49 protein-coding genes, 2 tRNA genes and 1 pseudogene (2 of these 52 only partly in view) are annotated in these 57671 nt (G+C 69.6%); 23 read left to right on the top strand and 29 right to left on the bottom strand.

The window, feature by feature from the left end; all coding sequences use genetic code 11:
- A protein-coding gene (locus AB0K67_RS25205; RefSeq protein WP_364064682.1) for a tyrosine-type recombinase/integrase crosses the window boundary here: on the top strand, window positions 1–388 show its 3' portion. The gene continues 707 nt to the left of window position 1, outside the view; the window shows 388 of its 1095 coding nt (coding positions 708–1095); the start codon falls outside the window, past its left edge; the stop codon is at window positions 386–388.
- Between the two features lie 56 nt (window positions 389–444).
- Here AB0K67_RS25205 and AB0K67_RS25200 read toward each other — a convergent pair.
- From AB0K67_RS25200 to AB0K67_RS25190, 3 genes are all read right to left on the bottom strand, one after another.
- Window positions 445–520 (bottom strand) — tRNA-Ala (locus tag AB0K67_RS25200).
- 15 nt (window positions 521–535) lie between these two features.
- Window positions 536–1264 (bottom strand): HAD-IA family hydrolase, encoded by a 729-nt coding sequence (locus AB0K67_RS25195; RefSeq protein ID WP_364064679.1) that lies wholly within the window; start codon window positions 1262–1264, stop codon window positions 536–538.
- 15 nt (window positions 1265–1279) lie between these two features.
- Complete coding sequence (locus tag AB0K67_RS25190; protein ID WP_020542320.1) at window positions 1280–1399, bottom strand: DLW-39 family protein; 120 nt, start codon at window positions 1397–1399, stop codon at window positions 1280–1282.
- Window positions 1400–1994: 595 nt separating this feature from the next.
- Here AB0K67_RS25190 and AB0K67_RS25185 point away from each other — a divergent pair.
- Genes AB0K67_RS25185 through AB0K67_RS25175 form a run of 3 tightly spaced genes read left to right on the top strand, consistent with a single transcriptional unit; the run spans window position 1995 to window position 5447 of the window.
- Complete coding sequence (locus AB0K67_RS25185; RefSeq protein ID WP_364064676.1) at window positions 1995–2207, top strand: cation transporter; 213 nt, start codon at window positions 1995–1997, stop codon at window positions 2205–2207.
- Window positions 2204–3208 (top strand): hypothetical protein, encoded by a 1005-nt coding sequence (locus tag AB0K67_RS25180; protein WP_364064673.1) that lies wholly within the window; start codon window positions 2204–2206, stop codon window positions 3206–3208. Before AB0K67_RS25185 ends, AB0K67_RS25180 begins: the two co-directional genes overlap by 4 nt.
- Window positions 3209–3233: 25 nt before the next feature.
- The gene (locus AB0K67_RS25175) at window positions 3234–5447 is read left to right on the top strand and encodes a heavy metal translocating P-type ATPase (RefSeq protein WP_364064670.1); all 2214 of its coding nucleotides are present in this window, start codon (window positions 3234–3236) and stop codon (window positions 5445–5447) included.
- A gap of 411 nt (window positions 5448–5858) precedes the next feature.
- Here the strand turns inward: AB0K67_RS25175 and AB0K67_RS25170 are convergent.
- Window positions 5859–6590: pseudogene (locus AB0K67_RS25170) on the bottom strand (MFS transporter); the annotation flags it as partial.
- A gap of 99 nt (window positions 6591–6689) precedes the next feature.
- On the opposite strand from AB0K67_RS25170, the gene AB0K67_RS25165 reads away from it, so the two are divergent.
- Window positions 6690–8090, top strand: a complete 1401-nt coding sequence (locus AB0K67_RS25165) for a PLP-dependent aminotransferase family protein (protein ID WP_364064667.1) — start codon at window positions 6690–6692, stop codon at window positions 8088–8090.
- On the opposite strand, the gene AB0K67_RS25160 is transcribed toward AB0K67_RS25165, so the two are convergent.
- Together AB0K67_RS25160 and AB0K67_RS25155 are read right to left on the bottom strand one after the other, a co-directional pair.
- The gene (locus AB0K67_RS25160; RefSeq protein ID WP_364064664.1) at window positions 8046–8564 is read right to left on the bottom strand and encodes a universal stress protein; all 519 of its coding nucleotides are present in this window, start codon (window positions 8562–8564) and stop codon (window positions 8046–8048) included. The two genes, AB0K67_RS25165 and AB0K67_RS25160, sit on opposite strands and share 45 nt — an antisense overlap.
- Before the next feature lie 235 nt (window positions 8565–8799).
- Window positions 8800–9510, bottom strand: coding sequence for a hypothetical protein (locus tag AB0K67_RS25155; RefSeq protein ID WP_364064661.1), 711 nt, complete (start codon window positions 9508–9510; stop codon window positions 8800–8802).
- Between the two features lie 300 nt (window positions 9511–9810).
- Here AB0K67_RS25155 and AB0K67_RS25150 point away from each other — a divergent pair, with 300 nt between their 5' ends.
- The 6 genes from AB0K67_RS25150 to AB0K67_RS25125 all read left to right on the top strand — a co-directional run bounded on the left by AB0K67_RS25150 (window position 9811) and on the right by AB0K67_RS25125 (window position 14499).
- The gene (locus tag AB0K67_RS25150) at window positions 9811–10368 is read left to right on the top strand and encodes an MFS transporter (protein WP_364064658.1); all 558 of its coding nucleotides are present in this window, start codon (window positions 9811–9813) and stop codon (window positions 10366–10368) included.
- 95 nt (window positions 10369–10463) lie between these two features.
- The gene (locus tag AB0K67_RS25145) at window positions 10464–10982 is read left to right on the top strand and encodes a copper chaperone PCu(A)C (RefSeq protein WP_364064655.1); all 519 of its coding nucleotides are present in this window, start codon (window positions 10464–10466) and stop codon (window positions 10980–10982) included.
- Window positions 10979–12124 (top strand): Dyp-type peroxidase, encoded by a 1146-nt coding sequence (locus tag AB0K67_RS25140; RefSeq protein ID WP_364064653.1) that lies wholly within the window; start codon window positions 10979–10981, stop codon window positions 12122–12124. The genes AB0K67_RS25145 and AB0K67_RS25140 overlap by 4 nt, the downstream gene beginning before the upstream one ends.
- Window positions 12125–12383: 259 nt before the next feature.
- Window positions 12384–12665, top strand: a complete 282-nt coding sequence (locus tag AB0K67_RS25135; protein WP_364064651.1) for a GNAT family N-acetyltransferase — start codon at window positions 12384–12386, stop codon at window positions 12663–12665.
- Window positions 12666–12703: 38 nt separating this feature from the next.
- Window positions 12704–13561, top strand: a complete 858-nt coding sequence (locus tag AB0K67_RS25130) for a hypothetical protein (RefSeq protein ID WP_364064649.1) — start codon at window positions 12704–12706, stop codon at window positions 13559–13561.
- Between the two features lie 221 nt (window positions 13562–13782).
- On the top strand, window positions 13783–14499 hold the full coding sequence (locus tag AB0K67_RS25125; protein ID WP_364064646.1) for a hypothetical protein: 717 nt from the start codon (window positions 13783–13785) through the stop codon (window positions 14497–14499).
- Between the two features lie 1166 nt (window positions 14500–15665).
- On the opposite strand, the gene AB0K67_RS25120 is transcribed toward AB0K67_RS25125, so the two are convergent.
- A complete protein-coding gene (locus tag AB0K67_RS25120) occupies window positions 15666–16286 on the bottom strand; it encodes an FMN-binding negative transcriptional regulator (protein ID WP_364064643.1) in 621 nt (206 codons plus the stop codon).
- A gap of 34 nt (window positions 16287–16320) precedes the next feature.
- On the opposite strand from AB0K67_RS25120, the gene AB0K67_RS25115 reads away from it, so the two are divergent.
- Entirely contained in the window at window positions 16321–17649 is a 1329-nt protein-coding gene (locus AB0K67_RS25115; protein WP_364064641.1) for an aminotransferase class I/II-fold pyridoxal phosphate-dependent enzyme, read from the top strand.
- A 177-nt stretch (window positions 17650–17826) separates the two neighbouring features.
- On the opposite strand, the gene AB0K67_RS25110 is transcribed toward AB0K67_RS25115, so the two are convergent.
- The 10 genes from AB0K67_RS25110 to dnaA all read right to left on the bottom strand — a co-directional run bounded on the left by AB0K67_RS25110 (window position 17827) and on the right by dnaA (window position 30300).
- The gene (locus tag AB0K67_RS25110) at window positions 17827–18426 is read right to left on the bottom strand and encodes a class I SAM-dependent methyltransferase (protein WP_364064638.1); all 600 of its coding nucleotides are present in this window, start codon (window positions 18424–18426) and stop codon (window positions 17827–17829) included.
- Between the two features lie 65 nt (window positions 18427–18491).
- Window positions 18492–18565, bottom strand: a tRNA-Ile gene (locus AB0K67_RS25105).
- A gap of 130 nt (window positions 18566–18695) precedes the next feature.
- Window positions 18696–19391: a DUF3566 domain-containing protein gene (locus tag AB0K67_RS25100; protein WP_364064635.1), complete on the bottom strand. Its 696-nt coding sequence runs from the start codon at window positions 19389–19391 to the stop codon at window positions 18696–18698.
- Window positions 19392–19394: 3 nt separating this feature from the next.
- Window positions 19395–21893, bottom strand: coding sequence for a DNA gyrase subunit A (gyrA, locus tag AB0K67_RS25095; RefSeq protein ID WP_364064633.1), 2499 nt, complete (start codon window positions 21891–21893; stop codon window positions 19395–19397).
- An 18-nt stretch (window positions 21894–21911) separates the two neighbouring features.
- Window positions 21912–23855 (bottom strand): DNA topoisomerase (ATP-hydrolyzing) subunit B, encoded by a 1944-nt coding sequence (gene gyrB / locus AB0K67_RS25090; protein ID WP_364064631.1) that lies wholly within the window; start codon window positions 23853–23855, stop codon window positions 21912–21914.
- 338 nt (window positions 23856–24193) lie between these two features.
- Complete coding sequence (locus tag AB0K67_RS25085; RefSeq protein ID WP_364064628.1) at window positions 24194–24733, bottom strand: DciA family protein; 540 nt, start codon at window positions 24731–24733, stop codon at window positions 24194–24196.
- Window positions 24723–25967 (bottom strand): DNA replication/repair protein RecF, encoded by a 1245-nt coding sequence (recF, locus tag AB0K67_RS25080; RefSeq protein WP_364064626.1) that lies wholly within the window; start codon window positions 25965–25967, stop codon window positions 24723–24725. The genes AB0K67_RS25085 and recF overlap by 11 nt, the downstream gene beginning before the upstream one ends.
- A gap of 64 nt (window positions 25968–26031) precedes the next feature.
- Window positions 26032–26976, bottom strand: a complete 945-nt coding sequence (gene gnd / locus AB0K67_RS25075; RefSeq protein ID WP_364064624.1) for a phosphogluconate dehydrogenase (NAD(+)-dependent, decarboxylating) — start codon at window positions 26974–26976, stop codon at window positions 26032–26034.
- Between the two features lie 45 nt (window positions 26977–27021).
- Window positions 27022–28161 (bottom strand): DNA polymerase III subunit beta, encoded by a 1140-nt coding sequence (gene dnaN / locus AB0K67_RS25070; RefSeq protein WP_364064621.1) that lies wholly within the window; start codon window positions 28159–28161, stop codon window positions 27022–27024.
- A gap of 543 nt (window positions 28162–28704) precedes the next feature.
- On the bottom strand, window positions 28705–30300 hold the full coding sequence (gene dnaA / locus AB0K67_RS25065) for a chromosomal replication initiator protein DnaA (RefSeq protein WP_364064767.1): 1596 nt from the start codon (window positions 30298–30300) through the stop codon (window positions 28705–28707).
- Window positions 30301–30744: 444 nt separating this feature from the next.
- Here dnaA and rpmH point away from each other — a divergent pair, with 444 nt between their 5' ends.
- The 8 genes from rpmH (at window position 30745) to AB0K67_RS25025 (ending at window position 37308) form a co-directional block, all read left to right on the top strand.
- Entirely contained in the window at window positions 30745–30882 is a 138-nt protein-coding gene (gene rpmH, locus AB0K67_RS25060) for a 50S ribosomal protein L34 (RefSeq protein ID WP_364064619.1), read from the top strand.
- 59 nt (window positions 30883–30941) lie between these two features.
- The gene (gene rnpA / locus AB0K67_RS25055; protein ID WP_364064616.1) at window positions 30942–31304 is read left to right on the top strand and encodes a ribonuclease P protein component; all 363 of its coding nucleotides are present in this window, start codon (window positions 30942–30944) and stop codon (window positions 31302–31304) included.
- Window positions 31301–31585, top strand: coding sequence for a membrane protein insertion efficiency factor YidD (yidD, locus tag AB0K67_RS25050; protein ID WP_364064614.1), 285 nt, complete (start codon window positions 31301–31303; stop codon window positions 31583–31585). Before rnpA ends, yidD begins: the two co-directional genes overlap by 4 nt.
- Window positions 31586–31589: 4 nt before the next feature.
- Window positions 31590–32513, top strand: a complete 924-nt coding sequence (yidC, locus tag AB0K67_RS25045) for a membrane protein insertase YidC (RefSeq protein WP_364064612.1) — start codon at window positions 31590–31592, stop codon at window positions 32511–32513.
- A gap of 20 nt (window positions 32514–32533) precedes the next feature.
- The gene (locus tag AB0K67_RS25040) at window positions 32534–33022 is read left to right on the top strand and encodes a R3H domain-containing nucleic acid-binding protein (protein WP_364064764.1); all 489 of its coding nucleotides are present in this window, start codon (window positions 32534–32536) and stop codon (window positions 33020–33022) included.
- Between the two features lie 684 nt (window positions 33023–33706).
- Window positions 33707–34378, top strand: a complete 672-nt coding sequence (gene rsmG / locus AB0K67_RS25035) for a 16S rRNA (guanine(527)-N(7))-methyltransferase RsmG (RefSeq protein WP_364064609.1) — start codon at window positions 33707–33709, stop codon at window positions 34376–34378.
- Window positions 34379–34515: 137 nt separating this feature from the next.
- Complete coding sequence (locus AB0K67_RS25030; RefSeq protein ID WP_364064607.1) at window positions 34516–35451, top strand: ParA family protein; 936 nt, start codon at window positions 34516–34518, stop codon at window positions 35449–35451.
- A gap of 894 nt (window positions 35452–36345) precedes the next feature.
- Window positions 36346–37308: a ParB/RepB/Spo0J family partition protein gene (locus AB0K67_RS25025; protein WP_364064605.1), complete on the top strand. Its 963-nt coding sequence runs from the start codon at window positions 36346–36348 to the stop codon at window positions 37306–37308.
- Between the two features lie 2964 nt (window positions 37309–40272).
- Here the strand turns inward: AB0K67_RS25025 and AB0K67_RS25020 are convergent.
- The 3 genes from AB0K67_RS25020 to AB0K67_RS25010 all read right to left on the bottom strand — a co-directional run bounded on the left by AB0K67_RS25020 (window position 40273) and on the right by AB0K67_RS25010 (window position 44525).
- Window positions 40273–41319 (bottom strand): low specificity L-threonine aldolase, encoded by a 1047-nt coding sequence (locus AB0K67_RS25020; protein ID WP_364064602.1) that lies wholly within the window; start codon window positions 41317–41319, stop codon window positions 40273–40275.
- A 689-nt stretch (window positions 41320–42008) separates the two neighbouring features.
- Window positions 42009–42965: a D-alanine--D-alanine ligase gene (locus AB0K67_RS25015; RefSeq protein ID WP_364064600.1), complete on the bottom strand. Its 957-nt coding sequence runs from the start codon at window positions 42963–42965 to the stop codon at window positions 42009–42011.
- A 327-nt stretch (window positions 42966–43292) separates the two neighbouring features.
- On the bottom strand, window positions 43293–44525 hold the full coding sequence (locus AB0K67_RS25010) for a PLP-dependent aminotransferase family protein (RefSeq protein WP_364064761.1): 1233 nt from the start codon (window positions 44523–44525) through the stop codon (window positions 43293–43295).
- A 271-nt stretch (window positions 44526–44796) separates the two neighbouring features.
- Here AB0K67_RS25010 and AB0K67_RS25005 point away from each other — a divergent pair, with 271 nt between their 5' ends.
- On the top strand, window positions 44797–45414 hold the full coding sequence (locus AB0K67_RS25005) for a GNAT family N-acetyltransferase (RefSeq protein WP_364064598.1): 618 nt from the start codon (window positions 44797–44799) through the stop codon (window positions 45412–45414).
- Between the two features lie 189 nt (window positions 45415–45603).
- Here the strand turns inward: AB0K67_RS25005 and trxA are convergent, their stop codons facing one another.
- The 8 genes from trxA to AB0K67_RS24965 form a co-directional block, all read right to left on the bottom strand.
- Window positions 45604–45918: a thioredoxin gene (gene trxA / locus AB0K67_RS25000; protein ID WP_364064595.1), complete on the bottom strand. Its 315-nt coding sequence runs from the start codon at window positions 45916–45918 to the stop codon at window positions 45604–45606.
- Window positions 45919–45928: 10 nt separating this feature from the next.
- The gene (gene trxB, locus AB0K67_RS24995) at window positions 45929–46861 is read right to left on the bottom strand and encodes a thioredoxin-disulfide reductase (protein WP_364064593.1); all 933 of its coding nucleotides are present in this window, start codon (window positions 46859–46861) and stop codon (window positions 45929–45931) included.
- A 204-nt stretch (window positions 46862–47065) separates the two neighbouring features.
- The gene (locus AB0K67_RS24990) at window positions 47066–48097 is read right to left on the bottom strand and encodes a hypothetical protein (protein ID WP_364064591.1); all 1032 of its coding nucleotides are present in this window, start codon (window positions 48095–48097) and stop codon (window positions 47066–47068) included.
- The gene (sigM, locus tag AB0K67_RS24985) at window positions 48087–48722 is read right to left on the bottom strand and encodes an RNA polymerase sigma factor SigM (protein WP_364064588.1); all 636 of its coding nucleotides are present in this window, start codon (window positions 48720–48722) and stop codon (window positions 48087–48089) included. The genes AB0K67_RS24990 and sigM overlap by 11 nt, the downstream gene beginning before the upstream one ends.
- 15 nt (window positions 48723–48737) lie before the next feature.
- Window positions 48738–50258, bottom strand: coding sequence for a protein kinase family protein (locus tag AB0K67_RS24980; protein ID WP_364064586.1), 1521 nt, complete (start codon window positions 50256–50258; stop codon window positions 48738–48740).
- Window positions 50259–50424: 166 nt separating this feature from the next.
- Entirely contained in the window at window positions 50425–52029 is a 1605-nt protein-coding gene (gene murJ, locus AB0K67_RS24975) for a murein biosynthesis integral membrane protein MurJ (protein ID WP_364064584.1), read from the bottom strand.
- Window positions 52026–54185: a Bbp16 family capsid cement protein gene (locus AB0K67_RS24970; RefSeq protein ID WP_364064582.1), complete on the bottom strand. Its 2160-nt coding sequence runs from the start codon at window positions 54183–54185 to the stop codon at window positions 52026–52028. The genes murJ and AB0K67_RS24970 overlap by 4 nt, the downstream gene beginning before the upstream one ends.
- Before the next feature lie 20 nt (window positions 54186–54205).
- The gene (locus AB0K67_RS24965) at window positions 54206–54730 is read right to left on the bottom strand and encodes a YbaK/EbsC family protein (RefSeq protein ID WP_364064579.1); all 525 of its coding nucleotides are present in this window, start codon (window positions 54728–54730) and stop codon (window positions 54206–54208) included.
- Between the two features lie 154 nt (window positions 54731–54884).
- Here AB0K67_RS24965 and AB0K67_RS24960 point away from each other — a divergent pair, with 154 nt between their 5' ends.
- Window positions 54885–56285 (top strand): CCA tRNA nucleotidyltransferase, encoded by a 1401-nt coding sequence (locus AB0K67_RS24960; protein WP_364064758.1) that lies wholly within the window; start codon window positions 54885–54887, stop codon window positions 56283–56285.
- Here the strand turns inward: AB0K67_RS24960 and AB0K67_RS24955 are convergent.
- The gene (locus AB0K67_RS24955) at window positions 56262–57548 is read right to left on the bottom strand and encodes an MFS transporter (protein WP_364064577.1); all 1287 of its coding nucleotides are present in this window, start codon (window positions 57546–57548) and stop codon (window positions 56262–56264) included. The two genes, AB0K67_RS24960 and AB0K67_RS24955, sit on opposite strands and share 24 nt — an antisense overlap.
- A gap of 78 nt (window positions 57549–57626) precedes the next feature.
- Here AB0K67_RS24955 and idi point away from each other — a divergent pair, with 78 nt between their 5' ends.
- Window positions 57627–57671, top strand: partial view of an isopentenyl-diphosphate Delta-isomerase gene (idi, locus tag AB0K67_RS24950; protein ID WP_364064575.1) — the 5' portion only. The gene runs 540 nt beyond the window's last position; only the first 45 of its 585 coding nucleotides appear in the window; its start codon is at window positions 57627–57629; its stop codon lies beyond the right edge, outside the window.

Below are 57671 nucleotides of genomic sequence, written 5' to 3'. Positions count from 1 at the left end.
GCGCACGGTCAGCATCCCCGCAGTCATCATCCCTGTCCTCGCCGAACACCTCGCCGCGTACGTCGATGAGGCCGACGACGCCTTCGTCTTCCTCGGCAAGCGCGGGGCGTTCCTTCGGGGAAGCAACTTCCGGCGCGAGGCCAAGTGGGCGGAGGCGCTCAAGGAGATGGGGTTGCAAGGGCTGCACTTCCACGATCTCCGGCACACCGGCAACACCCTGGCCGCGCAGTCCGGCGCGAGCCTCGCCGATCTCAAGGCGCGGATGGGGCATGACAGCGACCGGGCGGCGTTGATCTACCAGCACGCCACGCGCGACGCGGACCAGCGGATCGCCGACGCGCTGAGTGCCCGCGTCGCGGCCGAACAGCAGAAGATCGCCGACAGCTAATGGCACGTGGATGGCACGAACGCCCCGCACCGAGATCGGTGGCGGGGCGTTTCGCCTGGTGGAGCCTAGGAGATTCGAACTCCTGACTTCCTGCTTGCAAAGCAGGCGCTCTGCCAACTGAGCTAAGGCCCCTTCGACGAAGATAGCTTACCGGGCCGATGAAGCCACCTGCGTCGTACCGAGATCATCACTGAGGACCAACCCAGGGAAGTCCTGGATGGAGTCGAGGATGTGGGTGGCGCCGCCCTTGAGGAGGCGTTCGCGGCTGTGGACGCCCGTCATGATGCCCGCGACGATGGAGGCGCCGGCGCGCTTGCCGCAGAGCATGTCGCTCTCCGAGTCGCCGAGCACGGCGACCTGGCGTACGTCGTCGACCCCCAGGCGGAGTACGGCGTGCAGGACCATGTCGGGCCAGGGGCGGCCGCGGCCGCCGGCGTCTTCGGGGGAGATGGCAAGATCGATCTTGTCGTGCCAGCCCAGGACGCTGAGGATGCGGCTCAAGGTGGTGCGGCTGAAGCCGGTGATCAGGGCGAGCTTGATGCCGTTGCCCCGGAGCTTGTCGAGGACCTCCAGGACTCCGGGCATGGGAGTGAGACCCGCCCGCTCGATCGCCCCCTCGTAGGAGCGTTCGAACGTCAGGTTCGCCGCCTGCGCTTGCGCCTCGTTCCCCGGGAAGATGCCGCGGAACACGTCGATCTTGGGGCAGCCCCGGGACCGGTGCACGTGAACCATGGCTCTCGCGTACGCTCCGGTCCCGGGCACTATGCCCTGAGTCGCGATCGCCTCAGCGAAGGCGCGCTCGACCATGGCGATGTCACCGACCGTGGTGCCGGCCAGGTCAAGGCACACCAGCTTGATGGGGACGATGTCACTCATCGCCTCGCCGGTCGGTTAGTTCTCGCTACCGGTCGCCTCGGTCCAGAGATCGAGCTCTGCGCGGTCGGCCTGCACCTTACGCCAGATCAGCAACCCCCCAAGGGCGATCAGCGCCAGAACGAGCAGCTTCTTCACGGTGTGACCCCACTTCTTCGACGGCCTCACCTGCCGGGGTGAGACCCAACGGTTGACAAGCAGCCTAGCAAGGTATGGCTGCGCTCCCTGTGTTGTGCGCGGACCAGATGGGTGGATTAGGCAAAGGACGGGCGTTCAATCCCTGGTGAGACCGCTATAACCCGTCACCTCGTGCGCGAAGACGGCGGCCGACGATGTCGGTCATCGACCCGTACGTTCCCCGTTCGTCGTCTACGTTCACGTCCACGTCCATGCGGCCGGCATCCTGTCGTTCTCCCATAACGGGCAACAGCTCGATCATGCCAAATATGCGGCCGAGGTGCGCAGGTCTCATTCCCCTTGCTTCCCCGGCCTCGGGCCGCGAGTGGCTCGCCTCCGTCCGGCGGTGACCGCATACACGGGAGGCCAGTGGGTACGGAGGGGCTGTATGTCATGGTTCGGGGGCGTACGGACGGTGTTGACATACCCCTTGGGGGTATATTACGTTCATCCGGTAACACACCGGAATGCCCAGACCCATACCTCGGGCATACCCTAGGGGGGTACGGTGTTAGACTCGCACCATAAAAGGACAGAAGCAGAGGGAGAGCCCGCCATGAGCACCGCCACCTACACCGTCAACGGCATGACCTGCGGCCACTGCGTGAGCTCCGTCAAAGAGGAGGTCAGCGAGGTTCCCGGTGTGACCGGCGTCGAGGTGGATCTCGCCACTGGCCTGTTGACGGTCAGCAGTGACGAGCCGGTGGCGCGCGACCTGATCGCCTCCGCGGTGAAGGAAGCCGGCTACGAGCTGGTGGATCGCCCATGAACGCCGCCGTCAAGCTCGGCTCCTACGTCCTGGGCCTCGCCGTCGTCTTCGGCGGCGCCCTGGGCGTGGGCAAGCTGATGGCCCCCTCCTCCACAGCGGCCGCGAGCAGCGAAAAGGCCCCGAGCAGCCAAGAGCCCGGCCAACAGGCCCAGCAGGCCCCCAAGAGCCACGGGCATACGACCGGCGAGCGCCAAGGGGTATCGGCCGAGGCAACCTCGGCGGCCCACGAGAACACCCCCGCGAAGGGCCACGAGCAGCAGACCGGCCATACCCCCGGGGGGCTCCAGGTGTCGCAGGACGGCTACACCCTCGACCTCATCGACTCGATCTCGACGAAGAAGGCCACCGACTTCACCTTCAAGGTCATCGGCCCCGACGGCACCCCCGTGACCGACTACGAGGTGGAGCACGACAAGAAGCTGCACTTCATCGTCGTCTCCCGCGACCTGACGAGCTTCCAGCACCTCCACCCCGAGCTCTCCCCCGACGGCACCTGGTCGGTACGCCTGAAGGCGCCGAAGCCCGGCCCGTACAAGGCGTTCGCGGACTTCATCCCCAAGGGCGGCGAGAAGCTGACGCTGGGCGCCGATCTGACGGCCGCGGGCGACTACGACCCCGACCCGCTGCCGGAGGCGAGCCGCACGGCGAAGGTGGACGGCTACACGGTCAGCCTGGACGGCGACCTGGCTCCGAACACCTCGACCAAGCTCACCCTCACGGTCAGCAAGGACGGCAAGCCGGTCGAGGACCTGGAGCCCTACCTGGGCGCGTACGGCCACCTCGTGGCGCTGCGCGCGGGCGACCTGGCCTACCTGCACGTCCACCCGGAGGAGAGCGACACGGCGGGCCCCGAGATCACGTTCTACGCCGAAGCACCGAGCCGGGGCGACTACCGTCTGTTCCTGGACTTCAAGCACAAGGGCGAGGTCCGTACGGCGAGCTTCACGGCGACGGCCGGCGGCGCGCCCGCCGGACACGGCGGCGACGGCCACACCCACTGACGGACACGAGGAAGGAGAGGTGACGATGACGTCTTCCCTCACCGAAGGCAAGTCCGTCGAACTGATGATCGGCGGCATGACGTGCGCGTCCTGCGCCAACCGGATCGAGCGCAAGCTCAACAAGCTGGACGGCGTGACCGCGACGGTCAACTACGCGACGGAGAAGGCGAAGGTCACCTTCCCCGTGGATGTCGACCCGCAGGTGCTGATCGCCGAGGTGGAGAAGGCGGGTTACACGGCCGAGCTGCCACCCCCGCCCACTCCAGCCCCTGACGGACAACAGGAGCAGAAGAAGGAACGCGACCCGCTCCGCGACCGGCTGATCACCGCGATCGTGCTGTCGGTCCCGGTGGTGGCGATGGCGATGGTGCCTGCGCTGCAGTTCGAGTACTGGCAGTGGCTGTCGCTGACGCTGGCCGCGCCGGTGGTGACGTACGCGGGCTGGCCGTTCCACAAGGCCGCGTGGACGAACCTGCGGCACGGCACGGCCACGATGGACACGCTGGTCTCGCTGGGCACGCTGGCGGCGTTCGGCTGGTCGGTGTGGGCGCTGTTCTTCGGTACGGCGGGCGTGCCGGGCATGACGCACCCGTTCGAGTTCACGATCGGGCGCACCGACGGCTCGGGCACGATCTACCTGGAGACGGCGGCGGCGGTGACCGCGTTCATCCTGGCGGGCCGCTACTTCGAGTCCCGCTCGAAGCGGCGGGCGGGCGCCGCGCTGCGGGCGCTGATGGAGCTGGGCGCCAAGGACGTCGAGCTGGCCGACGGGCGCCGCGTGCCGGTCGAGCAGCTCAAGGCCGGCGACAGGTTCGTGGTCCGGCCGGGCGAGAAGATCGCCACCGACGGCGTGGTCGAGGAGGGCACCTCGGCCGTGGACGCCTCGATGCTGACGGGCGAGTCGGTGCCGGTCGAGGTGCGGCCGGGCGACCCGGTGACCGGTGCGACGGTCAACGCGGGCGGCCGGCTGCTGGTGAGGGCCACCCGGGTGGGCGCGGACACGCAGCTCGCGCAGATGGCGAAGCTGGTGGAGGAGGCACAGACCGGCAAGGCGCAGGTGCAGCGGCTGGCCGACCGCATCTCGGGCGTCTTCGTCCCGGTGGTGATCGCGCTGGCGATCGGCACGCTCGGCTACTGGCTGGGCAGCGGTGCGGGCGCGAGCGCGGCGTTCACGGCGGCGGTCGCGGTGCTGATCATCGCCTGCCCGTGCGCGCTGGGCCTCGCCACGCCGACGGCTCTTCTGGTCGGTACGGGCCGGGGCGCCCAGATGGGCATCCTCATCAAGGGCCCCGAGGTGCTGGAGTCGACGCGCAGGATCGACACGATCGTCCTGGACAAGACGGGCACGGTCACCGAGGGCAAGATGACGCTGACCGAGGTCCACCTGGCCGAGGGCGAGTCCCGCGACGAGGTGCTGCGGCTGGCGGGAGCGCTGGAGCACGCCTCCGAGCACCCGATCGCGCGGGCGATCGCCCGCGAGGCCGGCTCGAAGGCCACCGCCGAGGACTTCACGAACATCGAGGGCCTGGGCGTCCAGGGCGTCGTGGACGGGCACGCGGTGCTCGTGGGCCGGCCGCGGCTCCTGGAGGAGTGGTCGCAGCACCTGCCGGACAACCTCGTCCGCGCCATGGAGGAGGAGCAGGCCAAGGGCCGCACCGCCGTGGCGGTCGGCTGGGACGGCAAGGCCCGCGCGGTGCTCGTGGTGGCCGACGTGATCAAGCCGACGAGCAAGGAGGCCATCGCCGAGCTCAAGGCGCTGGGACTGACCCCGGTGCTGCTGACCGGCGACAACGAGGCCGTGGCGCGTACGGTCGCCGCCGAGGTGGGCATCGACGAGGTGATCGCCGGTGTGCTGCCCGCCGGCAAGGTCGACGTGGTCAAGCGGCTGCAGTCCGAGGGCAAGGTGGTGGCCATGGCGGGCGACGGCGTCAACGACGCCGCCGCGCTGGCCCAGGCGGACCTGGGCCTGGCCATGGGCACGGGCACGGACGCCGCGATCGAGGCCGGTGACCTGACGCTCGTACGCGGCGACCTGCGGGTGGCGCCCGACGCCATCCGGCTGGCCCGGCGCACGCTAGCAACGATCAAGGGCAACCTGTTCTGGGCCTTCGCCTACAACGTGGCAGCCCTGCCGCTGGCCGCTCTGGGGCTGCTCAACCCCATGATCGCGGGTGCCGCGATGGCGTTCTCCAGCGTCTTCGTGGTCAGCAACAGCCTGCGGCTGCGCCGCTTCTCGTGACAGCGACCATCTGGCGGCCGGCGCCATCGAGGCGCCGGCCGCCACGAACGCGGCGCCGGTCAGCAGCCAGCCGAGCGTGCCGCCGCCGAGCACGACCGTGGTGAGCACGGCGGGCCCGAGCATCCTGGCCACGGCCACGCCGCTGCCGAAGAACGCCTGGTACTGGCCCTGCCGGTCGTCGGGGGCGAGCCCGAAGCCGATCTCGAAGCAGCCGGCCGCCAGCCACAGCTCGGCGATCACCTGCAAAACCGCGGCGACCAGCAGGAACGCCCACCATGACGGGCTCAGCGCGAACACCGCGCAGGCGGCGAACATGATCAGCCCCGCCCGCCGTACCGCCGCCGCGGCGTCGTGCACCCCCTTGACCCGGCGGGCCACCCGCACCTGGCAGAGCAGCACGCCGCCGGTGTTGATCAGCAGCAGCACCGAGACGACCCAGGTGGGCGCGTCGGTACGGGCGGCGATCCACAGCGGCACGACCACGCTGAGCAGCGGCATGTAGAAGAGCATCACCGCGTAGATCAGCGTGACCAGCGCGTACGGCCGGTCCCTGAGCACGGCCAGGCGGGGCCCGGCAGGAGCGGGCTGCGGACGTACGGGGGACAGGCGGAGCAGCAGGACGGCGGCGATGAGGAAGGTCGCCGCGTCCAGCCCGAACACCGCCAGATACGCCTCCCGGGTGCCCGCGTGCAGCGCGAGACCGCCGATGGCGGCGCCGAGCGCCAGGCCGCCGTTGAGCGTGGCCTGCAGCACGGCCCGTACGACGGTCCGCTCCTCGGGCGGCGCCAGGGCGGCGAGCAGCGCCTGGCGGGCGGCCGACAGTCCAGTCTGCGCGGTGCCGTACAGGCAGGCGGCCAACACGAACAGCGGGAACGTCCGTACCAGCAGGAACGACCCGACCGCGATGGCGGTCGCGAGCGCGAGCAGCACGGCGACGCCGCGCGGCCCGCGCCGGTCGGCGAGGTGCCCGAGCGGCACGCCGGCCACCGAACCGACGCCCCAGCCGAGGGTCAGGCCGATGCCGATCTCGGTGGGCGTGAGCCCGACGACGGTGGAGAAGTAGAAGGCGGAGGTGACGAGGAAGACACCGTCGCCGATGGAGTTCGCAAGCTGCGCCTGTGCCAGGATCCGCCGATATCTCATGAGGTGTACGCCCCCTGCCTCGCGTGCCGACGCCACCATCTTGGAGCCTGGCTTGTCCCGAGATAAGCTCCGATTTCCGGCGATTTGATTGGGCCAATCATGGACGTGCACATCACCCTCGAAGGCCGCCGTGACCTGGCCGCACAGGTGTACCGGCAGCTTCTCGACGCCATACTCGACGGCCGGCTCAGATCCGGCGAACGCCTCCCTCCGACCAGGGAGCTGGCCAGGCGGCTGGAGATCTCCAGGAACACCGTCGCCCTCGCCTACGACCGGCTGGTCGCGGACGGGTTCCTGGTGGGCAGGGCGGGCGCGGGCACGTTCGTGTCGGCCGAGCCGGTCAGGGGGCGGGCCGCGCCCAAGGGCGTCGTACGGCCGCGCCCGGTCTGGCGGGACCTGCGCCTCACCCCGAGCGGCATGCCGCCCGCCCGCTACGACTTCCGCGTCGGCGTCCCCGACGCCCGCCTGTTCCCCATGGAGACCTGGCGCCGCCTGGTGGCCCGCGAGCTGCGGGCGAGCGCCGCCGGTTACGCCGACCCGGCGGGCCACGAGCCGCTGCGCGCGGCCATCTCCCGGCACATCGGGCTCAGCCGCTCCGTGCACGCCGGCCCCGACGACGTGATCGTCACGAACGGCGCACAGCAGGCGCTCGACCTCATCGGCCGCGTGCTGATCGAGCCCGGCACGGTCGTGGCCGTCGAGGAGCCCGGCTACCCGCCGGCCCGGCTGCTGTTCCGCACGCTCGGCGCCAAGGTGGCCGGCGTGCCCGTGGACGGCGAGGGTATCGACGTCACCGCGCTGCCACGCCAGGCCCGCATCGTCTACGTCACGCCGTCGCACCAGTTCCCGCTCGGCACCCCCATGTCGCTGGCCCGCCGCGCCGCCCTGCTGGCCTGGGCCGAACGCCGCCGCGCGGTGATCATCGAGGACGACTACGACAGCGAGTTCCGCTTCGGCGACCGCCCGCTCGAACCCCTCCAGAGCCTCGACCGGGCCGGCCGGGTCATCTATGTGGGCTCGTTCTCCAAGACCCTGCTGCCCATGCTCAGGGTCGGCTTCCTGGTCGCGCCCGCCTCGCTCGCGCCGGCGCTGCGCCCGGCCAGGCAGCTCACGGACTGGCACGGCGCGCTGCCCACGCAGGCCGCGCTGGCCCGCTTCATCGACGAGGGGCTGCTCTCGCGGCACATCAGGAAGGCCACCCGCGAGTACGCCGCCAGGCACGCCATGATCGCCGAGACGCTGGACGCCGACGAGCGGCTGCTGCCGGTGCCGTCCTCGGCGGGGCTGCACCTGTGCGCCCGCCTGGCTCCGGGCGTGCGCGTACGGCCGGGGGACGGGCTCGCGGTCGAGCGGCTTGAGTCGTACTGCGGGGAGGAACCGGCGCAGCACGGCCTGGTGCTCGGCTACGGCGCGATCCCCACCGACGCCGTGGCCGCGGGCCTGCGGCTGCTCAGGTCACGGATGTCGGCGGGTCCAGAAGCGGCGGTGGCGCTCTCCTGACATCTCCGAGTCGTCGGGCGGCGCGGGTTGCTGCACGATCACCACTGTCGTCCTCGCGTGCCGGGCGCAGTACATGCTGGTCGAGGGGAGGAAGATGCGGCTGAGCAGGCCGCGCCGCCCTCGCCCGAGCACCAGCAGATCGCCCTCGCGGGCCAGGTCGACAAGGTGGTAGCCGGGGTCGCCCACCCGTCCCACCGTCGCGATCGTCAGATCGTCGGGTACGCCGCCCGCCACGTCCTCGAACACGGATGTGATCACTTCGGAGCAGCGCGCCTCCTCGCCCTGACGCACCGCATGCTGCACGGGCAGCGCCTCAGGAAAAGGATGGACGGGCGCGCGGCTGACATGCACGGCCACCAGAGCCATCCGGTGCAGCCTGGCCGCCCCGATGGCCCAGGCCAGAGCCCAACGCGCGGCCGGGGACTCGTCGACCCCAACGATCAACCGCGGGCCGCCGGGCAGTTCCTGTTCCACGGTGCCTCCTGTTGAAGTACGACCATAGTGCGCCTACCCATCGGTTACCGGGAGGTGGCAGTTTGGGAACTCCGAAGTTTCCTTTGGAACGCGGATGGGACCCCAGGTCGGCGGCATGGCGGGTGGGGAGGCGGGATCTTTAGGCGGGGTATTTGTCCTGCCTTGAGAGGAACTTTTCTCTATAGCCCTTTAGGTGTTATTTGTGCACGTTTCCGGAGGGCTTCGCGGAAGGCTTTCAGATGAGCTTCAGCAGGGTCTCGTACAGGGTGTGGCGCTCGCGCTCCGGCAGCGTCCGGTACGCCTGTCCCGCCCGGCGGTTCGTGTCCGCCTCGATCTCCGCGCGCAGCGGCCCGTCCTCCAGGCGTACGATCTCGGCCGCCGACAGCCCCGCCGCCTGCCAGGCCGCGGCGTGCGCGTCGGCGCGGTGGTAACGCAGCACGGCCAGCCGGTTGAACAGCAGCAGCCCCGGCGAGGACCCCTCCGGCTCGTACGGCGGTGACACCAGCTCGAACGCCCCGCCGGGCAGCCGGTCGGCGGTGTCCAGCACGCGGCCCACCAGCTCGGCGGCCTCGGTGAGGTCGCCGCCCGCCCAGACGCGTTCGACGGCGGCCTCGTGCAGCTCGTACAGGCGGTGGATGAAGGACCTGCCGGTGTCCGTCACGCGCAGTACGCCGTCGCCGTCCTCGGCCAGCGTGCCCTGGCGGAGATGCTCCCGGATGTCGGGCTCCGGGTCGGTGTACCGGAACAGCACGGCCAGCCCGCTGCGGGTCAGCGGGCGCAGCGGAAGGCTGAACCGCAGGTCGGACAGGAGCCCTGGAGTGAAGCCCGATGCCGCGGTGAGGCCGGCCACGGCTCTGACGGCGGAGGCGTGCACGTTGACGTGGGCGGCGTTGATGACCGGGGCGATCGCCTCAGCGAACTCCGACAGCTCCTGAAATTTCGGCATCGCTCCCGATTATGCGGCGACACCCCACGCCCCCGCACCCGTTCCCAAAACCCCCAAAACGCACGAGCAGGCCGCGGCGGCTGGTTTCACGTGAATCACAATCGCCCCCTGGGGCCACCCAAAGGCCCCCACCCACGACGGCGGAACAGCCCCACCCCACACACAACCAAGGATCGACACCCGGACCGCCAACACACCCCACCCAAAAGAACCCCCACCCACGACGGCGGGACAGCCCCACCCCACACACAACCGAGGATCGGCATCCGGACCGCCAGGGTCGCGTGGAATGCTAGGGACATGGCGCTGCCGTTCCGTCTTGCCCGCACTGCGGTGTTCGCCGCGGTGTGTCTGGGGCTGGGCGTCGCGGCGCACATGCTCGGCGGCGCATCGGTGCCGCCCGCGGCCGGGGTGTGGGCGTTCGGGCTGTCGTTCGCGGCGGCGTACCCGCTGGCGGGCCGCGAGCGTTCACTGACCGTGATCCTGCCGCTGCTCGCCGGCCTGCAGGTGCTGCTGCATCTGATGTTCTCGCTCTCTCACGCGGTGCTCGCACCGGACGGACCGGCCGCCCCGCAGCTCATGGCCGCGCACCTGCACTCGGGCCTGGTGCCGAACCTCGGCATGCTCATCACCCACGGCTGGGCGGTCGCGCTGACCGCGTTGTGGCTGGCGCGCGGCGAGGCCGCGCTGTGGGCGCTGCTGCGCCGCCTGGCCGTACGGCTGCTGGTGCTGTGGCTGCCGCTGCTGGTCACGCCTTTCTCCACGCCGCTGTGCACGACCGAGCCGCCCATCCTGCGCTCGGCCGTCCTGCGGCACGTCGTCAGCCGGAGGGGTCCGCCGCGGGCCGTCGCCGCCTGACCTACGTGGTCGGGCACGACGTTCCCCTCTCCATTCAGACGACCCACCGCCCGGCAGGGTCTATTTCGGCATGCCGGGCGGAGAAAGGCACTGCCATGTTCTTCCGTCATGCCCTCGTGCTCGCGGCCGCCGCGACGGCGCTGGCCGCCTGCGGCTCCTCGGCGGAGCCCGCCGCCGCACCGAGCCCGTCCCCGTCCGACTCCGCAGTGGCGGCGACCGGCGGGCTGAGCATCACCGACCCCTGGGTCAAGACCGCCGAGAAGGGGATGACCGCCGCGTTCGGCACGCTGGTCAACAACACCGACCAGCCGATCACCATCGTGTCCGGCAGCTCGCCGCTCTCCTCGGAGATCGAACTGCACGAGGTGGTGGAGAGCGGCGGCAAGATGGTCATGCGGCCCAAGGAGGGCGGCTTCGTGGTGCCCGCGCACGGCACGCACAAGCTGGAGCCGGGCGGCGACCACATCATGCTGATGGACGTCACCGAGGAGGTGCTGCCCGGGGCGCAGATCCCGTTCACGCTGCAGGTGCAGGGCGGCGAGCCGCTGGAGTTCACCGCCGTCGGCAAGGACTTCGCCGGCGGCGAGGAGGACTACCAGCCGGGGCACAAGTGATCACCCGGCGCGGGCTGCTCACCGGGGGCGCCGTCACCGCGGCCGGCGCCCTCGCGGGCTGTGCGAGCGACACCTCCGCCCGTACTCTCGACGTCGGCTCGCTGGTGCGCGAGGTCGCGACGGGCTCGCGCACCGAGCCCTTCTACGGCCTCCACCAGGCGGGGGTGGCCACGGAGCCGCAGGCGCACGCCGTGTTCATCGGCTTCGACCTGCGTCCTGGCACCCGCAAGGAGGCCCTCGTACGGCTGCTCAAGCTGCTCACCGACGACGCCGCCCGCCTCACCCAGGGGCGGCCGGCGCTCGCCGACACCGAGCCCGAGCTGGCCGCGAACCCGGCCCGCCTGACCTGCACGTTCGGGTTCGGGCCCGGGCTGTTCGACGCGGCCGGGGCGGACTCTCCGGTGCAGCCGCTGCCGCGCTTCGCCACCGATCGGCTGGACAAGCGGTGGAGCGGGGGAGACCTGCTCGTGCAGGTGTGCGCGGACGACAACGTGACGGTCGCGCACGCCGTACGGATGATCGTCAAGGACGCGCGGTCGTTCGCCCGCGTACGGTGGACGCAGCGCGGCTTCCGCTCCGCCACCCGGCGCAACCTGATGGGCCAGATCGAGGGCACCGGCAACGCCACCGACCTCGACAGAGCCGTCTGGATCGGGCAGGGCCCGCTGGCCGGCGGCACCACGCTGGTGCTGCGCAGGATCCGCATGGCGCTGGAGACGTGGGACGCCGTCGACCGCACGGCCAGGGAGTTCACCATCGGCCGCAGGCTCGACAACGGCGCCCCGCTCACCGGCGTCGCCGAGCGCGACGAGCCCGACTTCGCCGCGAAGAACCGGCTCGGGTTCCCGGTCATCTCCGAGTACGCCCACATCAGGCGCGCTCACGTGGCCGACCCGGCGCTGCGGCTGCTGCGGCGGCCGTACAACTACGACGACGGGCTGAGCCCGGAGGGCGAACCGGACGCCGGGCTGCTGTTCGCGTCGTACCAGGCGGACATCGACCGGCAGTTCGTCCCGATCCAGCGGATGCTGGCCGAAGGCGACCTGCTCAACGAGTGGATCACCACGATCGGGTCGGCGGTCTTCGCGATCCCGCCGGGGTGCGCGGAGGGCGGCTGGATCGGCGAGTCCCTGCTGTCCTGACCGGCCCGCCGGAGGGCCCCCACGAGGGGCCCTCCTCTCGGCGGGAGGCGGCGGCTGTCCTGGCGCTTCCGCGATCTTGCCCCCGTCGTGCTCGCCGTCTACGACCAGCGCGATAAAGCAGGTGCGTGACCCGGTAGCTCGCGGCTTATCTTGTGTCGCCGATCTCGACGGCGTACCGCGGGGGTGGAATCGTACGCTGATCATCAGAGATGCCGCGACCGAGGACTGGCCGCACATCTATCCCTTCTATGCCGAGATCATGGCGGCGGGGCGCACGTACCCCTGCCCGGAGCGGCAGACCCTCGAAGAGGCCCGCTCCTGGTGGATGGAGCCGCCTCCGGGCAAGACCGTCGTCGCGGCCGACGACGCCGGCACGATCGTCGGCTCGGCCAAGATGGGCCCCAACCGGCCGGGCCGGGGAGCGCACGTGGCCACCGCGTCCTTCATCGTCGATCCCGCGCACCAGGGCAAGGGCGCCGGGCGGGCGCTGGGGGAGCACGTCCTCGGCTGGTGCCGCGCCGAGGGCTTCCACGGCACGTGAGGCGGAACCTTTTCCGGTCCGCGTACGTGATGGAGGTCATGCGGAGCCTTCCCTTACTCGCCCTCCCCGCCCTGCTCGCGCTGACCGCCTGCGGCGGGGGTGACACGACGACCGCCGAGCCCGTCACGTACGCGGCCGACTCCGTCACCGTCCTGGAAAGCCCCGAGCACGGGCCGCAACTGTGCAGCACGGTGGCCGAATCGTTGCCGCCCCAGTGCGGCGGGCCCGACGTCGTCGGCTGGGACTGGTCCAAGGTGCGGCACGAGAGCCACGGCGGCACCACGTGGGGCCAGTACCGCGTGGTCGGCACCTGGGACGGCGCCAAGCTCACGCTCACCGAACCGCCGGGACCGGCGACCTCGGGGCAGAAGGAGGAGCCGCGCTTCGGCTCCCCGTGCCCGGCTCCCGAGGGCGGCTGGCGGCCGGTCGATCCCGCCAAGGCCACGCAGGCCGCGCTGGAGACGACCCAGCAGCGGCTGAACGAGGCGGACGGCGTGGGCGGGGTGTGGCTGGACCAGAGCTACCTCGACGCGATCCCCGGCTACGACGAGAGCGATCCCGACATGGCGCAGAAGTACGCCAACGACCCCACCAAGCTGGTGCTGAACGTGAAGATCACCGGCGACCTGGCCGGCCGGGAGGCGTGGATCAGGCAGACCTGGGGCGGCGCGCTCTGCGTCAGCCAGGCCCGGCGCAGCGAGGCCGAGCTGCGCGAGATCCAGGATTCCCTGAGCGGCGAGCTCGGCTCGGACTTCGTCTCGGCCTCGGTGGACATCGTGAAGGAGCAGGTCGTCGCCGGCGTCCTGGTGGCCGACGAGGAGCTGCAGCGGCGGCTCGACGACAAGTACGGCGAGGGCGTCGTACGCCTCGACGGCGTGCTGAAGCCGGTCCGCTAGCTCACTTGGGGTGCGGGCGCGCATCGCCGGGCTCGCGGCGGGCCCGGCGGTGAAGACGTACGCGCGGCTGTCGTCCAGGCGGCGGCCGGTCTTCGCGTCTACTTCAGCCCCAGCCGGAGGTCACCTCGCCCCGAACAGACGACCGCTTTGCCATGGTTCGAGGTTTTTTGATCTGTGCTACGGCACGCGCCGTCATCGCTAACGTGCTGGCGGTGAGGAACATGAGGAGATGCGCACGGGCCGTCGCCGTCGTGGGGGCGGCGGCGGCCACGGGGCTCGCTGGGATCACGGTGCCCGCACAGGCGGCCGAGAACTACGGACAGTACTCGATGTTCGGCAAGCGCCGGGCAGGCCAGCACTGGTCGGGCGGGCAGGTCGGCGGGCAGTGGGCGTGGAAGCCGCTGTCGTCGACGACGTCCGAGATCAGCTGGGGCGACCCGAAGAAGTGGCCGCCGTCGTACGCGGAGAAGTTCGTCCGTTCGGGCGACTGGCTGATGCTCGACGGGTGGCGGGACAATGGAACGTACTACAAGCTCCGCGTCACCAAGGAGCAGATCGGCGACGTCAACTGCAAGAACCTGAAGACCTTCGCCACGTCGGGGCCGCAGCACTACGTCAAGTGGACCATTCCATCCACCGGCTACTGCCTGAAGGCGTGGGGCACGATCACCGAGCAGTCCTCGGGCAAGGTCGTGGACTTCGGGCACACCCAGATCTGGTATCCGCCGGCCTCCTGCTCGAACCGCTACCTGGGCAAGCAGACCTGCATCAAGCAGTGGGAGTCCTGGTGGGACAACAACGGCAGCCCCGGTAAGCCGATCAAGCGGAAGCTCGACCGGGATCAGTACATCGCCCGCGGCAAGGGGATGGCGTTCAAGATCCACCAGTTCTACCCGAAGACGTGGAACTCGGAGGCCAAGTCGTACTGGAACTGGTGACGTGAGCACGACCCGGCGTGCCGGGCTGTGGACGCCGCCCGTGAAGCGGCGGCCTGTGCACGCCGGGTAGGGCACAGCCGATTGCGAACGCTGTACGGGGGACAGCCGGCTGTGGATATCCGGGGGGGGAGACGGCCAGTACACATCACACAAAGTCGGACCCCGCGCAGACAGCGCGGGCGAGCTCGGACTTCGCACCCACAGTCGCGAGGCGCCACCCCCAGCGCCCGGCTGACCGGCCTGTTCACCGACTACGGCAAGGGGCGGACACCAGGTGGACAGGGCCGCCTGTGGACACCGGGTAGGCACGGCCTGCCGTGGACGCCGGGGCGACCGGCCGTTGCACATCGAGACGAGGACGACCGGCCGTGGACGCCGGGGCAGGAACGACCGGCCGTTGCACACGGGGGCGGACGACCGGCCGTGGACACGTAGGGACGGTCGGGTGTGACTCCGGTGAAGGACGGCCGCCTGTGAAACGTCGCGTAGGGGACGGCCGCCTGTGAACGTCACACAGAGGAGCGGCTGCCTGTGGATGCCGGCCACCGGATGCCGAGCTGTGGCGGCCGCAGAGAGCGTATGGCGCGGAGAGCGTATGGCGCTGGGAGCGTATGGCGCGGTGAGCACCATCGCGCACGACGCCGGCGCTGGAGGCACTGAGCTGAGCTGGGGGCGGTGGGGTGTGGATGGCGGGCCGGGAACGATCTGCGGGGACTCGGTCTCGGCCCGCCGTCCATTGGCTTGAGGGGGGCGACAGGAGCGACGTTCATCCACAGGGTGAGGGGTGCGGTGGACGGCGGCGGAACCCGCCCGGACGCCCTGGGCACAAGGGGTGATTTGGAACGTTATGTACCGGCGACTTTTTCAGTGTGGTATGGCCGGTCCTGGGCACTCTGGGGCGTCCGGTCGAGGCCGTACCGGTGACCTAGAACACACACCTGACCTGGGGAAATGTGGATAACCGCTGGTGAGCGCGGGGCTGCGGGACCGGCGGCGGGGACGGCGCCGAACGAGGGTGCGGGCAAGGGCGGCGAACGCGGGCGCGACGGGCTGTGGATGAGGCTCTCGCACGGGGGTGCGAAAACGGGTTATCCACAAGAGTCATTGGTTATCCACAGCTTGTGAGTCACCGGCTTCCTGACGGTCGCGGACGGCCATGATGCCCGTCAGGAGGTGCGGCGACGATGTTGCTGAGCGAGGACGGCGGCGTCCCCAGGAAGGTCACGGGCGGCCAGGCCGGCGGCCACCCGATCACGCAGTTCGGCCGGCTTGTGATCGTCGTACTTGAACTTGGCCCGTACGTCGGTCACCCGCAGCCGCAGGCCACGCAGGCCGGAGAGCTGCCTGTGGTACGGCCCGGAGTCGGCCGCCACCTCCCCGTGGTCGCCGTCGGGCTGGTGGTGGGCGAGCTGGCGGCGCAGGATGTCGGCCTTGCCCTCCTTGTCGTCCACGATCTCGGCCTCGCAGATGAGCTGCACGGAGGCGTAATAGCTGGTGGGCACGCCCGTCTCGGGGGAGTCCGACCGCCAGCCTGTGGGGATGTAGGCGTAGTCGTCGTAGACGCTGACGACCGCCACCGGGTTGGCCTCAAGGGCGGGCCAGATCGGGTTGGGGCGGGCCAGGTGGAGCAGCACCTGATCGTGCCCGTCGTACAGGAAGTGGGTCGGCACCACCACCGGGGGCGCGCCGTCCACACCGTTGGCGGCGATCTGCCCGAAATCGCGCGTACGCAGCCACGTGCGCCACTCGTCGTCGGTCCTGGCCGCGTCCCAAGGGTGGATCAGCATGCGAACCTCTTTGTACTAGTACATAATGAGCATTGTGCCAGAAACATATCTGATCGCCGGTTCGACGGCCAGCGAGATAGCGGCCGGGGTCGAGGTCGCCGTGTCCGAAGGGCGGCTGCCGCCTGGGGCCACGCTCCCCCCGGTGCGCGAGGTGGCGGCCATGGCGGGTGTCAGCCCCGGCACGGCGGCGGCCGCTTACCGCCTGCTGCGCGAGCGCGGCATCATCGAGACCGCCGGTCGGCGCGGCACCCGGGTCAGGGCGCGGCCGGCGAGCACGTTCAGGGAGGAGATCCGCGTCGAGGTGCCGCCGGGGGTGCGCGACCTGTCCCAGGGCAACCCCGACGCCCGCCTGCTGCCGTCGCTGCACGACGCTCTTGCCGCCGCCGCGCGGGCGCACGAGGAGCGGCCCGCCATGTACGGCACCGGCGACGACGACGAGCTCATGGCGCTGGCCGCTGAGCGGCTGCGCGCCGACGGGGTGCCGCCGGGACCGCTGGCCGTCACCTCGGGCACCCTCGATGCCGTCGAACGCGTGCTCGCCGGTCAGCTCCGGCCCGGCGACGCCATCGCCGTCGAAGACCCGGGCTGGACGGCGCTGCTCGACCTCGTCGCCGTGCTCGGGCTGCGGCCGGTGCCGGTGCGGGTGGACGACGACGGGCCGCTGCCCGACGAGCTGCGGCGGGCGTTGCGTGCGGGCGTACGCGCGGTGGTGGTCACCGCGCGAGCACAGAACCCGACGGGCGCCGCCGTGACGGCCGAACGGGCGGCGGAGCTGCGCGCGGTGCTGGGGGCGTCCCCTGAGGTGCTGCTGATCGAGGACGACCACGGCTCGGGCTTCGTGGACGTGCCGCTGCACCCGCTGGCCGGGGCCACGTCGCGGTGGGTGCTCCTCCGGTCGACCGCGAAGGCGTTCGGCCCCGACCTGCGCCTCGCCCTGGTCACCGGCGACCCCGTCACGCTGGCCCGGCTACGTGGACGGCAGCGCCTGGCCGCCGGCTGGGTGAGCCACCTGCTGCAGCGTACGGTCGCCCACCTCTGGCGCACGGGGGCGGTGGACCCGGCGGCGGTGGCGGCCTCGTACGGGCGACGGCGCGACGGCCTGGTCACCGCGCTCGCCCGGCGCGGCATCCGCGCCCACGGCCGCACCGGCCTGAACGTGTGGATCCCGGTGGCGGACGAGTCCAGCGCCATCACCCGGCTGCTGGGGCGCGGCTGGGCCTGCGCCCCCGGCGCCCGCAACCGCATCGCCACCCCGCCCGCCCTACGCCTCACGGTCTCAACGCTGGACGTGGAGGACCTGGAGCCCTTGGCCGACGCCCTGGCCACCGCCCTCACCCCCACCACCTCCGGCCGCTACGGCTAGCTAACCTGGGGTGCCGCGCGACCACCCCGCACGGAGCACAACCGCCCCCAGGGGCCGCGCAACCCCCCGCACGGAGCACAACCGCCTCCGCACCACCGCCCACGTACGACCGCCCCGAAAACCCGCACGCTCCCACCACCGCAAGGGCCTGCACCCGGGGCGGCGTCTCCGGCCGCCCTAAGCGCCCACGCGGGCGGGCCGACGCAGCGTCAACGACTGGAATCGCTGCTTACCCGCCCCCACCACGTGAAAATCCACAACCTCGAACAACCGCCGCCCGAACTCCTGCAGCTCCTCATCACCCCGGAACGAGAAGAACCGGGGCGGCTCATGGTCGTCCCCGTCGTAGGGCCCCTCACCCAGCAATACGCCCCCGCCGTAAACCCCGAAGAAGAACACCCCGCCGGGCCGCAGCAGCCCGCGCACGGCCTCCAGCACCGCCGGCAGGTCGCTGTCGGGCACGTGCAGCAGGCAGTTCATCGCGTACACCGCGTCGAACGACTCGGGCGCGAAGTCGAGGTGCAGGAAGTCCATGACAAACGCCTCAAGGCCCTTCTCACGGCACCGCGCCACCATGGCGGGGGACAGGTCCACGGCGACGACGTCCAGGCCGCTCTCCTTGAAGTACAGGCTGTCCTGGCCGGTGCCCACGCCGATCTCCAGCAACCGCCGCCCGTCACCGGACCGCACCAGATCGAGAAACGCCGATCGCAAAGGAAGCACGTGGGCGGACGACAGGTGATGCTCGTCAGATTCGACCCGGGGAAACGTGGTCACCCGGCCAGTCACGCAGAAAACCGAAAAGGCCACTTCCGATGCTTGGAAATGGCCTTCGAACTGGGTGGGGCTACCTGGACTTGAACCAGGGACCTCTTCCTTATCAGGGAAGCGCTCTAACCGACTGAGCTATAGCCCCGCTCGCACCCCGAACGTTATCGCATCCGCCTCCCGGAGGCGAACCGTTCGTTCGGGACGAGGTAAAGCTTACCGTGTCCGGCGGGCTGCTCGCACCGTACGGGCGGGCCGCACGGCGCGAGCAGCCGGAATCACTCGGCCTCGCTGAAGGTCACCTCGACACCGCCCACCAGGTCGGAGGCGATGTTGTAGATGACCGCACCCAGAGTGGCCAGTGCCGTGATCAGGACGACGTTGACCGCCCCGATCAGGGCCGTGTAGCCGAGGATGCGTACGGGCTCGAACCAGGAGGCGATGTCGATCGGGATGGAGCTCTGGCCCTGCTCGCCCTTGCCGAGCTGGTTGACCAGGTCGACGATCGAGTCGAACACACCCAGGCCCGACAGCACGCCGTACAGCACGGCGACCGCCACGAAGAGCACCACGAAGCAGACCAGGGAGACCACGAAGCTGAACTTCATGGCCGACCACGGCTCGATGCGGCGCAGGACCAGGTGGGCCTTACGAGGAAGCCGGCCCGAGGAGGCGGACGACTTCTTCTTGCTGCTGGACGTGTCAGGGGCCGGCGGGGCCTCCGTGGCCAGCGACGGGCGCAGGCGCACGGTGTCGTTGCTCTCCGTCTGCGGGCCTGCAGGCGGCGCAGAGGGGCTCATGGAGCCCACCGCGTGCGGCTGGGGCTCCTGGCCCGGCCTGGGCCTGCCCTGCGCGGGCGAGGTGTCCTTACCGTCGTCCGCCTTGTGGGAGATCTCGTTGTCTGTGGGCTTCTTCGGCTGTTGTCCGTTACCCGAAGCCGCCGTGGTCCTGGCGGTGCCACCCTGGGCGCTCATGGGTTACTCTCCTCCCCCGTCTTCCTCATTCTCGACCGAAGTCTCCCTGGACTCCGCGTTGCGGGCGAGGGCCACCACGCTGTCGCCTTCAGCGAGATTCATCAATCGCACTCCCATGGTCTGGCGGCCGGACTGCTTGATCTCACCGGCGCTCGTCCGGATCACGCCGCCTGCGGACGTGATCGCGAAGACCTCGTCCTCTGGGTTGACCATGACGGCTCCGACCAGCTTGCCACGAGATGCAACGATCTTCGCAGTAAGCACGCCTCGACCGCCACGTCCTTGGACCGGATACTGCTCCACTGGCGTCCGTTTTGCGTACCCGCCCTCGGTGGCGATAAGCACGTCTTGACCGTCGGCGATCCGATTCATGGAGAGAAGTTCGTCGCCTTCGAGGAACCTCATGCCGATGACGCCGCTGGTCGCGCGTCCCATGGGACGCAGCGTCTCGTCGGAGGCGGTGAACCGGATGGACTGCGCGCCCTTGGAGACGAGCAGCAGGTCGTCGGTCTCGTCGATGAGCAGGGCTCCGATGACCTCGTCGTCCTCGCGCAGGTTGATCGCGATCAGACCGCCCGACCTGGGGGAGTCGTACTCGGACAGGCGGGTCTTCTTGACCAGCCCGCTGCGGGTGCCGAGGACGAGGTACGGCGCGACGTTGTAGTCACGCAGGTCGAGGACCTCCATGACGGTCTCGTCGGGCTGCATGGCGAGCAGGTTCGCCAGGTGCATGCCGCGCGCGTCGCGGCCGGCGTCGGGCAGCTCGTACGCCTTCACCCGGTACACCCGGCCCTTGTTGGTGAAGAAGAGCAGCCAGTGGTGGGTGGTGGTGACGAAGAAGTGGTCGACGATGTCGTCCTGGCGCAGCTGAGCGCCGCGCACGCCCTTACCGCCGCGCTTCTGCGCGCGGTACATGTCGGTACGGGTGCGCTTGGCGTAGCCGCCCCGGGTGATGGTGACGACGACCTCTTCCTCGGCGATGAGGTCCTCGATCGACATGTCGCCGTCGTAGGCGATGATCTCGGTCTTGCGGTCGTCGCCGTAGCGGCCGACCAGCTCGGCCAGCTCCTCGTTGATGATCTCGCGCTGCCGGGTCTCGCTGGCCAGGATCGCGTTGTACTCGGCGATCTGCGCCATCAGGGCGTCGTACTCGTCCTGGATGGCCTGCCGCTCCAGGGCGGCCAGCTTGCGCAGCTGCATGTCGAGGATGGCCTGCGCCTGGACCTCGTCGATCTCCAGCAGCTCCATCAGGCCCTGCTGGGCGGCGGAGGCGGACTCGGAGGCCCGGATGAGGGCGATGACGTCGTCGAGCCGGTTGAGCGCCTTGAGCAGGGCACGCAGGATGTGGGCCCGCTCCTCGGCCTTGCGCAGCAGGTAGCGCGTCCGGCGGACGATGACCTCGATCTGGTGGGCGACGTAGTGGCGGATGAACTGGTCGAGGCGCAGCGTACGGGGCACGCCGTCGACCAGCGCCAGCATGTTGGCGCCGAAGGTGTCCTGGAGCTGGGTGTGCTTGTACAGGTTGTTGAGCACGACCTTGGCGACCGCGTCGCGCTTGAGCACGATGACCAGCCGCTGGCCGACCCGCGAGGAGCTCTCGTCGCGGACGTCGGCGATGCCGGTCAGCTTGCCCTCGCGCACCAGCTCGGCGATCTTCAGCGCCAGGTTGTCGGGGTTGACCTGGTACGGCAGCTCGGTGACGACCAGCGCCTGCCGCCCCTTGTCCTCCTCGACCTCGACCACGGCCCGCATGGTGATGGAGCCGCGGCCGGTGCGGTAGGCGTCTTCGATGCCCCGCCGGCCCACGATGAGCGCGCCGGTCGGGAAGTCGGGACCCTTGACCAGCTTGATCGCGGCTTCGAGCAGCTCTTCGTCGGTGGCCTCGGGGTGCTCGAGCGCCCACTTGACCGCCGCGGCGACCTCGCGCAGGTTGTGCGGCGGGATGTTGGTGGCCATGCCGACGGCGATGCCGCCCGAGCCGTTGACCAGCAGCTGCGGGAAGCGGGACGGCAGGACGTCGGGCTCCTGCGACTTGCCGTCGTAGTTGGGGCGGAAGTCGACGGTCTCCTTGTCGATGTCCCGCAGCATCTCCATGGCGATGGGCGCGAGCTTGCACTCGGTGTAGCGCATCGCCGCCGCCGGGTCGTTGCCCGGCGAGCCGAAGTTGCCCTGCCCGTCGACCAGCGGGTAGCGCAGCGACCACGGCTGCGCCAGGCGTACCAGCGCGTCGTAGATCGAGGTGTCGCCGTGCGGGTGGTAGGTACCCATCACGTCGCCGACGACGCGGGCGCACTTGAAGTAGCCGCGGTCGGGACGGTAGCCGCCGTCGTACATCGCGTAGAGCACGCGGCGATGCACCGGCTTGAGACCGTCGCGTACGTCCGGCAGCGCCCTGGACACGATGACAGACATCGCGTAGTCCATGTAGCTGCGCTGCATCTCGGACTGGATGTCCACCGGCTCGATGCGATCGGCCGGGGGAGTGGTATTCACGTCCGTCACAGGTAAAGGTCCTTCTGACTAAACATCGAGGAAGCGCACGTCGCGGGCGTTGCGGATGATGAAGTCACGCCGCGCTTCGACGTCCTCGCCCATCAGCACGCTGAACAGGTCGTCGGCCTGGGCCGCGTCGTCCAGCGTGACGAGACGCAGCAGCCGGGTCTCCGGGTTCATCGTGGTCTCCCAGAGCTGGCCCGCGTTCATCTCACCCAGACCCTTGAAGCGCTGGACGTTGTCCCGCGGCCTGGGGTCGGGCTTGCCGTTGGCGATGCCCTCGGCGATGATCGCGTCCCGCTCGGCGTCGGAGTAGGCGTAGGAGGCCTCCTCGCCCTTGCGGTCCCACTTGATCTTGTAGAGCGGCGGGCAGGACAGGTAGACGTGCCCGGCCTCGATCAGCGGCCGCATGAAGCGGAAGAGCAGCGTCAGCAGCAGCGTGTTGATGTGCTGGCCGTCGACGTCGGCGTCGGCCATGAGGATGACCTTGTGGTACCGCAGCTTGCTGATGTCGAACTCGTCGTGCACGCCGGTGCCCAGCGCCGTGATCAGCGCCTGGACCTCGTTGTTCTTCAGGACCTTGTCGATCCGCGCCTTCTCGACGTTGAGGATCTTGCCGCGGATGGGCAGGATCGCCTGGTAGCGCGAGTCGCGGCCGCCCTTGGCCGAGCCGCCGGCCGAGTCGCCCTCGACGATGAACAGCTCGCACTTTTCGGGGTCGTTCCACTGGCAGTCGGCCAGCTTGCCGGGCAGCCCGCTGCCCTGCTCCAGCAGCGACTTGCGCCTGGTCAGGTCGCGCGCCTGGCGCGCGGCGATACGGGCGCGCGAGGCCTGCAGCGACTTGTTGATGATGTCTTTGGCCTCACCGGGGTTGCGCTCGAACCAGTCGCGGATGTGGTCGTTGCACGCCTTCTGTACGAACGACTTCGCCTCGGTGTTGCCGAGCTTGGTCTTGGTCTGCCCCTCGAACTGCGGGTCGGACAGCTTGACCGAGATGATCGCGGTCAGGCCCTCGCGGACGTCCTCACCGGTGAGGTTGTCGTCCTTGCCCTCCTTGAGGAACTTCTGCTCGCGCGCGTAGCGGTTGACGATGGAGGTCAGTGCCGCGCGGAAGCCCTCCTCGTGGGTGCCGCCCTCGGCGGTGTTGATGGTGTTGGCGAACGTGTAGACCGACTCGGTGAAGGAGTTGTTCCACTGCATCGCGATCTCGACCGCGATCCCGTCGCCCTCCTCCTCGAAGTAGATGATCGACGCGTGCGCCGGCTCCTTCTTGGAGTTGAGGTGCTTGACGAAGTCGGCCAGACCGCCCTCGTAGTAGTACTCCACCCGCTTGGGCTCGCCGTTGATGTGGTCGGGCCGCTCGTCGGTGAAGGTGATCTTGAGGCCCTTGTTGAGGAAGGCCATCTCCTGGAAGCGGCGCGAAAGCGTCTCGAAGTTCCAGGTCGTGGTCTCGAAGACGTCGGGGTCGGGCCAGAACGTGATCGACGTGCCGGTCTCGTCGGTCTCCTCGCCCTTGGCCAGCGGGGCCAGGGGCTTGGCCATCTCGTAGCGCTGGCGCCAGTAGTGGCCGTTCTGCTTGACCTCGACGTCCATGGCCGTGGACAGCGCGTTGACGACCGCGGAGCCGACGCCGTGCAGACCGCCGGAGACCGCGTAGGACTGGCTGTCGAACTTGCCGCCCGCGTGCAGCGTGGTCAGCACGAGCTCGACCGCGGAGATCCCCTCGACCGGGTGGATGCCCGTGGGGATGCCTCGGCCGTTGTCGACCACGCGTACGCCGTTGTCGGGAAGCAGTGTGATGTCGATCCTGTCGGCGTAGCCGGCGAGTGCCTCGTCCACCGCGTTGTCGACGATCTCGTAGACGAGGTGATGCAGGCCGCGCTCACCGGTGGAGCCGATATACATACCCGGGCGCTTGCGAACCGCCTCAAGCCCCTCGAGTACGGTGATTGAGCTAGCGTCGTAGGACAACTGCGAAATCCTCCTGCCGCGGACACGCGGCGGGGGAGGCGATCAACTCGTGAAGCTGCCCCTGCCGTGCCCGTCACCGTCGTGAGTGCCCCGATGCGCGGTCACCCAGGGGAGTCGGCTTGCTGCCGGGGTGACACGCAAGCGGACGTGTCCGGAATCCTTTTTCATTCTACCGCTTCCGGCGGGCCAAGGTGGCAATGAACGCGCCTGTGGTGCTCTCTAGCTCGTTTTGCCCCCAGGCAAGCATCCCCCCTCCGGAAAGGGGGCTTATCGCGTCTGCGGCTTTCTGGCCGCTCCGGGCGCCCAACCCGGACAGCCGGATTGCACCCGCCTGGAGGTCACCCATAGGTGTCGCGCGGACCTCGACTTCCGGTCACCCGCAATCCACCTGAAGGACGCGGAGCGTTCTGCGGGCCCTTGACCTTGACCCGCGTGACCGTGCCGTCGCCGAGCTCCTCGTTGAGCCTGCGTACGAGCGTGCGGGCGAGCAGCCGCACCTGCGTGGCCCAGGCCGTGGAGTCGGCCACGATGACCACCTCGCCGTCGTCGAACGACTCGGGCTTGGTGTGCGCGGCCAGGTCGGGGCCCACGATCTCGGGCCAGCGGCCGAAAACCCCGCCGACCGCGGCGTTGCGCTCCCAGCCGCGATCGGCGAGCAGCTCGGCGATCGCGCGTCCGAAAAGCTGAGGGTCGCCGCTCTCCCTGCGCGGGCCCTTCGCCTTGCGCCTGGGCTCGCGCCGGGGGAGCTGGCCGCGCTTGGCGGCGTCGGCCTTGGCCTGGGCGAGCTTCTCCCTGGCCAGCGCCACCCCCCTGGCGGTGGCGTTCTCGCCGCGCTCACTGCGCTCGCTGTTCTCGCGGGGCCGCTGGTCAGCGGACACGTGTGACACTCCCCTCTGCGACATCGAATCTGCCGCCAGAAAGCTCCGCGGGCACGTCGTCGGGCACCGCCGCGGTGATGAGCACCTGCTCGGCCGGGGCCACGAACTCGGCCAGGCGGCGCCTGCGCTGGCTGTCGAGCTCGGCGAACACGTCGTCGAGGATCAGCACGGGGTCGCCGCCGTCGGCCCGCAGCAGGTCGTAGGCCGCGAGCCGGAGCGCGAGCGCGAACGACCACGACTCTCCATGGCTGGCGTAGCCGCGCGCGGGCAGATCGCCGAGCCCGAGTATCAGGTCGTCGCGGTGGGGACCGACGAGCGTGACCCCGCGTTCGAGCTCGGCCTGGCGGACCTCCAATAGCCGCTCGCGCAGGCGCTCTTCAAGGGTTTTCCCCAAGTCTGTGGATAACGTCTGTGTATCGAAAGATCCCCGCTCAGCGGGGCCTTCCGCCTCGCCGGACGCCCCCGCGTCATCCCCACCTGTGGACAACGTGCTGCGGTAGGCGAGCGTCGCGGGTGCGCTCGACGGGGCCAGCGTCGCGTACGCGTGCGCCACCCGCGGCCGCAGCTCCTCGATCAGCTCGAGCCGCCCGCGCAAAAGCTCCGCGCCGTGCCTGGCGAGGTGGGCGTCCCACACCTCCAGCGTGCTCAGCACGTCGCCGGCGCCGGCCGCTGCGAACGCGGCCTCGCTCTCCCGCCGCCTGGCGCTCCGCGAGCCCCTGCGGGCCTGCGCGGCGGTGCGCAGCAGCGCGCCGCGCTGCTTCAGCACCCGGTCGTAGTCGGCGCGCACGCCGGCGAACCTCGGCGTCCTGGCCACCAGCAGCTCGTCGAGGAAGCGGCGGCGCTCGGACGGGTCGCCCTTGGCCAGCGCCAGGTCCTCAGGCGCGAACAGCACCGTGCGCAGCAGGCCCACGACGTCGCGGGCCCTGGACACGGGCGAACGGTTGAGCCTGGCGCGATTGGCCCGCCCGGGATTGATCTCCAGCTCGACCAGCGCCCGCCGGTCGTCACGCTGGATGGCGCAGCGCACGATCGCCCGCGTCGCGCCCTGGCGCACCAGCGGCGCGTCGCTCGCGACCCGGTGGCTGGATTGCGTCGCGACGTAGCCGAGCGCCTCGACCAGGTTGGTCTTGCCCTGGCCGTTGGGTCCGACGAACGCCGTGACGCCCGGCTCCAGGCCGAGCTCCACGGACGCGTAGGACCGGAAGTCGGTCAGCGAGAGGTGGGCGACATGCACCCCACGAAGGGTAGTGCGCCTCGACGGCCGCCGGGGTCACCGGCATGCGGCCTGTGGAAAACCGTTAGCGATCGGTCTCGCGCGGCGGCGTGACGTCGGCGCCGGGGGAGTCGGCCCCCTTGCCGGTGCTGCCCTCCGCCGAGGTGATGGCGTGGCCACCGAACTGGTTGCGCAGCGCCGCGACCACCTTCATCGCCGGCGAGTCGTCCTGGCGGGAGGCGAACCTGGCGTACAGGGCGGCGGTGATGACCGGCAGCGGGACGGCGTGGTCCACAGCCGCCTGCACCGTCCACCTGCCCTCGCCGGAGTCCTGTGCATAACCGCGCAGCTGCTCCAGGTGCTCGTCGTCCTCAAGCGCCCGCACCAGCAGGTCGAGCAGCCAGGAACGGATCACGGTGCCGGTGCGCCAGCTCCGGAAGGAGCCCTTGACGTCCTTGACGACGTCGGACGCCTCGAGCAGCTCCCAGCCCTCGGCGAACGCCTGCATCATGCCGTACTCGATGCCGTTGTGGACCATCTTCGCGAAGTGGCCCGCGCCGACGTCGCCGGCGTGCACGAAGCCGTCCTCGCCCTCGGGCTTGAGCGTGTCAAAGATCGGCATGAGCCGCTCGATGTGGGCCTTGTCGCCGCCGCACATGAGCGCGTAGCCGTTCTGCAGGCCCCAGACGCCGCCGCTGACGCCGCAGTCGACGAAGCCGATGCCCTTGGCCGCCAGCTCGCCCGCGTGCTTCTGGTCGTCGGCGTAGTGGCTGTTGCCGCCGTCGATGACGAGGTCCCCCGCGTCGAGCAGCTTGCCGAGCTCGTCGACGGTCGACTGCGTGGGCCTGCCCGCCGGCACCATCACCCAGACGGCTCGCGGCGCCTGCAGGCGCTCGACCAGCTCTTTGAGGCTGCCGACGTCACTGATGGCCGGGTCGCGGTCGTAGCCGATGACCTCATGACCGCCGCGGCGCAGGCGCTCGGCCATGTTGCCGCCCATCTTGCCCAGTCCGACCATGCCGATCTGCATGTTGTCTACCCCCTTGTCAGGCTTCCATCATCCCTGATGGCCGGTTCAGCCTGACAGCCGGATGGGCATGATCAAGTAACGGTAGTCAGTGCCGCCGCCGTCCTCCACAGGCTTGCCCCCGGTGAGGATAGCGGGCTTCGTGGACGTGGTCATCTGCAGCCTGGCCACATCGGAGTCGATGGCGCCGAGGCCCTCCAGCAGGAACTGGTGGTTGAAGGCGATGTTCATCTCCTCGCCCTCGTAGTCCACAGGCAGCGCCTCGACGGCCTGCGCCTCGTCGCCGCTGCCCGCCTCCAGCACGACCTCGCCGCTCTTGAACGCCAGGCGCACCGGCGTGTTGCGCTCGGCGACCAGGGCAACGCGCTTGACCGCCTCGACGAACGGGCCTGTGGACAGATCGGCGCGCGCGGAGAACTCGGTCGGCAGCAGCGAGCGGTACTTGGGGAACTCGGGGTCGAGCAGGCGGGTCGTGGTGCGGCGGCCGGCGCTGGAGAAGCCGATCATGCCCTCGCCGGTGCCGCCCGCGGAGCTGAGCGCGATCTCGACCTCGGCGCCGGTCGCGCCGAGCGCCTTGGCGGTGTCGGCGAGCGTCTTGCCGGGGATCATCGCGACGGCCGAGAAGTCGGGCTGTCCCGGCTGCCACTTCAGCTCGCGTACGGCCAGGCGGTAGCGGTCGGTCGCGGCGAGCGTCACCGTGTCGCCCTCGATCTCCATGCGTACGCCGGTGAGCATCGGCAGCGTGTCGTCGCGGCCGGCGGCGACGGCGACCTGGCTGACGGCGGAGGCGAACACGTCGGCGCCGACCCGCCCGGCGGCCGGGGGCATCGACGGGAGGGTGGGGTAGTCCTCCACAGGCATGGTGAGGAGTGTGAACCGGGCGCTGCCGCAGGTGACGACCGCCTTGGCGCCGTCCACCACGAAGTCCACAGGCTGTGCGGGAAGGGCGCGGGTGATCTCGGCGAGCAGCTTGCCGGAGACCAGGACGACGCCCGGCTCGCCGGTGTGCAGTTCGAGCGTGACCTCCGCCGAGACCTCGTAGTCGAAGCCGGACAGCTTCAGCCGCTGCTCCTCGGTGACCTCCAGGCGCATGCCGGCGAGAACGGGCACCGACGGGCGCGCCGGGAGGCTGCGTGCCGTCCATGCCACCGCCTCAGCGAGGACGTCTCGCTCGATTCGGAACATCACGGTGATCAGCCTCCTGGGTTCGTCGTTGATTGAAGGATCTCAAGGATCCACCCTCCCGGCCTCGCGCTCCGGGAGAACCCCTCTATGGGTCTTTGAGTTTCTTAGTTAGAGAGATAAGAGGTCATCACATTAGGGGCTGTGGAAACTGGGGACAACCGGCGTCCTTGCTGGTCAGCGCCCTTGTTTTTATCCACCGTGGGTGTGGGCGGCGCCTGGGGAGAACTCGCGCGCCTGGGGACGACGAAACTTCGCCCACAGGCCGTCCCCAGATCTTGGTGCCGTCATCCACGGCTGAGGCGGGGTTATCCACGAGGTTTCCACAGGTTATCCACGGGGTAATAAGGCCCCTTCTGGAGCCCCAGATCGACTGTTCACAGCCTGTCCACACGTTGTCCACTGGTAGTCCCCAGGTTCTCCCCAGGATGTCCCCAGCACTGTCCCCAACCGTTGTGGACGGATTTTTCCCAGCATTTGCGGGCAATCGGCCGCCCCGATTTTGCGTTTCCGCTGGTCCACAGCGTTTTCCACAGGCTGTGTACGACGTCACGACCCACGCTGTGTCTGCTTGATCCGCATTGTGAGCTCGTTGACCTGGTTGTACATCGAGCGGCGCTCGGCGATCAGCGAGCGGATCTTGCGTTCGGCGTGCATCACCGTGGTGTGGTCGCGGCCGCCGAACTGCTGGCCGATCTTCGGCAGCGACAGCTCGGTCAGCTCGCGGGCGAGGTACATGGCGATCTGCCGGGCGTTGACGAGCGCCCGGCTGCGCGAGGTGCCGCACAGGTCGTCGATGCTGATGCCGAAGTACTGAGCGGTCTCGCTCATGATCGAGGCGATCGTGATCTCGTTGTCGGACTCCGACGTGATGAGATCCTTCAGCACGACCTCGGCGAGCTGAAGGTCCACACCCTGCCTGTTGAGGCTGGCGAACGCGGTGACCCGGATCAGCGCGCCCTCCAGCTCGCGGATGTTGGTGGAGATGCGGCTGGCGATGTACTCCAGCACCTCGGGCGGCGCGGCCAGGCCCTCCTGGATGGCCTTCTTCCTGAGGATCGCGATGCGGGTCTCCAGCTCGGGCGGCTGGACGTCGGTGATCAGGCCCCACTCGAACCGGTTGCGCAGCCGGTCCTCCAGCGTGATGAGCTGCTTCGGCGCGCGGTCGCTGGAGATGACGATCTGCTTGTTGGCGTTGTGGAGCGTGTTGAAGGTGTGGAAGAACTCCTCCTGCGTCTGCTCCTTGCCCTCCAGGAACTGGATGTCGTCCACAAGCAGGATGTCGATCGCGCGGTAGCGGCCGCGGAACCCGTCGGCCTTGTGGTCGCGGATGCTGTTGATGAAGTCGTTGGTGAACTCCTCGGAGCTCACGTATCTGACGCGGGCGCCGTCGTACAGGCTCTGCGCGTAGTGGCCGATCGCGTGCAGCAGGTGCGTCTTGCCCAGCCCCGAGTCGCCATAGATGAAGAGCGGGTTGTACGCCTTCGCCGGCGATTCGGCGACCGCGACGGCGGCGGCGTGCGCGAAACGGTTGCTGGCGCCGATGACGAAAGTCTCGAATGTGTACTTCTGGTTGAGCCGGGCTGTTTCGCTGGGTTTGCTGCTCTTCGCCTCCCAGCGGTTCTGCGTCAGGTTCTGCGCCGGCTCCGCGGGCTTCTCCACGGGCGGCGTGTAGGACTGGCCCTGTTCAAAACCGAAGCTCTGCTGTGGATATTCGGTGGATATCTGCTGCTGCTCGGGCTGCGGTGAATAGTACTGTGGCGGCTCGGAAGGCTGGTTGTGCTGCGGCTGCGCGGGCTGTGCATAACGCGGCTGGCTCTCCACACCCTGGGGATAACCCTGACCCCCAGGCTGTTGATGAGCGTCGCCTGACGGCTGCTCGGGCGCCGTCGTGTCGATCATCACGGCCAGCCGCATGGTCCGGCCGAGCTCCTGCGACAGCGCATGGGCCACCAGCGGGCGCAGCTTGCCCTCGATGAGGTCCTTGAGGAAGTCGTTGGGGACGCCGAGCACGATCGTGTCGTTGGCCAGCGCGATCGGGCGCACCATCGACAGCCACGTGCGCTGCTGGATGGGCACGTTCTCGTTGAGGAAGTTGCCCAGTGCCCTCGCCCATACCGTGCCGAGGTCGACACCGTTCACGATGCGGTTCCCCCTCCTCTCAGTCGCGGCCCCCCGCGATCGGTTATCCACATGCCACAGCCGATCACGATGATCGACGACTCCTTCGTCCACACGCGGCCGGCGGGCGTCCCGCCCACGCACTCCACAGGAGATCCACAGGCTGTCCACAGGCTTTGAGCGGCCCGGAAGGGCTGACAGTAGCTTTGTGCACAGCTGTGTTCAAGACGTTGTCCACAGCCTAGTGGCACCTGAGTGCACATACTGTGGACGTGGGGGCGGCGGTGGAAAAGTGGCCTGTGGATCAGTGGATAACCGCGTCCGGTTTGACCTGCGGGCGCCTTCCCTCGTAACGTACGACGGTCGGCTTGTCACGCGACGGCTATTTCGCGTGCCCTCGCTTCCCTGGCAGGCCATCCATGTGTGTTAGGCGCCCGTGCGGCGCACCATCAAGCCTGGAGCCCACCCGTGAGCAAGCGTACTTTCCAGCCGAACAACCGTCGCCGCGCGAAGACCCACGGCTTCCGGCTGCGCATGCGCACCCGGGCCGGTCGCGCCATCCTCGCCGCTCGCCGCCGCAAGGGCCGCGAGAGGCTGTCGGCCTGACCGTCCCGCGCGACGACAGCCCGCCGGCGCATCACGCCGGCGGGCGTTAGACGTATACGGTGCTGTCCCGTCAATCCCGCATGCGACGCGGGGAGGAGTTCGAGGCTGCGGTCAGGCGCGGCAAGCGCGCTGGGCGCCCCACCCTGGTGGTGCATTTCACCACTTCTGGGGAAGAGCCACCCCTTGTGGGTTTCGTGGTGAGTAAGGCCGTCGGGGGCGCGGTGACCCGAAACAAGGTCAAACGACGGCTCCGACACCTGATGCGGGACCGACTCCACCGGCTGCCGCGAGGTAGCCTGCTTGTGGTACGCGCCAATCCACCGGCCGCGTCCGCGCGATTCGAGCAACTGGCCGCCGAACTCGACGTCGCGCTGGATCGTTTGCTCAGGCGGCGCGAGTCCTCGACGGGTGGACGGAAATGACGGAGCAACCGCAAGGGGTCGCGGTGCCGAGCCTCGCCGCTCGCGCACTCATCCTCCCCATCCGGTTCTATCGGGCGTTCATCAGCCCGCTGCTCGGTCCACGCTGCCGGTTCTACCCCTCGTGCAGCGCATACGGGCTCGAAGCGATTGCCGTACATGGAGCACTGCGCGGCATTTGGCTGACTGTCCGGCGCATCGGGCGGTGCCATCCATTTCATCCCGGAGGTATAGACCCGGTGCCCCCACGCCCGGTCCCGTCCCACGAAACGCAAGGGAGATAGCTCGGTGGAGCTGTCCTGGCTCAACTGGCTGTACACAGCCGTCGCCCAAGTCATCACCTGGATCCATACCGGGTACAGCACGTTCCTCGACCCCAACAGCGGTCTGACCTGGGCGCTGACCATCATCACGCTGACCATCTGCATGAGGATCCTGATCTTCCCGCTGTTCCTCAAGCAGATGCGATCTTCGCGGAAGATGCAGGAGCTGGCGCCGAAAGTTCAGGAGCTCCGCAAGCGCTACAAGAACGACAAGCAGCGCCTGAACCAGGAGGTCATGGCGCTCTACCAGGGGGCGGGGGCCAACCCCCTGGGCGGCTGTCTGCCGATCCTGGCGCAGTTCCCGATCTTCATCTCCATGTTCACCGTGCTCCGCGCGATCGCGGCCGACGAGGCCAAGTTCGGGATGACGCAGGAGCTGGTCGACAGCGCCAAGCAGGCGCTCATCATCGGCGCGCCGCTGCCCGCCACGTTCTTCGAGGCTCCCGCCATCAGCGAGAAGGTCGTCATCGGCTGCTTCGTGGCGATCAGCTCGCTGACCACCTTCCTCACCGTCCGGCAGAGCGTCACCCGCTCCATGGCCCAGATGCCGGACAACCCCATGGCGCAGCAGCAGAAGATCCTCATGTACATCTCGCCGCTGTTCGCCTTCTTCAGCCTGAACTTCCCGCTCGGTCTGATCCTCTACTGGGTCACCACCAACGTGTGGACGCTCGGTCAGCAGCACTGGTTCTACAGCCGGCACCCCATGCCGCAGTACGACGCCAAGGGCAACCCCATCCCGGTCCAGCCCAAGCCCGGCCTGATCGCAAAGCTGCGCAAGACCACGCCGGAAGAACAGGCCCCTCCGCCCCCTCCGCAGCCTAAGATCATCAGGCAGCAGCCGAGCAGGCAACCCCGTAGCAAGCGCACCGGCAGCAAGAAGTCGTGAACACGAAGGAGAGGCCGGCCATGACCGAGGCCGAGCAGGAGAAGGCTCCTGATCTCACTCTGCTGGAGCAGGAAGGCGAGATCGCTGCCGACTACGTCGAGGGCCTTCTCGACATCGCCGACATCGACGGCGACATCGACATGGACGTCGAGGGCGACCGCGCGCTCGTCTCCGTCGTCGGGATCAAGAGCACCGAACTCGTGGGCCCCGGGGGAGAGGTGCTCGAAGCGTTGCAGGAGCTGACCCGCCTGGCCGTGCACCGGCAGACGGGCGAGCGCTCCAAGCTCATGCTGGACGTCGCCGGCTACCGCGAGCGGCGGCGGGCCGAGCTGACCAAGCTGGGCACCGAGATCGCCAACCAGGTCAAGGACCGCGGCGAGCCCAAGTCGCTGCAGCCGATGACGCCGTTCGAACGCAAGATCGTCCACGACGCGGTGGCGGCCGCGGGGCTGCGCAGCGAGTCGGAGGGCGAGGAGCCGAACCGGTACGTGGTGGTTCTGCCCGCCTGAGCGGCGGATTCGGCTCTCGGGCGGTGACCTCGGTCGCCTCCTCGGCGGCTTCGGCCGTACGAACCGGACCTTGACGAACCGGACTCCGTCGGATCGACCTTCGACGGAGTGGACTTCGATGGATCGCTGTCACGGACCGTTTTGACGGACCGCTTTGACGGGTCGGCCGCGGGTGTGGCCGGCCCGTTCGGCTGTCAGGACCAGACGGCGAGTCCTTCCGCTACCTGACCACCTGACCGACGACATCCAACGGCAGCCGACCGGACCATGGCTGCCGACAGGGGCCGACGGCGGACGACGGCAACCGACGGGCCGACCGCGGACGACGGCAACCGACCTGTCCCCGGACCAGCGGATGAGCTTGATCGGAACCGGACCCGCCGACGCATCGGTCCCATATGCCGCTTCCCGAGTGCCGCTTCCCGGGGGGCAGTCCTTTTCCCCGGTACGCTTCCTCAGGGCGCGTCCCCACCCCCGGTACACCGACATTTCCCCCTTTATCGGCCTGCGCGGTGTTGCGCTGACGGCGTGCTCACAGGCCACCTTCACCAAGGCCCGCTAGGCTTCCCTTGTGATCTCACCCCGTAGCCTTGGGTGGAGACCGGATCCGTCGCCGCGGCCTAAGCGCGCCCGGCGACCATCACCCCGATCACGGGCCACGAGCCCCAGAAAGGCCACCTACCAGTGAGCGATGAGCTTCCGGAGCCGCCGGAGATAGCGAGGGACGTCTTCGCGGGGGAGGCCTGGGATCGCGCCATCACGTTCGCAGACCTGCTGGCGGGTCCCGGTGTCGTCCGCGGGCTGCTGGGTCCGCGGGAGGTGCCCCGGATCTGGGATCGCCACATGCTCAACTGCGCCGTCGTAGCCGAGGCGGTGCCGCCGGATGTGCGGCTGGTGGACATCGGCTCCGGCGCCGGCCTGCCCGGTGTGGTGCTCGCCATCGTCCGGCCGGACATCACGGTGACGCTGCTGGAGCCGCTGCTGCGCCGTACCGTGTTCCTTGAGGAGTGCGTCGAAGCGCTCAAGCTCGACAACGTCGAGGTGCTGCGCGGCCGGGCGGAAGAGCTGGCGGGCAAGCGCGTGTTCGACGTGGCCAGCGCCCGTGCGGTGGCGCCGCTCGATCGGCTGCTCAAGTGGGCGATGCCGCTGCTCCGCGAGGGCGGCGAGCTGATCGCCATGAAGGGCGAGCGCGCCGCCGGCGAGCTGGCCGAGGCACAGGAGCAATTGCGCGCCGTCGGCGCCCGAACGGCCGAGCTCGTCACGGTCGGGCGCGGTAAGGTCGAGCCGCCTGCAACATTGGTTCGGGTGGTAGCGGGTCGCCCGCCGGAGCGAGCCAGGCGGCGACGAAGGAGGTGACGGTTGTGCCAGTCGCGTCAAGTGGTCTTGGCTGGCCGGACGGCCCTCCGTCTCAGAGTCCAACCGGGGTTGGCTGGCCCGAAATGGGCGTGTCGCGACAGCAAATTCCCGGCACCGGCACACCAGTGGTTGAAAGGATGGCCATCGTGACCCAGACCCCCCTGAACCCCGGTGATTCGCCGTTGGTACGAGAGGCGCTCAGCTCAGTGGTTTCACGTGAAACATCTGCAACCCCGACGGCCGCCCAGACTGGCGAGGCATCTGGCGATGGCGACGGCGGCTGGCCGCGTCCGCCCAAGACCCGAGTGATCGCAGTGGCCAACCAGAAGGGCGGCGTGGGCAAGACGACCACCTCGGTCAACATCGCCGCCGCCCTGTCGATGCACGGCCAGCGGGTCCTCGTGGTCGACCTCGACCCGCAAGGCAACGCCTCCACCGCGCTGGCGACGGAGCATCGTGGTGACGTCCCGGACGTTTACCAGGTGCTCGTGGACGACCTGCCGATGGCGGAGATCGTCAAGCAGGTGCCCGACATGCCCAACCTGTATTGCGCTCCCGCCACCATCGACCTGGCCGGTGCGGAGATCGAGCTGGTGTCCTTGGTGGCCAGGGAGGCGCGGCTGCGGCGGGCGCTGGCGGCGTACGATGCGATCAAGTTCGACTACATCGTGATCGACTGCCCGCCCTCCCTCGGTCTCCTCACCGTCAACGCGCTGGTGGCGGCCGACGAGGTGCTGATCCCGATTCAGTGCGAGTACTACGCGCTGGAGGGCCTCGGGCAGCTGCTGCGGAACGTGGACCTGATCAAGGCTCACCTGAACCCGACGCTGCGGCTCTCGACGATCGTGCTGACCATGTACGACGGGCGTACGCGGCTCGCGTCCCAGGTGGCCGAGGAAGTGCGGGCGCACTTCGGGGACACGGTGCTGAACACGGTGATCCCGAGGAGCGTGCGGCTGTCGGAGGCGCCCAGCTATGGGCAGTCGGTGATGACGTACGACCCGGGGTCGAGCGGGGCGATGGCGTACATGGATGCGGCCCGCGAGATCGCCCACCGCGCCACGGTCTCCTGACCACCTCCTCTGCCTTTTCCGGGCCCTTCTCGGCTCCGGACACCACTTACCCCGGGATCACGGTTTGCGTGCGGCGCGGGGTGCAGGAGCGCCTGCGCTCAGGGCTGAGCTGGGGGCGCCCTTGCTGGGTGCGCCACCGCGGGAAGCGTCGGGCGCCGGGGGCGTCCCGCCGTGGAATCATTGTGTCGTTCCGCGGGGTCGGGGTTTCCGCGCGGGGATCTTCGAGCCGCGCCTCCTAGGGCCGCGGGGCTTTTGCCGTCTAGGCGTGGCTCCGCGCAGAGCAAACTCCGAGATCGGAGCTTTCGTATCACGCCGCCCGTGTAGCCATCGGCCCGTGTAGCCATCGGCCTGCGCGGCGATGGGCCCATGCGGCGATGGTCCTGCGAGGGGATGGGTCCCGTACGAGGATGGGCCCTGCACGAGAATGGGGCCGCACGAGAATGGGCCCTTGCGGCGATGGGCCCCGCACAGGGATGGGACCGCGCGGCAAGCGAACCCGGCACCGGGAGCTTCGACGCTGGAAGGTTCGGCCCTGAGCGGTAGAGGACCCGTACGAAGCAGGCGCAGGGTAGCCATGTCGCGCGCCGACCCAGTGGTCACCGCCGGCACCGAATGGCTCTCTCGCACCGAGATGGCTCAGAGGCCGGGCGGGCCGAGGCGGCTCGGAGGCCGGGCGGGCCGAGGCGGCTCGGAGGCCGGCCGGGCCGGGATGGCGGGTTGAAAGCAGGGTGCAAAACGCGGATGGGCTGGGGCTCAGTCACGGGTTGGGCAGGTTTGTGACCGTGTCGGTGTAAATCCAACCGGACGGTGTGTGGCGAGGGGGCACTCGGTCCGGTCCACAACGGTAACCTCTCCTGGAGTGACCGGAATCGACCGGGTGGATGAGGAGACGCAGTGAGCCAGCAGCGGCGGGGATTGGGCAAGGGACTCGGGGCGCTCATCCCGACCGGTCCCATCGTTGACGGCACGGGGGCGGCGCTGGCCCCGGCCAACGGGTCGACGGGGGAGACGGGTCCCAAGCCGATTGCGGGGGCGTACTTCAAGGAGATCGCGCTCGAGGCGATCGTTCCTAACCCTCGGCAGCCGCGTGAGGTCTTCGATGAGGAGCGCCTGGAGGATCTGGCGACCTCCATCCGTGAGGTTGGGCTGCTCCAGCCGATTGTGGTGCGCTCGGTCGGTGGTGGTCAGTATGAGCTGATCATGGGGGAGCGGCGTTGGCGTGCGTGTAAGAAGGTCGGCCTTGACCCGGTGCCGGCGATCGTACGCAACACCCAGGACAACGACCTGTTGCGGGATGCGCTGATCGAAAACCTTCAGCGTGAGCAGCTGAACCCGCTCGAAGAGGCGGCGGCGTACCAGCAGCTTCTTGACGATTTTCAGGCGACGCACGATCAGTTGGCGAAGAAGATCGGCCGCTCGCGCTCTCACATCACCAACACCTTGCGTCTGCTGAACCTGCCTCCTGACGTACAGCTGAAGGTCGCCGCCGGGACGATCAGCGCCGGGCATGCGCGGGCGCTCCTCGGACTCGACGACCCGGAGGAGCAGATCCAGCTCGCCAAGCGGATCGTGGCGGAGCTGCTATCGGTACGGGCGGTCGAGGAGATCGTCGCCATGGGCAGTTCAAAGGCGGCCAAGAAGGCGCCACGCGACCGGAAGGCCCCCAAGCCCACCGCCCCCGGACTCACCCACCTCGCCGACCGCCTCTCCGACCACTTCGAAACCAAGGTGAAGGTGGACCTGGGGCGGCGGAAGGGACGGATCGTGGTGGAGTTCGCGACGATCGACGACCTGGAGCGCATCATCGGCACCATGGCGCCGGAGGCAATCCAGGCGATGCGAGAAGCCGAGGACTGATTTCCGCACTTCCGAGCTCCCGCACTCCCGAGTTCTCGAGCTCTCGGGTTCCCGGGCTCTCGAGCTCCTGAGCTCCCGAGTTCTCGAGCTCTCGGGCTCTCGGGTTCCCGGGCTCTCGGGTTCCCGAGTTCCCGGGCTCTCGGGTTCCCGGGTTCCCTGCTCCCGTGCTTCTCAGCTCTCGTGGCTGATGAGCTCTCGCGCCTGAGCTTCAGCTTCGGCCGCTCGCCCGCACCTCGGCCGCTCGCCCGCGCCGCCAAGCCTCTCGCGCCGCGTGGTTCGGTTTCTCGCGCCGCGCGCTCCGGTCTTTCGCGCTGCGTAGTCTGGTTTCTCGCGCTGCGCCGTCCGGTCTTTCGCGCCGTAAGTTCGGTCTTTCGACAGAACCCAGCGGGTGAGCTGAGGTTCCGCCACGGTGACGACGGCTGGCGCGACTAAGCGCGGTCGGGCGTTCAGACGGTCTGGTGGCTGGTGTCGACCCGCCGAAGTCGGCGCGGCCGAGGGACGCAGCTGACCGTCCTCGAACAGCCGGTCGCCCGCCCTGATTAGCGTGCCGCCCGCCCGGTCGCTGTGGTGCACAGGAGCCTGGAACCAGGAGCCTGGAACCAGGATCCGGGCACGGTGGACGGGCGACGCTCACTCACCACGCCCACCGCTCAGGCCCAGGTGTCCGCCGCTCAGACCAGTCGCCCGCTGCTCGGGCTAGTCGCCCGCTGCTCGGGTCGGTCGTCCGCCGCTCGGGCTAGTCGCCCGCTGCTCGGGCTAGTCGCCCGCTGCTCTGGTCGGCTGTCCGTCGCTCGGGTCGGTCGTCCGCCGCGCAGGCCCAGCCGCCCGCCGTCGCCTGCCGTTTGGTCCAGTCGCTCACCGTTGCCGGTGACGGATGCTCGCTACAAGCGCGGCGGCGGTCGGGCTGGGGGAGCGGACGGTGGATCGGCATCGAGGTGCGGCGGTTGGGTGCGGTTCGGCGTTTCGAGAGCCAGACGATTTCGTGGCGCAGGTGGCGGCTCGGCCGTGACGGCGCTGACGCGTCGCTCCGGGGCAGGCGATCTCATGGCGCTGATAGCGGCGCGCCCCGTGACGGTCTTGATGCGCTGTGGCTCGCGACAGTGTTGATGCAGCGTTACGGGGGAGGAGATCGCGTGGCCGGCTGGTAGCGACCCGGCTGCGGGGGTGGTGTCATGCTTCGCTGTCCGTGACGGTGCTCGTGCTGTGACTGCCCCTTCTGCACGGGCTGGCCGAGGCGGCTACCTGATTGAAGTCGGGCTGCGCCAATGCGGGATCGGCTGGGGAAACTGGGTGACCGGTCGTGGTGTTAGTTCGGCGCTTTTCCTGGTTTGCTTGGGAGCGCCGCGAGTTACGCGGAGATGTAGGGCATCTTCTGGCGAGCTGAAAGGACTAGCGGCGCAGGGACGGATCTGCGGGTGGGGGCCGTGAGTCCGAAGTGGCTCAGGGAAGTCTCGACCGAGTAATAGCGACTCGGGCCGCGCGTCTCGCGTGGGGGCGACTCGAGTCGCAGGATGGGGGCACGCGCGGTGGTGCGGTTGGTGATCGGCGTGCGGCTAGTGGGCGGGCGAGCCTTCGATGTTTCACGTGAAACGTGACGCCAGCGGCGGGCCCTGTGCGCCCGCGTAGGCCTACGTGCACGCGCGGGTTGCCGGCGCGAGGTTTCCTGCGGAACGAGTCCCCGTTGGGAGTCGCTGCGCGCGTGGGCTACGCGTTCGATGTTTCACGTGAAACAACTCAGCTCGCAGAGGACGGCGGTGGCGCTCGTGCTGGAGCTCGGTGGCGATTTCGTCGGTCGGATGCCGGGCGGCAGGCCGTCCGTTCAAGTGTGAGGAACTGGCAACGCGCGAGAAGCGGCGGGCGCCGGAAGGCGTCGATGCGTACGTGAGGGTGGGTGTCGCAAGGCGGCGAGGCGTAGGAAGCGGTGGGTGTAGCAGGGCGGCGAGGCGTAGGAAGTGGTGGGCAACCGGAAGACGATGAGGCATTAGAAGCGGGGGCGCCGAAAGGCCACAAGGCGTTAAAAGGTGGCGGCACGCGAGGTGGCAGGTGCAAGTAGTGGGCCCGCAAGGTGCTGAAGCGCTGCGACTGTGGTGAGGCACGGAGAAGCGTTGCGCCACGGCGAGGCCCAGCGCACGGCGAGGCGCTGTGGCCATGGTGAGGTGCGGCGAGGTGCTGCACCATGGCGAGGCCCAGCACACGGCGAGGCTCCGCACACGGCGAGGCTCCGCACACGGCGAGGCTCCGCACACGGCGAGGCTCCGCACACGGCGAGGCTCCGCACACGGCGAGGTGCTGTAGCGCGGTGGGGTGTTGCGGCGCGGTGAGGCGGGGGAGGCGCTGTAGCGCGGTGGGGTGTTGCGGCGCGGTGAGGCGGGGGAGGTGCTGCAGCGCGGTGGGGTGTTGCGGCGCGGTGAGGCGGGGGAGGCGCTGCGGCGTGGTGAGGTGCTGTGGCGCGGCGTGAGGTGCGGAGGCGGCTTGGCGGTACGCGTCCTCGTCGAGGGCGAGGCTTCGCTAGACAGGGTGTTTCACGTGAAACCGTTGTCGTGATGCTGGAGGTCCTCGGTCAGGTGACTGGTGCGTTCGCCTCGGAGGGCGTGGTGACGCTCGACGTGACGCGCTCGACGCGATGCGGTCCCACGCCCTGCTGTTGAGTGGACGCTGGCGGCGGCGGGGTGTCTGGCGAGGCTGTGGGTGCTGGAGGCCAGCACTCCAGAGGACGGGACGGGGAAGTGCGCCTCCGTGTTTCACGTGAAACACGGAGGCGGCCGTTTGGTCGCTCGGCGACTCGGAAACCCGTCGCAGCCGCGCGCCCGCAGCGGTCGTTGGCAAGGGGCGCCTGGGCCGCGTCAGCCGTCCAGCGCCTTGCCGGGCTCGCCGGTGGTCGGCGCGCGATGTTTCACGTGAAACCAGGGGAGTGCGTCTGCGGGGGAGTAGGCGGGCGAGGCAGTGTGAGAGTTAGCGCGTGGGTTACGCGGTGGCCGCCTTGCGGATGTCGTCCAGGAAGTCGTCTACGTGTTCCGGGGTGGTGTCGAAGGCGGTCATCCAGCGGACCGTGCCGGCGGTCTCGTCCCAGAAGTGGAACAGGTAGCGCTGCTGGAGAGTGTCCGCGACTGCCTTCGGGAGGGTGGCGAAGACGGCGTTGCTCTGCACCGGGTACGCCAGCGAGACACCGGGGATGTCCGTCAGTCCAGCGGCCAGGCGGTCGGCCATCTGGTTCGCGTGGGCGGCATTCCGGCGCCACAGGTCGTCCGTAAGGAGCGCCGTGAGTTGAGCGGAGATGTAGCGCATCTTCGAGGCGAGCTGAAGGGACTGGCGGCGCAGGAACGGGATGGCGTGAGACAGTGACGAGTCGAGCACCACCACGGCCTCAGCCGCGAGCGCGCCATTCTTGGTGCCGCCGAAGCTGAACACGTCCACGCCCACGTCGGTCGTGATCGCCTTGAGGTCACAGCCGAGGTACGCGGCGGCGTTGGCGAGGCGGGCACCGTCGACATGGAGGCGCAGGCCGTGCTCGTGAGCCTTTTCCGCGAGGGCGGCGATCTCGGCGGGGGAGTAGCAGGTGCCGAGTTCTGTCACCTGGGAGATGGAGACGACGGTGGGCTGCGGCTCGTGGTGGCTGCCGACGCCGCCCAGGCGGGACTCGATGTCGGCCGGACGGAGCTTGCCGTCCTCGGTCGGGACCGTCAGGAGTTTCACGCCGAGCAGACGTTCCGTCGCACCTGTCTCGTGGGTGGCGATGTGGGCGCTGTCGGCGCAGATGATGCCGTCGTAGCGGCCGAGCATGGGAGCCAGGCCGACCATGTTGGCGCCCGCTCCGTTGAGGACGGCGAAGCCCTGCGCGTCCGGGCCGATCACCTCCTTGATCTTCTCCTCGAATATCGCCGTCCACTTGTCGTCGCCGTAGGCGGGTGCGTCTCCGTCGTTCGCGGCGGCCATGGCTTCGAGGATCGTCGGATGCACGCCCGCGTGGTTGTCGCTGGCGAAGCTCTTGGGGTACGTGGAATCGAACAGCACACGGTAAGGCTACTGATCCGGGTTTCGGGTGCTGTCACGCTCGCGCGCGTATCGCCCACACCGAGGTGTCCCGTTCTGCTCTCGGCTGGCTTCGGGGGTGCGGCGCGTCGGTGTCGCCGGTTGGGCGTCGTGTCGGCTCGGAGTCGTGCATCGTGCTGGACGTTGCATCGTGCTCGGTTCGGGGAGCGGCGTGCGCCCCGCTGGACGTCGCGCCGCGTTCGGTTCGGGGACGTGTGTCGCGCTGGACGCTGTAGCGCGGCTCGGGTTGGGGCGTGTGTCCTGCTGGACGTTGTAGCGCGCTTGGAAGGGGGCGGCGTGTGTCGTGCTGCTTCTGGTGGTGTCAGGCGGTCCGTCCTGTGCCGGGTCGCCAGGCAAGTTCGCTCCTCCGTGGATTGGTGGTGGGGGACGCGGTGGGGTGGTGCGGTGGGCGCGACGTTGCGACGGTGCGGGCCGTTGGCGCCGTGCGGGTAGCATGGCGGGGCGATCTGGCAAGCCAACGTGACGGGGTGGCGGAGGTGTGGCGCGTTGGTGGGCGAGGCGGGGCGGCGGTGCGAGCGGGGGCGGTACGACGGCAGGTTACGGCGAACGGGGCGTGGCGAGGTGGCCGTGGCGAGGCGGCGGTGCGAGCGGGGCGGTGCGGCAGAGTAGCGCGGTGGGCCGCCCCCGCCCCCCTAGCGGTGGGCCGCGCCCTAGCGGGCCGAGCGGGCGGCGGCGATGCGGAGGAGGGTGTGGCAGAGCTCGCCCAGGTCTTGCCCGGCGGCCTCGGCGGACATCGGCAGGAGGGACGTCTCCGTCATGCCCGGCGCCACGTTCACCTCAAGGAAGTACGGCACGCCGTCGGCGTCCACGATCAGGTCCGTACGGGAGATGTCGCGGAGCCCGAGTGCCGTGTGCGCGGTCACCGCGGTTTCGGCGCATGCCGCGGCGGCCTGGGCGGACAGGCGGGCCGGGGCGAAGAACTCGGTGTGGCCGGCGGTGTAGCGGGCGGCGTAGTCGTAGACGCCTTCGTCGGGGACGATCTCCACGGCGGGCAGCGCCACCGGCCCCTCGCCGAGGTCGACGACGGAGACCGCCACCTCGACGCCCTCGACGTACCGCTCGATGAGCGCCGTGTCGCCGTACGCGAAGCAGCCGACCATGGCGGCGGGCAGTTCCTCGGCCGTACGGACGAAGGAGGCGCCGAGGGCCGAGCCGCCGCGCGCGGGCTTGACGAACAGCGGCAGTCCGAGACGCTCCACGATGCGGCCGAGCACCACGGTGGCGCCGAGGTCGTGGAAGGTCTCCTTGGGGAGGGTGACGGACTCGGGAGTGCGCAGCCCGACGGAGCGCACGACGGCCTTGGCGGTGGGCTTGTCGAAGGCCACCCGGCATGCGTCGGGGTCGGCGCCGACGTATGGCACGTCGAGCAGCTCCAGCACGGAACGGATCGCGCCGTCCTCGCCGGCCCCGCCGTGGAGGGTGACGAACACGGCGTCCGGCGGGTCGGCCAGGATCGAGGGTACGAGCGAGGCGTCGGTGTCACGGGTCTCCACGGAGATGCCCGTGGCCCGCAGCACCTCGCTCACCCGGCGGCCTGAGCGCAGGGACACTTCCCGCTCGTAGGAGAGACCTCCGGCCAGCACGAGCACGTGGCCCAGATCGCTCATCACTTCTCCTCCGCTGACGACACGCTGTCCAACCGTACCGGCGCTGGGGATCAGGTGTGTACGTGAGGTGCTATGTGGGGCGATCCCATCCCATCTCAGCCGATCGGAAGGGGATCTCTTGGCGCTGGGATGAGAATGCCGAAAGGAGAACGGGAGGGCCGCCCGCCCTCCCGTCACGCCGCGTCCTGCGCGGTGCCCTCCGGCACCGGAGATGCGCGCTGAGGATCAGGTGCTTCCCCGGTTCCGGAGACGCGCGCTGAGGATCAGGTGCTCTCTCGGTTCCGTAGAGGCGCCCCTGAGAGCCGGGCGCCTCTACGGGCGAGGGGGCTAGGCCAGGTCGGGGCCGGGTGTGTCGACGCCCTGGTGGTCACGCGTGGACCCCGTGCCGAACGTGTCCCGCAGCTGCATCTCCTGCTCGATCACCCCGGCCAGCCGCCGCACGCCTTCGCGGATGCGGTCGGGCTCGGGGTAGCAGTAGGACAGCCGCATGTGGCGGGCGCCGCTGCCATCGGAGTAGAACCCGGTGCCGGGCACGAACGCGACCCGCTCGGCCACGGCCCGCGGCAGGATCGCCTTGGAGTCGAGTCCTTCGGGCAGGGTGGCCCACACGAAGAAGCCGCCTCCGGGACGCGTCCACGTCACCTCGGGCGGCATCAGCGATTCGAGCGCGTCGAGCATCGCGTCGCGGCGTTCGCGGTAGAGCTCGCGGAAGGACTTGATCTGCTCGCGCCACGGCTGCGTGGCCAGGTATTGGCCGACCGCGAGCTGCGTGAACGACGAGTGCGACAGCACCGCCGACTCCATCGCGAGGATGAGCTTGTCGCGTATGGCGTGCGGCGCGAGCGCCCAGCCGACGCGGAAGCCCGGGGCCAGCGTCTTGGAGAACGAGCCGAGGTAGACGACGCCGTCGGGGTTGTCGGCGCGCAGCGCGCGCAGCGGCTCGCCGTCGAAGCCGAGCAGTCCGTACGGGTTGTCCTCGATGACCAGGATCCCGGCCCGCTGGCAGATGTCGAGCACCTGCTGGCGGCGGGCGATGTTGAGCGTGACGCCGGCCGGGTTCTGGAAGGTCGGGATGGTGTACAGGAACTTGACGGGCGCGCCCGCGGTCTCCAGCGCGTAGATCGTCTGGGCCAGCGATTCGGGCACGATGCCCTGATCGTCCATAGCGATGTGGACGACTTTGGCCTGGTACGCGGCGAACGTGCCGAGGGCACCCACGTACGAGGGCCCTTCGGCGAGCACCACGTCGCCAGGGTCGATGAAGATCCGGGTGATGAGGTCGAGGGCCTGCTGCGACCCGACGGTGACGACGACGTCGTTCGGCCCGGCGTTGATCCCCTCCAGCTTCATGACCTCGCAGATCTGCTCGCGCAGGTGCGGGTCACCCTGGCCGGAGCCGTACTGCAGCGCGACGGGGCCGCGCCGGGTGACGAGGTCGGCGACCAGCTCGCCGACCATGTCGAGGGGGAGCGCCGTGACGTACGGCATGCCGCCGGCGAGCGAGACCACCTCGGGCCTCGACGCGACGGCGAAAAGAGCTCGGATCTCGGAGGCGACCATCCCGGTAGCTCGCGCGGCGTACCGATCGACGTAGGCGTCGATGCGCGACCCTTGGGTCGCGGGTGTCTGACCGTGATCCAGCTCTTCTGTCACGGCCCACCTCCTAAGTGTCGTATATCGGACTGAAATACCAGATTACGCCAGACGGACATGTCGCCCGTGACCGGGCTGGACCGTCGTGGTGTCCGCTGACGACATCTGTACTGGGCTACGATGCCACCTGTGGACGCGGTTTTCGCGCGCTTTTCCGGGTCAACGATAGGGGCGGTAGTTGTCGCGCCGGCTGGTCAACATAACCCTGGACAATCTTGATGATCTGCCTCGCCGCTGCCGGCGGTGCGTGTTCTGGGAGCTGGATCCCGTCAACGGGGAGCGGGCGCTCGACGCCGGCGACCCGGCGCTGGAGAAGGAGGCGTGGCTGTCCAGCACGCTGCTGGAATGGGGCAGCTGCGGCAAGATCGTGTACGTCGACGGGGTGCCGGCCGGGTTCGTCCTCTACAGCCCGCCCCTTTACAGCCCGCGTTCGGTGGCCTTTCCGACCTCGCCGGTCAGCGCCGACGCGGTGCTGCTGATGACGGCCCACATCATTCCCGAGTTCTCAGGTGGCGGGCTCGGCCGCATGCTGATCCAGGGCGTGGCCAAAGACCTGACGCGGCGCGGGGTGAAAGCCATTGAAGCTTTCGGGGACTTGAAGTGGGAAGAGCCTAGTTGCGTAGTTCCAGCGGATTACTTGCTTTCTGTGGGGTTTAAGACGGTGCGTCCGCATTTGCGTTTCCCGCGGTTGCGGCTGGAACTGAAGACCGCCGTCTCGTGGCGTGAGGACGTCGAGGTGGCCCTCGAACGGCTTCTGGGCCATATGAGTCCGGAACGGGCTCTCCGTCCCGTCTGACGGCCCTCACAGCCCCGCAGAAGCCCCCGGCGGCGGTTGACCGTCCTCGGTCCTGGCCTCGCCTGACGCGGCCCCGTGACGTCCGACGCGGGCCCTCGCATGGGAAAGCCCCTCGCGGTCGACGACCACGAGGGGCTTTCGGCAGGGCGCAACGCGTCCCCCGAGCGGCGGACCACCGCCGAGAGCCGGCTAGATGATGCCCTCGAGCTCGCGCAGCAGCATGGCCTTCGGCTTGGCGCCGATGATCTGCTTGACGACCTGGCCGTTCTTGTAGACGTTCATCGTGGGGATCTGGAGCACACCGAACTGGCGCGGAACCTCGGGGTTCTCGTCGATGTTCAGCTTGACGATCTCCAGCTTGTCGCCGTGCTCCTTGGAGATCTCCTCGAGGATGGGCGCGACCTGACGGCACGGGCCGCACCACTCGGCCCAGAAGTCGACCAGGACGGGCTTGTCGCTCTTGAGGACCTCGGACTCGAAGTTGGCGTCGGTGACAGCCTTCACGGTGCGCTCCTTACTTCTCGTTGTTGGCCAGCCAGCGCTCGGAGTCGAGCGAGGCGGCACAGCCGGTGCCGGCCGCGGTGATGGCCTGGCGGTAGGTGTGGTCGACGACGTCGCCGGCGGCGAACACGCCCTCGATGTTGGTGGCAGTGGAGGGGTGGGCGACCTTGATGTAGCCGTTCTCGTCGAGGTCGATCTGGCCCTTGACCAGCTCGGTGCGCGGCTCGTGGCCGATCGCGATGAACAGCGCGTCGGTCGCCAGCTCGCTCTCCTCGCCCGACTTGACGTTGCGCAGCTTGACCGCCTCGACCTTGGCGTCGCCGATCACGTCGGAGACCTCGGAGTCCCAGACGAAGCGGATCTTGTCGTTGGCGAACGCGCGGTCCTGCATGATCTTGCTGGCCCGCAGCGTGTCGCGGCGGTGCACCACCGTCACCATGCGACCGAACCTCGTCAGGAAGTTGGCCTCCTCCATCGCGGTGTCGCCACCGCCGACGACCACGATGTCCTTGTTGCGGAAGAAGAACCCGTCACAGGTCGCACACCAGGACACGCCGTGACCGGAGAGCCGCTTCTCGCTGTCCAGGCCGAGCTCGCGGTAGCGGGAGCCCATGGCCAGGATGACCGACTTGGCGTAGTAGGTGTCGGTGTGGGTCTTGATCACCTTGGGGTTGGCCCGCAGATCGACCTCGACGACGTCGTCCGCGATCAGCTCAGCACCGAACCGCTCGGCCTGCTTGCGCATGTTGTCCATCAGGTCGGGGCCCATGATGCCGTCGGGGAACCCGGGGAAGTTCTCCACATCGGTGGTGTTCATCAGCGCGCCGCCCGCGGTGACGGAGCCCTCGAAGACAAGCGGCTTGAGCTCGGCACGAGCGGAGTAGACGGCCGCCGTGTAACCGGCAGGGCCGGAACCAATGATGATCACGTTACGAACGTCGCTCAACGCTCCACGCCTTCCTCGTCTGTCGATGCCACCGGCGACAACAGATCCTAGGCCGCAGTGATTCCCGCCCCACCCCACAACGCCGGTGCAAACGAAAGAGCCCGCGAACTGCGGGCTCTGACATGGGGTCACGCGGCCAGGACGGTGAAACGACGCCGAGTGTCGCGGCCGGGCCCGCGAGCGGGGCCCGGCCGGACCTCAGGTCTACCAGCGGCCCAGTGCGGGCTTGCGCAGGTTCTTGCAGTTGAACGGATCGACGACGTCGATGCGGATCCTCTTGGTCGCCTGGTTCTTCCAGCTCGCGACCACCAGCGCCTCCTGGCCGTTGTACTGGCCCTGGTCCACGGCGAAGACGTCGAGCTTGGAGCGGTTGGAGACCGCGGCGACGCACTTGCTGACCTTGTCGGCGTCGTTGGAGTCGCCGTGCAGCGCAGGAGCCGGAGCCAGGAAGCCCTCAAGAGGCAGGCGCAGCTCGGGGTCGCTGTAGTTGTGGTCGCTGTTGGTCAGCGCGTAGCCCCGAGCCGACGGGGTCGCACGGATCGCGCTCCGCGTGGGCTCCGCGGCGGACGTCTGCGGCGGCAGCGCCACGGGCGCGGGCTCGGCGGGCGTCTGCCCGCCCGCGGCGAGCAGGCTCGTGCCCGCCACCACCGTGCCGGCCACGACGGCTGCGGCCGCGGCCGCGACCGCGGGCACCGCCCAGCGGCGCCGCCGGATCGACCGGCTCTTGGCCGGGACGATCGTGCCGTCGTCGGCGACCACGCCGAGCCGGACCGGCTCAGGGGCACCGGCGGGTTCGTCCCGCGCGGGCTCAGCGGTCTCCTCGAGCCGCGCGGGCTCAGGAGCCTTCTCCAGCCGTACGGGCTCGGAGACCTCCTCAAGCCGGGCAGGCTCGGGAACGAGCCGCACGGGCTCGGAGACCTCCGCCGGGCGCTCCCACGGGGCGTCCCGCATGAGCTCATCCCAGTCCGGTGGTTCCGCGAGGCCGACACCTCCGGCGCGCCGGGACTCCGCCTCGGCGGCGAGCGCCTTGTCGATGCGCAGTGCGACACCCATCGGCATGGCCGGTGTGGGCGTCGCGGCCAGCACCTCGCGAACCGCCGCCAGGTCAGCCAGTAGCTCCCCGCAGGGGTCGCAGACCGCGAGATGCCCGCGGACCTGGCGTGCCGTGTCGGCGTCCAGGAGACCCTCGGCCAAATCGGCGAGAGTGTCCAGATCGTAGTGCGTATCACCCGTCACGAAGTTCTGCTCCCTTCGCGGATGAGACGCGATTGAGGGTGGTTCGGTTCCGCAGATGCGAAAGAATTGGGGCAAGTTTCGCGCGCCCTCGGGCGCACCGGCTCTTCACCGTGCCACTCGGCACTTGCAGCACTTGAGCTGCGTCTTCGACTGAGTAGCCCATCATGTCCACCAGCACGAGCGCGGCCCGCTGGTCGGCGGGCAGCAGTTTCAGCGCGGCCGAAACCTCCATCGACACCTCGCGCTCGACGGTCTGGTCGGGCAGCGGGGTCTCGCGCTCCGCCGCCTCGATCAGCTCGTCGTCGGCGACGGGCCGTACGGATTTACGGCGCATCCTGTCAAGGCAGGCGTTGACCACGATGCGGTGCAGCCAGGTGGTGACGGCCGCTTCGCCGCGAAACGTGGCGGCCTTGCGATAGGCAGAGACGAAGGCGTCCTGCACGGCGTCGGCGGCCTCGTCGGGGTCGCCGAGCGTGCGCAGGGCGACCGCCCACATGCGGTCGCGGTGTCTCTTGACGATTTCGCTGAAGGCGCGTGGATCCCCGTTGATATGTGCGGCCAGCAGCTCGGCGTCTGTGAGCGCCGGCCGCTCCGCTGCTGAGGGTGTCTCGGGTGGGGAGTTCACAAGAGAGATTCCTGATTATGCCGATCCGGGAGAGTGCACCACTACCTCATAGATGGTGCCATGAAAAGTGCCCGCATCCGTCGGAACGCGCGTAAACCAGATCAAAACGTACTGGCCGGTTACCGGTTGTTCCGGGGCGAGGGTGGTCTTACCTGCGGCGTTCTTCTTCGTGGCCACCGTCTTGAGCGCACTGAGCTCGGGCGCGTCGCCCACCTTCAGCTCGACGGTCGCGCCCGGCGCGTCGGACAGCGTAGCGACCACGTCGCTGATCTGCAGGGACTTGCCCATGTCGAGCAACAGGCCCACACCGTCCTTGAGGCGGCCCAGGTCGGCGCTGGTGTAGGTCTCGGTCTTCCACAACGTGCTCGGCTTGCCGTCGATGGCAAGCTTGGCCAGGTCGGGCTTCTCGTCGCCGTCGCCGAGCGGGTCGAAGCCCTGAGCCTTCTCCGGCTTGACCGCCTGCACCTGCACGGTCTGCGACGGCGACGCCGAGGGGCTGGCGCTGGCCGTCGGGGACGTCGCCGGGCTGCCCAGGCTGCGGCCGATCGTCCACGCGCCCACGCCGACGGCGGCGATCACGAGCAGCACCACGAGCGTCATCAGCACGCGGTTGAGCTTGCTGCCGCCACCGCCCGCCGGGCGGTACTGCGGCACCGGCGGCAGGGGAGGAGGCGGGGCGGCCTGCTGCCGATGCGCGATGTCGAGGCCCTCGGTGTGGGTGGCGGCGGCCACCGCCGGGGTCGAGGGGTAGGTGATGGGGATCGGCATCGGCCTGGCGACGTCGGCCAGCGCGTCGGCCACCTCGGCGGGGCTGGCGAGCGCGCCCTGGCCCCTGCGCGACTCCGGCAGGCAGGCGCGCACGGTGACCGTGTCGAGGTAGCTGGGCACGCCCGCGGTGACCTGGCGGGGCGTGCAGAAGTGGCCGTCGGTCATCGGGGCGGCGGGCAGGCCGCCCTCCTCCTCGTCGCCCGGCCAGTGGCCGGTCAGGCCCGCGTACAGCAGGCGGCCGAGCCCTTCGGCGTCGTCGAGCGCGGGCTGGTCGGTGGTCAGGCCGTACATGGCGGCGTCGACGGCCACGCCGAGCACCTTGACCGTGTTGCCGGTCGTCCACACCAGGTGGGACGGGCGCAGGCACAGGTGGTAGAGGTGCGCCTCGTGGGCGTGCGCGAGCGCCTCGGCGGCCTCGGCGACCAGCCCGGCGGCGCGCTCGGGCTCCAGCGGGCCACCCGCGAGCAGGTCGGTCAGCGACTCGCCGGTGACCCACTCGCTGACGACGTAGGCGTGCTTGTCGTCCTCGGCCGCGTCGAAGACCTGGGTCAGGCGCGGATCGGTCAGCCGGCTCGCCGCGCGGGCGGCCGTGACGACCTCGTGGACGCGCGGGAAGTCGGGCGCGAACGTGTGGACGGCGACGGGACGGGCGAGGATCTCGTCGATGGCCTTCCACAGGGTGGCGCCGTCGGACTCGCTGACGCGGTCCTCCAGCCGAAAACGCTCGGCGAGACGGGTGCCGGGTGCGACGGCCGACGTGCTGCTCACTGGCTCACTCCGCTTGGCCGATCGGGCGTGCTCATGGTCTGACTCACCTGCGTGGTCGTGTCCCACGAAGGCACGCTATGCCGGGTGGATCCGCCCACGCCCCTCCTGCTTCCATTCGCGCGTGTCGGCCTCCATGGTAGTGCCGAGGAGATTCCGCCCGCGTTCTTTACCGACCTACCCGCCTTGCGACCATCCCAACGATCGAGTTGACCTCTGGGATGCGCATTCTGTGGGCTACGCCGAGATAGAGCAACAGCCCCAGGCCGCCGCCGACCGCCAGGACGATCACGGAGTTGAGGAAGTCGAGGCCGCCGAAGGCGGTCGTGATCACCCAGACCGTCGCGAGCGCCAGCACGGCGGTGGGCAGCGCCGCGAGGTACATCCTGGTCATCGCCATGCCGATGGCCCAGCCGTCGAGGCCCCGCACCCGGCGGGCGGCCAGCCACCACGCGAGGACCGCGCCCAGCGCGTACGCCACCGCGTACGCCAGCGCCAGCCCCATCACCGCGTACCGGGGCGGCAGCACCAGGTGGGCGATCACCATGAGCAGCGCGTTCGTCGCGGTCGTGCCGGCCCCGATGAAGACGGGGGTGCGGGTGTCGCCGAAGCTGTAGAAGACCCGCAAAAGCAGCTGGAAGATCGCGAACGGCATCAGCGCGAGCCCGTAGACCTGCAGCACGTTGCCGATGTAGACGGCGTCGGCAACGGAGTTGGCGCCGTGGCCGTAGATCGGCACGGTGATCGCCGGCCCGACCACCATGAGCAGCAGCGACACCGGCACCATCAGCGCGCAGACCAGCCGCACGCTCGACCCGAACTCGGCCCGCACGTCGTCGAACCGGCCGTCGGCCACGGCCCGGCTCATCCTGGGCAGCATGGCGGTGATCACGGAGACGCCGATCACGCCGTACGGTAGCTGGAAGAGCTGGAACGCCAGCGTGTACGGGCTGATGCCGTGCCCCTCGACCACGTCACCGGCGGCGCTGGCCAGGTTGGTGGTCAGCATGAAGCCGGCCTGGGTGACGACGACGTAGCCGATCGTCCAGACGCCGGCCTTGGCCATCTCGCCGAGCCGGGCGTTGCGCAGGTCGAAGCGGGGCACGAACTGAAAGCCCGCCCGCCGCAGCGCCACGATCAGCACCGACGCCTGGGCGACGATGCCCGCCGTGGTGCCGAGGCCGAGCAGCGCCAGGTCGGCGTTGGTGACGGCCGCGACGTCGTCGCCGGAGCCGACCGCCGCGTAGAGCGCGAACACGCAGATGACGACCAGGTTGTTGACGACCGGGGCCCACATGGGGGCGCCGAAGCGGTCACGGGTGTTGAGAATGGCGCCGGCCACCGCGCCCACGCCGAAGAAGGCGAGCTGCGGCAGGATGAACCTGGCCAGCATGACCGCGACCTCGAACTCCCTGCTGCCCGGGTCCCAGACCGTGTAGAGGTCGATGAGCAGCGGCGCGGCCAGCACGGCCAGCGCGGCGACCGCGGCCAGCGCGACGGTGGCGAGCGTCAGCAGCCGCTGCTCGTAGGCCCGTCCGCCGTCGGCGTCGTGCTGCTGGGCCCGGACGATCATCGGCACGATCACGCTGCTCAGCACGCCGAGCAGCAGCAGGTCGAGGATGCTGTACGGGATCGCGTACGCGGCGTTGTAGGCGTCGCCCAGCGCCTTGGTGCCGATGGCGTAGGCCAGCACCATGGTCCGTACGAAACCGGTGACCCTGGACACCATGGTGCCCGCCGCCATGATGGCGCCGGCCCGCAGCATGCGGCTCATACGGTCTCACTCTCCCGGGTCTTGGCACGTGCGAGCTTCCGTTCGGACCTGCGCCGCAGCAGCCGCGTCACGACGGCGGCGAGCATCACGGTCAGCGCCGCGCCCACGATGACCAGGGCGATGCCGGTGTAGCCGGTGGTGCGGATCGTCAGCCGCTGCGGCTTGCCGTAGGGCTGGCCGTCGGCGGTCTTGAGCTGCACCGTCACCGTGGCGTCTCCGCTGGTGTCGGGGGTGGCGTTCATCGTCACCTGGAACGTGGTGCTCTGGCCGCTGCCGATCGTCCGCGTCTCCTGCGTGAGGCTGACCTGCAGCAGCTCGGGATTGTCGGACTTGACGTCGATGTACAGGGCGATGGGGCGGCCCATGTCGTTCTTGACGCTGATGGGCACCACGCCGTTGCTGCCCGCGAGGGTGCGCGGCCCGCCCACGCCGAAGATCTGCACCTTGTCGGTGGTCTTGGTGACGGCGGTGCTGACCATCTTCGCCGCGCCGCGGGCGGTGCGGGTCCTGTCGCGCCAGGCCGAGGAGGTCAGGCGCAGCACGGCGGAGTCGTAGGCGGACGGAGCGCGGTCCGTGGTGACGCTGGAGAGCAGCTGCGCCATGCGCCACGACTTCTTGACGGAGCCGAGGTACTTGCCGGACAGCTCCTGCTTGCGGTCCTGATCGGTGTAGGTCAGCCCGGCCCGCGGCACGGACGTCTTGGCCGGCTTGAGCGACTCCAGCGTGGTGAGCTGCAGCCAGGGCAGCCGCCCCGCGGTCTTGATGAGCGAGGTGACGAGCGACGGGTTGGGGTCCCAGCGCCGGGAGGGGGCGATGACCAGCGACCTCGGCTTGGTCTGGCCCGGCTCGGTGGCGATCACCGCGGTCTCGGCGATGAACCGCTGCCTGGTCAGCGCCTGCGACGTGGGCGCGGCCGGCTCGAACAGCCGGCTCAGCCCGGGGTCGGCGACCAGCGCCTTCACCGGGCCGTTGACCGAGTCGAGCGTCGCGGCGGCGTCGGGCGTGATGGCGACCGCCTGCTGCGGCGGGAGATTCTTGGCGTCGAGCAGCACGGTGTCGACGCCGCTGACCGCGAGCAGGTCGAGCGCGTCGAGGTCGAGCACGCCGCCGGCCGGCCAGTTGAGGTTGGTCTTGGCCTTGGTGCTGAGCAGCTGCTGTGCCTTCTGCCCGCCGAGCTGGATGGCTCTGGCGGTCTGCGCGTCGAGCCCCTGGTGCGCGAGCGCGGCGACGTCGGGATCGGCGTACGGGAGCGCGATCACCGGCGAGGCGGCGAGCGAGGTGCGCATGCTCGTCAGCCACTGCGAGGCGGCGGCGCTCGGCGGCTGCGACCGCTTGCCGCCCTTCGTCCTGACCTCGTAGCCCTGGGTCATCGCGTGGAGATCGTCGAGCAGCGCGGGATCGACCACCCAGGTGACGCTGCTCGGCACGGACTGCGCGATGCGCAGCAGGTCGGCCAGGCGGCCACGGCCCGACAGCGCCTGGTTCAGCTTGTCGTCGAGAAAGAGCGGACCCTTGCCGGGCGCCTCCGGATCCTCGTCGGTGGCTCTGCGCGGCTGGTCGATGATGGGCAGCGCGATGGCCAGCTTGTTGCGCGGCGGCCGCGGCTCGGTGGGCGGCGCGTACGTCAGGAACGTGCGCTGCGCGCTGATCGGCACACTCCACTGGGCGACGTCGACCGCGATGGGGTAGACGCCGAACTCGCGCAGGCCGAGCTGCGCGGGCGTGGCGGTGATCTCCCAGCGCGCGGTGGCGCCCGCGTTGAGCGGCTCGAGGTTCTGGAACGAGTTGCGCGTGGAGACGTTGACCGGGAGCGTCGCGTTGTCCTGGCTGGACTGGTAGGCGGCCAGCGAGGCACGGTCGGTGAAGCGCTGCGCGCTGTAGCGCAGGCGCACCTGCAAGCCGGACATCGCCGCGCCGGTGTCGTTGCGCACGGTGCCGGTGATCTTGATGACGTCGGTCAGGCTCCTGGGCACCTCGGGCGTGATCGAGGCGATGGACACGGCGAGGGTCTGCCGCCTGACCTCCGTCACGGCGGGCGTCACGGCAGCCTCACCGGGCGTGACCGCCAGCGTGGGGGAGAGCAACGCGGCGGACAGCGCGGCGAGTAGCGTGGCCTTACGGATCACGCCGAGGCCCGGGCGGGACGAGGACGACACACGCCCGCAATGGTACGGGCTCAGTGCCGTCCCGCGACCGCCGCACGCGGTCCTCGGTGGCGCGCGCCCCGTAGATCCACCATCTTTCCCGGCAGGACGGCCAGCAGGTCGAGCGCCCTCATGGCGAGCGCGGTATGCCGCTCACCGGTGGGCGTGTAAAGGAGCTCACGATCCTCGCGGATCCGGTCGTCGATGAGCATCGGCAGCGAGGCGGGCAGCAGCAGCGGGCACACGAGCCCGTGCGCGTAGTCGGTGGCGGCGTTGACCACGTGGGCGGGCGCGGGACGCACCTGGCGGGCGCCGAGCAGACCGCCGACCACGCCGGGCCTCGGCGGCGCGGAGACGGGGGTGGTGACGGCGATGACGACCTCGCTGCCGACCCTGGTCGTGACCTCGAGCACGGTGACCATCAGGCAGCGCCCGGCCGCCGCGTAGACCGTCTCCGGCAGCTCTTCGGCGCAAGTCATGGGACGCGGAAGGCGTACGATCTCATGATGGACCTGGTGTGCGAGGAGCCAGCGGTGGAGCGCGAGGGCGTCCTTCATATAGTCCTCCTTGCCTGGTTCACGTGCCCCCGACGGTCCCAAGACCGACGGTAACCCGGACCTGGTGTGGCTCGGGGGATATGTTCCGGAAGCGCACAAGAAGGCCGATCTCAGTTTGTCCGACGCAACTCTGACCGAAAGCCAGCAGCAGGCCATGAACGACCTGTTCCGCAAGATCGCCCCCGTGGCCGACGAGCTCGGCCGCCTGTTCGCCGCCCAGGGCCACGAGCTCGCCCTCGTCGGCGGGCCCGTACGCGACCTTTTGCTCGGGCGCAGCGGCAACGACCTCGACCTGACCACCGACGCGCGCCCTGAGCGGGTGCTGGAGATCGTCAGAGACTGGGCCGACGCCGTGTGGACGATCGGTATCGAGTTCGGCACGGTAGGCCTGCGCAAGGGCAACCGGCTGATCGAGATCACGACGTACCGCAGCGAGTCCTACGACCCCAAGTCGCGCAAGCCCGACGTCATCTACGGCGACACCCTCGAAGGGGACTTGGAGCGGCGCGACTTCGCGGTCAACGCGATGGCGGTGCGGCTGCCGTCGCACGAGTTCGTCGACCCCTTCGGCGGCATGCACGACCTGCGGGCGCGCCTGCTGCGCACGCCGGGCACCCCGGAGCAGTCGTTCGGCGACGACCCGCTGCGCATGCTGCGCGCGGCCAGGTTCAGCTCCCAGCTCGGCTTCACCGTCGATCGTGCGGCGGTGGCGGCGATGACCGCGATGGCCGACCGCATCGAGATCGTCTCGGCCGAGCGCATCCGCGACGAGCTCGACAAGCTGATTCTCGGCGCCCGCCCGCGCGACGGCCTGCGCCTGCTGGTCGACACCGGGCTGGCCGCCCACGTGCTGCCCGAGCTGCCCAAGCTGCGGCTGGAGATCGACGAGCATCACCGGCACAAGGACGTCTACGAGCACACACTGACCGTGCTCGACCAGGCCATCGCGCAGGAGGAGGACGGCCCCGACCGCATCCTGCGCTGGGCGGCGCTCATGCACGACGTCGGCAAGCCCAAGACGCGCCGCCACGAGCCGGGCGGGCGGGTGTCGTTCCACCACCACGAGGTGGTCGGGGCGCAGATGACGAAGAAGCGCCTGACCGAGCTGCGCTTTCCGAAGGACGTCGTCGCCGATGTCTCCCGCCTGGTGGAGCTGCACCTGCGCTTTCACGGCTACGGCACGGGGGAGTGGACCGACAGCGCCGTGCGCCGCTACGTCCGCGACGCCGGCCACCTGCTCACCCGGCTGCACAAGCTGACCAGGGCCGACTGCACCACCCGCAACAAGCGCAAGGCGGCGGCGCTCTCGCGCACCTACGACCACCTGGAGGAGCGCATCGCCAGGCTGGCCGAGGAGGAGGAGCTGGCCAAGATCCGCCCCGAGCTCGACGGCAACGAGATCCAGCGGGTGCTCGGCATCGGGCCGGGCCCGGTGGTGGGCAAGGCCTACAAGTTCCTGCTCGACCTCAGGCTCGACAAGGGCGTGATCGGCAAGGAGGCCGCCACCGAGGCGCTGCTGGAGTGGGCGCGGTCAACCGACCTCGGAGCGCGCTGACGCGGTGACCATCCGGTAGGCGAGCGCCGCCAGCGGGTAGCCGAGCGAGATGATCGCGACGGCGGCGTACGACTTGCCGTCCGGCGGCAGGATCGCCGCCGACAGGGCCGCGGCGAGCACGTACATGCCGTTGAAGAGCATGTCGTAGATGGAGAAGGCGCGGCCCCTGTAGATGTCCTCCACGTCGCGCTGGACGGTGGTGTCGGCGCAGATCTTCACGCTCTGCCCGGCCAGCCCCAGCACGAACCCGGCGATCGGCAGCCCCCACTCCTGGAACGGCAGCACCAGCGCCGCGGTCAGCACCCCGGCCGAGACCAGCGCGATCTGCACCCAGCGCTCGATGCCGAACCACTCGGTCGTGTACGGCGTGACGACGACCGCGATCGCGGTGCCGACGCCGGCGGCGACCACCACCAGGCTGATCCCGCGCAGCGCGGCCTCGGCGTCGCCGTCGGTGAAGTAGTAGCGGTAGAGGATGATGCCGAGCGCGGTGCACATGCCGAACAGGAAGCGGTGTGTGGCCATCGCGCCCAGCGTCGCGGCGGCCACCCGGTGGTGCAGCAGGTGGCGGGCGCCGTCGATGAGGCCGGTGACGACGTTGCGCAGCTCCTGGCGGGCCTGCGGCCGGTCGGGGTCGGGCCACGGGCCGAGCAGGTCGCGGTCCATCGTCCGCGCGACCAGGGCGCTCAGCGCGAACACCACGCCGGAGGTGACGAGCAGCAGCGCCACGCCCTTGTCATCGCCGCCGAAGATCTCGCGCAGCAGGAAACCGACGCCCGCGCCGACGAACGTGACGACCGTGCCCGAGGTGGGGACGACCGCGTTGGCCGAGATCAGCCGCTCCGGCGGCACCACGTGCGGCAGCGACGCGCCGAGCGCGGCCAGGAAGAACCGGTTGACTCCGAGCACGGCCAGCGCGGCCGCGTAGAAGGCGGGGTCGGGCACGTCGGAGGCCACCAGGGCGGCGGCGACGAGCAGCAGCGCGCCGCGCACGAACGGCGCCACCATGAGGATCTGCCGCCGCGACCACCGGTCGATGAAGACGCCGACGAAGGGTCCGAGCACGCTGTACGGCAGCAGCAGCACCGCCAGCCCGGCCGCCACCTCGATGGCGGTCGTCTGGTTCTCGGGGCTGAAGAAGGCGAACCCGGTCACCCCGAACTGGAAGATGCCGTCGGAGAACTGCGAGACCAGCCGGGTGCCGAACAGCCGCCTGAAGTCCCTGCCCCGCAGAACCGTGCGGAGATCGGCGACGAAAGACACGCCGTCAGCCTAGCCCGCGCCTGCCGGCCGGGTTTATGGGGTTCCAAGTGGTACTCATGATCACGTACGCTTCAAAGCGTGACGAGCGAGGAACACGTCGTGCTGGTCGACCGCGACGGTCAC

The organism is Nonomuraea sp. NPDC052634 (genome assembly GCF_040678535.1).
Taxonomy (GTDB): domain Bacteria; phylum Actinomycetota; class Actinomycetes; order Streptosporangiales; family Streptosporangiaceae; genus Nonomuraea; species Nonomuraea fastidiosa.
This window is presented reverse-complemented; position numbering and strand designations above follow the sequence as displayed.

Bases quoted from the DNA above. Each gene is read 5' to 3' on its own strand.
- AB0K67_RS25195 (WP_364064679.1), bottom strand. From the start codon at position 1,264: ATGAGTGACATCGTCCCCATCAAGCTGGTGTGCCTTGACCTGGCCGGC.
- AB0K67_RS25185 (WP_364064676.1), top strand. From the start codon at position 1,995: ATGAGCACCGCCACCTACACCGTCAACGGCATGACCTGCGGCCACTGC.
- AB0K67_RS25180 (WP_364064673.1), top strand. From the start codon at position 2,204: ATGAACGCCGCCGTCAAGCTCGGCTCCTACGTCCTGGGCCTCGCCGTC.
- AB0K67_RS25175 (WP_364064670.1), top strand. From the start codon at position 3,234: ATGACGTCTTCCCTCACCGAAGGCAAGTCCGTCGAACTGATGATCGGC.
- AB0K67_RS25165 (WP_364064667.1), top strand. From the start codon at position 6,690: ATGGACGTGCACATCACCCTCGAAGGCCGCCGTGACCTGGCCGCACAG.
- AB0K67_RS25155 (WP_364064661.1), bottom strand. From the start codon at position 9,510: ATGCCGAAATTTCAGGAGCTGTCGGAGTTCGCTGAGGCGATCGCCCCG.
- AB0K67_RS25150 (WP_364064658.1), top strand. From the start codon at position 9,811: ATGGCGCTGCCGTTCCGTCTTGCCCGCACTGCGGTGTTCGCCGCGGTG.
- AB0K67_RS25145 (WP_364064655.1), top strand. From the start codon at position 10,464: ATGTTCTTCCGTCATGCCCTCGTGCTCGCGGCCGCCGCGACGGCGCTG.
- AB0K67_RS25135 (WP_364064651.1), top strand. From the start codon at position 12,384: ATGGCGGCGGGGCGCACGTACCCCTGCCCGGAGCGGCAGACCCTCGAA.
- AB0K67_RS25130 (WP_364064649.1), top strand. From the start codon at position 12,704: ATGCGGAGCCTTCCCTTACTCGCCCTCCCCGCCCTGCTCGCGCTGACC.
- AB0K67_RS25125 (WP_364064646.1), top strand. From the start codon at position 13,783: ATGAGGAGATGCGCACGGGCCGTCGCCGTCGTGGGGGCGGCGGCGGCC.
- AB0K67_RS25120 (WP_364064643.1), bottom strand. From the start codon at position 16,286: ATGCTGATCCACCCTTGGGACGCGGCCAGGACCGACGACGAGTGGCGC.
- AB0K67_RS25100 (WP_364064635.1), bottom strand. From the start codon at position 19,391: ATGAGCGCCCAGGGTGGCACCGCCAGGACCACGGCGGCTTCGGGTAAC.
- gnd (WP_364064624.1), bottom strand. From the start codon at position 26,976: ATGCAGATCGGCATGGTCGGACTGGGCAAGATGGGCGGCAACATGGCC.
- yidD (WP_364064614.1), top strand. From the start codon at position 31,301: ATGACGGAGCAACCGCAAGGGGTCGCGGTGCCGAGCCTCGCCGCTCGC.
- AB0K67_RS25040 (WP_364064764.1), top strand. From the start codon at position 32,534: ATGACCGAGGCCGAGCAGGAGAAGGCTCCTGATCTCACTCTGCTGGAG.
- AB0K67_RS25030 (WP_364064607.1), top strand. From the start codon at position 34,516: ATGGCCATCGTGACCCAGACCCCCCTGAACCCCGGTGATTCGCCGTTG.
- AB0K67_RS25015 (WP_364064600.1), bottom strand. From the start codon at position 42,965: ATGAGCGATCTGGGCCACGTGCTCGTGCTGGCCGGAGGTCTCTCCTAC.
- AB0K67_RS25010 (WP_364064761.1), bottom strand. From the start codon at position 44,525: ATGGTCGCCTCCGAGATCCGAGCTCTTTTCGCCGTCGCGTCGAGGCCC.
- murJ (WP_364064584.1), bottom strand. From the start codon at position 52,029: ATGAGCCGCATGCTGCGGGCCGGCGCCATCATGGCGGCGGGCACCATG.
- AB0K67_RS24965 (WP_364064579.1), bottom strand. From the start codon at position 54,730: ATGAAGGACGCCCTCGCGCTCCACCGCTGGCTCCTCGCACACCAGGTC.
- AB0K67_RS24960 (WP_364064758.1), top strand. From the start codon at position 54,885: ATGAACGACCTGTTCCGCAAGATCGCCCCCGTGGCCGACGAGCTCGGC.